The organism is Sphingomonas trueperi (assembly GCF_040545965.1).
Lineage (GTDB): Bacteria > Pseudomonadota > Alphaproteobacteria > Sphingomonadales > Sphingomonadaceae > Sphingomonas > Sphingomonas trueperi_C.
Genome location: NZ_JBEPMV010000005.1, coordinates 1 through 57046 on the forward strand (window position 1 = coordinate 1; position 57046 = coordinate 57046).

The following is a 57046-nucleotide window of genomic DNA, read 5'->3' on the forward strand; positions in this document are numbered from 1 at the left end:
ACCCATTGCCGCCTCCGTCGTGACGGACGCCTATGAATCACACGACCACCGAAAAGGGAATCCCTCGCGATTCCGCCCATCGTGAAGATGCTCTAAAGCCCTCCGGAAAACCCCTCAGCCACCTCGAAACACTTCAGTAACCATTTCGGATGTTCCTCCTGTCCAAACTGCAACGACATCCTTGCAACCGCCCGAACTACAATAAGAAATACATCCGTTTTTAATCGGATAACGTTTCGGCTCCAATATTGACCGAGCCCTTCTTCGGAACGCACGCCCTATACGTAGAACCCACGTTTCGTTTCATCGCCGCATCATACACCAAGTGCCGTCCTATATTGGTACTCGGTTGCCCTTGGCGACACAGGATCAACAAACGGGGTTGTCACGATGAAGATGAAGTTCCTGGCGGGTGCGGCGCTTTCGGCGCTGCTGTTCGCCACGCCGGCGCTCGCCCAGAACACGCCGGGCGATCAGGCCGAGCTGGTGAAGCTGCTCAAGGCGCAGGCCGAAGAGATCGCCGCGCTGCGCGCCCGTCTCGACAAGATCGAAGGCAATCAGGCCGCCGCTCCTGTGGCGCATGCCGCTGCGCCGGTCTCGCTGCCGCAGGCCGCCCAGGCCAAGCGCACCAACGTCGCCAATGACGAGACCGTGGCCGACTCCTTCGCGCCGCAGCTCGCCCCCGTCGGCCTCGCCGACCAGAGCGTCGCCCAGGCCCGCGCTGCCGCCAACGTCTCCAACGTCACCACCGAATGGCGCGGCGGCCTGCCGATCTTCCGCTCGGCCGACGGCAAGTATCTGTTCAAGATGCGCGGCCGTATCATCAATCATGTCAGCTCGACCTTCGGTTCGAACTACGACGCCCGCAACATCACGACGACCGGCGCCCGCGCGCTGCGTATCGGTATCGAGGGCGCGGTCGGCCCGCACTTCTTCTACCAGTTCGAAAACGACTTCGCCGACAACACCTCGGACGTCGGCACCATGTTCGTCGGCTGGCGGAACGACGTGGGCAAGGTTTCGTACGACGTCCGCTTCGGCAACATGTTCAACGACCGCAGCTTCGAAGGTTCGAGCGGTTCGGACGCTCCGCCGTTCCTGGAACGCAACGTCGTCGCCACCTCGATTATCCCGCAGCGCGGCTTCTACGGCATCGCCCTCATGCCGCGCCTGTTCTGGAAGACCGGCCACGCTTCGGTGACGATCAGCGGCGACAGCGTCGACGCCAGCCAGGCGATCAACGACAGCCGCACGCTGATGGCGCGCGCGCACTGGAACCCGTTCAAGAGCGATCGCGCGATCGTCCACGTCGGCCTGTGGGGCTTCGACGAGGCGCTGTCGTCGCGCGGCCCCGGCACGCTGACCCGCAACACCGTGATCGGCGGCCGCTTCAACGGCAACCTGCGCGTGCAGACCGGTACGCTCACCGGCGGCACCGGAACCACCGGCTATGGCGCCGAGCTGGGCGGCTATGTCGGCCCGCTCTGGGTGATGGGCGAGGCCGGCAAGCGCGTCGCGCACCTCAACGGCGGCCGCCCCGACTTCGAGAGCAAGGCCTATAGCCTCTCGACCGGCTTCTTCGTCACCGGCGACCTGCCGCCGTACAACCCGCGCCTCGGCACCTTCGCCCAGCCGCGCGTGCTGCGGCCGGTGTTCGACGGCGGTCCGGGTGCGATCGAAGTGCTCGCCCGCTACGAGAACATCGACTATTCGGGCATCCCGAACGCGACCAAGGGCGAAGCCGCGACGATCGGCACCAACTGGTATCTGGACAGCATCATCCGCCTCCAGCTGAACCTGATCCACTGGAAGACCAACAACCGCGCCGGTTCGTTCACCGGCAAGGACAAGGGCGACACGATCAGCGCCGGCTTCGGCGTCACCTTCTGATCCCCTCGAACCCGGCTGCGCGGCCGTCGCTCCCCAAGGGAGCGGCGGCCGCAAGGCATTTCGGCATGCGCTTGCCCCTCTCCCCGCCTTCGCCTAGGATTGCTGCGTTTCCGGGAGTTCTCGACATGGTCCATCGTCACCGCTGAAGCGGCACATGACAGCCCGCGGCATCTGCCGCGCCCCTGGACCCTGTTTCCGAGATCCTCATGCAACGACTGAAAAACAAGACCTGCGTCGTCACCGGCGCGGCGCGCGGCATCGGCCGCGCCATCGCGGCACGCTTCCTGGCAGAAGGCGCCACCGTCATCCTCACCGACCTGGACTGCGCCGCTGGTGCCGCGGCCGCGCGGGACCTGGGCTGCTGGTTCGAGCCGCTCGACGTGCGCGAGGAAATCGACTGGGCACGGCTGGCGACGCATGTCCCGACGGCGGACGTCGTCATCAACAACGCCGGCATCACCGGCTTCGAAGCGGGCATGGTGCCCCATGACCCCGAACATGCTTCGCTGGAGGATTGGCGCGCGGTCCACCGCGTAAACCTCGACGGCACCTTTCTCGGCTGCCGCTATGCGATCGGCGCGATGAAGGCTGCGGGCACGGGCTCGATCCTCAACATTTCCTCCCGCTCGGGCATGGTCGGCATTCCCGGCGCCGCCGCCTATGCTTCCTCCAAGGCGGCGATCCGCAACCACAGCAAGTCGGTGGCGCTCTACTGCGCGCAGCAGGGCTGGAAGATCCGCTGCAACAGCATCCATCCCGCCGCGATCCTAACCCCGATGTGGGAACCGATGCTCGGCGACGGGCCGGACCGGGAAGCGCGGATGCAGGCGTTCGTCGCGGACACCCCGCTCCGCCGCTTCGGACTGCCGGAGGAAGTCGCCGCCGTCGCCGCGATGCTGGCCTCGGACGAGGCCGCCTATATCACCGGCGCCGAACTGCAGGTCGACGGTGGCTTGCTCGCGGGCTCGGCGGCCGCGCCCGGCTGAAGCTTGCCTTGCGCACCGCGATCGGCGATCCCCACCGCGTGCCGCACGCGCGGCGGGGGAGATGCAGCAGATGACGACGCCTTTTTCGCTGGTCGACGTGTTCCATGACGGCCCGTTCACCGGCAATCCGCTGGCAGTGGTGCACGGCGGCGACGATCTCAGCACCGAGGCGATGCAGGCGATCACCCGCTGGTTCAACCTCAGCGAGACGGTGTTCCTGCTGCCGCCGAGCGTGCCGGGCGCCGACTATCACGCGCGCATCTTCACGCTCGACCGCGAACTGCCCTTCGCCGGCCATCCGACGCTCGGCGCCTGCCATGCCTGGCTGGCAGCGGGGGGCACGCCGGCGGCGGGGGACCGCATCGTCCAGCAATGCGGCGCCGGGCTGATTCCGATTCGTCCCGAAGGCGACCGCCTAGCCTTCGGGGCGCCGCCGCTGCTGCGGAGCGGCCCGGTGGATGCGGAGATCCGCGCCAAGCTCGCCACTGCACTGCGGATCGCCCCGGAGGCGATCGTCGAGGCCGCCTGGGCGGACAACGGCCCCGGCTGGATTGCCGTGCTGCTGGAGTCGGCGGAGACGGTGCTGGCGGTGGAGCCGGTGCGGCATTCGGACGAACGGATCGAGATCGGCCTGATCGGCGCGCACCCGGCGGGCGGACCGGTCGACTGGGAAATCCGCACCATCTTCAGCGGCGTGTTCGGCGCGGTGATCGAGGATCCGGTGACCGGCAGCTTCAATGCCTCGGCGGCGCAGTGGCTCTACGACAGCGGCCGCGTAACCGGCGGCTATGTCGCCGCGCAAGGCACCCGGCTCGATCGGCGGGGGCGCATCTTCGTTGACTATGACGCCATCGGCCAGGCCTGGATCGGCGGCCGCAGCATGACGATCGCCGAAGGAACGCTCCCTGGCCTCAGCGCTCTCGCCTGACCAGCCGTGCGACCAGCGTCGTCGCGGTCACCTGCCCGGTGACGCTGGCGGTGGTGATGAACATGTCCGGGATCGCCGATACCGCGATGTAAAGCGGGATCATCGCCAGCGGCGCGCCGAGGATCTGCATGCCCGGCGCGTCGCACGCATAGAGAATTGCCGCCCCCGGCAGCCCCGGCGTGGCGATGCCCGCGATCACCGCGGACAGCCCCGCGAGCACCCATTGCACCGGCGAGGCGTGTACGCCCGCCGCATGTGCCGCCAGGAACACCTCGATCACCGTCACGCCGGTCGTGGCCAGCCGGAAGGTGGAGATGGCGAGCGGCAGCGTGGTACCCGCCACTTCCTGCGGCAGTTGCAGGCCGTTGAGCGCGACGTCCATCGAGACCGGCGCGGTCGCCATCGACGAGCAGGTGCCCGCGGCGGTGGCCTGTGCGGGCACGATGCCGCGCGCGAAACGGCCCAGCGGCATCGCCCGCAGCCCGAAGACAAGCAGGTAGCACATGCCGATCGCGAGGAGGCAGAACAGGATCTCCGCCGCTACGTCGCGCGCGAGCACGCCGGCAACGCTCGCCCCCGCCGCCTTGCCCGCCCCCATCGCCAGCACGAAGATGCCGATCGGCGCGGCGAGCAGTATCCAGTCAACGATACGGATCATTGCCTTGGCCAGCTCGTCGATCACGCCTGCCAGGCCGTTGCCCTCGGTACGGGCAATCGCCACGCCGAGCAGCACCGCAAACACCACTAGAGGCAGCATCGCGCCGCTGGCCGCCGCCGCAATCGGGTTCTCGGGCAGAATGGCGAGGATTTGTTCGGAGGCGCTCGGCACGTGCGGCACGGCAGGCGGGCGCGCGGTAAGGAGTCCGGCAAGCGGATCGGGCCCCAGCGGGAACAGCCACAGCACGATCTCGAGCGCCCCCCAGGCGAGCAGCGCGGCAAGCACCAGCATCGGCAGGAACACCGCAAAGCTGGTCGCGAGCAACCGGCCGCCCTGACCGTGGCGAACCGCGTTGACGACCCCGGTCACCACCAGCGCGAACACCAGCGGTACCAGCGTCATGGCCAGCGCGCGGATCCAGAAGGCGCCGATCGGGGCGACCAGGTCGATCCACGGCACGAGGAACGCACCCGCCGGCCAGCGCGCGGCGAAGCCGAGCAGCACCCCCGCCAGCAGCGCGCCGATCACCAGCGCCGTCTTCGCCATAGCCTGTCCTTCACTCCTGTTGCGGCGCGGCTGATGGCGACTGCCGCGCGCCGGCGCCAGCATGTTTTTGCGCGGTCAGGCCAGGCGCGGCTTGCTGCGCGCGACGAAGTCGGCGAGCGAGGAAATACCCCCGACCACCACGTGCGCCGCCAGCATCAGCGTGGCGACGAACAGCACCGCGCCTGCCAGCCCGGCCGAATCGCCGAGCAGCGCAACGATCAGCGGCGCGAGCAGTGCCTCGCGCGCGGGAATGAAGGGCAGCCGCGACATCATCATCCGCAGCGTCCCCACCAGGAACAGCGCCGCGATGGAGATCGACGGCAGCAGCAGCTTCCACAGCAGCGCGGTCAGCACCAGGCTGAGCAGGATGCGGAGGGTGTGAATGACGATCGTCTCCGCCAGCTGCCGCGGCGGCAGCGCGAAGACGATGCGGCGGAAGAAGAAGATCGCGAGCGACGACAGCACGATCGTCGCGGTCGAGATCAGCAGCGTGTTGAACAGCGTGCCCTTGGCCAGCCCCTGGACGATCGGCGCGTTGAGCACCAGCATCGTCAGGGTGACGAGGTTGCCCGCCAGCGCCGAGGTGACCGCCACGTCGCGCAGCGTCTCGAACGGCCGCCCTTCGGGACCCAGTGTCCGCCGCGCCCAGACATAGAGCTGCGCGTCGCCCGAATAGCCGAGCACCACTTCGTTGGCCGCCTGCTTGCGGAGCAGCGCCGGAAAGGCGCCCAGCCCCAGCCCCCAGATGCGGCGCAGGATGATCCAGTCCATCACCGGCCCCAGCACATAGGTGGCGACGAAGACCAGCCAGAACAGCGGGTCGCGCGGCGTCCGGGTCAGGACGGTGAAATCGAGGCCGTCGAGCTGCCAGAACACCGCGATCAGGATCGTCGCCGAAAAGGCGAGACCGATGATCGCGAGCAGCCGTTCGCGCGTGGTCTCCGAAAGCGAGGCATAGGCGGTGCGCACCGCCTGCACAGGGGACTTCATGCGGGAACCTCTTGGGTCGGCAGCACGCCACGGCCGCCCGCCTGCGCCGCCGCGGCCTCGACGAACAGATCGAGATAGGCCTGGGCCGAACGCTCGATGGTGAAGCGGTCGAGCGAGGCAAGCAGCGCCGGCCGGTCCGGAGCAGCGGTGGGCGCGGTGCGGATCGCTTCCGCCAGCAGCGCCTCGTTCTGCGGCACGATCGTGCCGAAGCGGCCCTGGCCGAGCAGGCTGCGCAGCCCGGCGCCGCAATCGGTGGAAACTACCGCAAGCCCTGCGGCCAGCGCCTCGATCACCACCGCCGGCACGCCTTCGTAGCGCGACGACATTAGCAGCACGTCAAAAGCCGGGAGCTGCGCCGGCGCATCGGCGACATGCCCGGCGAAGTGCACGCGCTCTGCGATGCCCAGCGACGCTGCCAGCGCCTCCAGCGCGACGCGCTCCGGGCCGTCGCCGAACAGCGTCAACGACTCCCCCGGCTGCACCGCACGGGCGAAGGCACGCAGCATCAGCGCGAAATGCTTCTGCGCCACCAGTCGTCCGATGGCGACGAAGCGCCGCGGCCCTGCCGCACGCTCGGCACGCGGCGGCAGCACCTGCGATGCGGCGATCGCCGGATCGTGGACGACATGGCTGCGCTCAGCCATCACCGGCGGCAGCTCGGGCAGCATCGCTTCGTCCATCACCACCCAGCTGCGCGCACACCGCGCCTGGATCCGCAACCAGGCGCGCCAGAAAAAGCGACCCATCGGGTTGAGATCGCGCCGCGCGAGATCGTTGCTTACCTTCACCACGATCGGCGGGCAGCGCCGCCCGAGCAGCAACCGCATCATGACGGCAACGATGGTGTAGGTGGAGCCGGCGACGAACAGCACGTCCGGGCGCACCCGCCGGATTTCGGCCGGCAGCGTCAGGATCATCCACAGGGTTTCCCAGCCACCTTGGTGGATGCGCGGCTGGCGCGGCAGCGCATAAGCGATATCGGCGAACTCACCACGCATCGCGCCATCCTCACGACCGAGGAACAGCGGCGCCTCCACCCCCGCCGCGCGCCAATGGCGCACCAGCCGCAGCGCGACTCGCTCCACCCCTCCAGGCGCGAAGCTGTGCAGGAAGGTAAGCACGCGCACGCGCCCCGTTTCAGATGGTGCCGACAATCGCGAATCCCTTGTCGTCGTTGCGATAGCGCGCAGCCAACCCGTCAGCCTTCCTTCGATGCGAGGGCCAGGAATACCCCGAATGCCCCGAAAATAAGGCATTAGCAGACGTGCGATCGCTCCACCATGCCATCCCGCCGTGCGCTCACGTCACGCCGGCGGGTCCGGCCGACCGCGAACGCCTGTGTCGCGGGTACAACCTGCACAAAGCAAAAACCCCGCCAAGCCACGGGCTTAGCGGGGTCTTTGATGGTGGGCGCGGCAAGGATTGAACTTGCGACCCCTGCGATGTCAATCCGTGCGGACCAACATCTACCACTCGAACGCCCGGGAATCGACGCCACTCAGCGTCTCCTACCTCCGCCTATAGCACTCACCCGCAGATGGGCACAGCCCCACCGTGTCAGGATTGTGCCAAGTTTGACTGCTCAGTAAGCGGCGGCGCAATCGGCTCGACAACGACCTGTCCACTCTTCATAGCGTGGGACAAGAACGACGCAGGCCCGGATTTCGAGACGACGATCTTCTTAAGAGCGGTATCAACCCAGGACCGGAACTGCTCCCTCCGCGCCATCGCGCTCCGACTGGCAGTCCTAGGATTTTGATGGTCGAAGTTCACAGCTGCAATCGTTAGTATACCAAGCTTCTGGTAGTCATCAGACACGGAACCAAGCGCACGCTTCCAGAAATCAACTGGAATTTCTCCGTGGAAGTAAGGGTTGCGCATCTGCGCCCTCGATACAGGCAATATGGATTCTACATTCTTCCCGACACTCGCGATTAGTTCTAGCGCATATTGCTTTTCGATAGGAATAGATCGGTCTACCCTCATACCCTCCATAGCAAATAGAACTAGAGCTACGCAGCCGTCGATTCCCATAATTGACCCAATGAAGGGATTGTTAAATATTAGCAGAAAACTTTCAGCTGGTGACAGCGATTTAGAAAGCTGACCATACCAAGACCACCCGATTCCGCGCAACCTTCCTCCAACGCTGGCATTTGCAATGACGTCCGCTTTCACCACCTTCATGAAGGCTTGCTGATCTTCCGCAGAGAACATATCTCCGAATGGGTCACCGCCATATGCGAATGTTGTAGGCGCCACGACCCCTGACACCGCGTCAATGGCAGAATCGCTAGGCGAATTCATAAGCCTATCCGAAAGATTTTGGAAAATTTTCTCCCTGACGAACTCACGTCTTTCAGGAGCCGCTTTCAATGCGAGAGCGAAGAATGCCATAGCCCGCGTTTGACCCATCTCCACCCGGGACCACACGACTTTACCGACGTCAGCGATAAGCTCAGATATCCTACTCTCTGCGGGATTTAAGTACTCCAAAGAGCGCCCAATGAACATAAGCAGGGCATGCTTATGTTTAGCAGTTTTGGCCTGGTTTAGATAATTCGTTAATACTGAAAGAGCTTCCTCCTGCTTTCTTAGACTTTTATAAGTTTTTATTTGAAGCGCGAGGTGGGTTACTTCATTCCATTCACTGTTTATGATCCTGGGCTTTAACGCCTTGAGGATAGAAGCAACAGTGTCATGGCTATCCTCCAAGTGCCTTGCAAAGAAGTATTCCAGGAATGTTTGATGTGTAAAAGAAAATACGCTGTCGCCAACCTCCGACATTATCCACGCACGACCAGTTATGAACTTTACGAACATTTTAGAAGCCTGAAAAGCTTTCGCATTGCTTTCATATAGCTTGAAAAATACATTCTTGAGGGATTGTTCGAGCCATTCTTTCGACACGCCACCCGCTAGTTGCGGCCGTCCATATATTTCCGATGCAAGATGAATAAATAGCTGTAGCCTATCAAATTCACTCATATCATCGGCGACAATCCCGCGCTTTTGATCCCATCTCTCAAACATTAGGGTGGCGCATTCCCGATATATCTCCGGTCTGTTCGATGGGATATCGTCGTTGTTAAGAAACAGCCAACCCATCAGACCTAACATTAGGGGGTTTCGCCGCAGATCAGCGCCAGCATTTTTTGTTTGCTCTATGAATCTGATTGATGCCTCGGCTGCCTCAGCCTTTGTTTTGGCACCCACAACTCCCATAAACTTCCCGACATATGAGCGAATTTCCGCCTCATCGAATTTCTGCAAGATGAGCTCTTCAAACTCATCAGGCAACCTAGCATCATCGTATCCAATAAGTCGGGACGTCACCAGAACCGGACATAAAGGAAACTCATTGCACAAAGCGTAAACGAGATCGCAGTAGTCCTGCCTCATTGAGGTATCTAAAATTTCGTCTAATCCGTCGAAAGCAAGTATGACTTGTCCGAACCTCATATGGTGGGTAAGCACCTGTTCAATTTCGTCAGCACTTCCGGAATAGAAGTTCATTATGTCTTTGCAGATGTAATGCAGTAGTGTTAATTGCGGCTCGATTGAGCGAGCCTGCTCAAATTTCCTTAGGATCACCCGTACAGGCAGCTTACGCTGAGAAGCGGAAACTTGGGACTTTTCGCCAAATTGCAGAAACAACGCCAAGCCCTTAGCTAAGTCAAAGCAGAACTTCTGGCACAAAGTGCTTTTCCCGCCGCCCGGATCACCAAGGACCACGGCCCGCCTAAAGATATCCGGAAACTCGCCATATGAAAATATTTTTAATTCGTCGGGGTTGTGAGCAGATACACGCCTCTTATGAGCTGAACTAGGGTTCACCGCTAGCTTGCTAATTCGTTCCAATTGCCTCTTAGAAAAATCCGTTTCACGGAGTGCCAGTTTCGCCGGGACATATATTTTGTTGATTTCGACGTTTTTTGGTCCTCGGTTCGTTTCGATCCTTATGTTGCGATAGGATTGAACCAGTCCTTTACAGATTTTGTGAAATTTGTCATTCAGATCATCAGCGCTAATTGAATCTGGTAAGTTTGACTTAGAAATTGATTTCAGGGACTGATCGACGGCATCGAGTCTATTACGAATTTCGGCTTGCATTTGGCGAGCAAGCGTGAAGAGAACTGGATCATTGGCCGTTTCCCGAAGCGAAGCTGTGAAAGCAGCCATCATGCTCCGGTACAGCTCGTTACCATTCTCTGCTGGAAAATAGGTTGCATGTAGAGTGAGAAACGAAGCTTCGATTTCGTCGGACGTTCGACCAATCAAGGCGTTCTCAACCATGGCCTCAATTATTCCGCCTGATTCGAGGCTTCTTAGAAACATATCGGCAGAACTGGTGTATTTTCCTTGGTACGAGCCGAGGACGGTAACGTAATCAGCGAGGGCAGCTTGGACCAACGGGTCAGAACTCGACCTCAATCGGGCTGCGTGATCAACCTTCTCTAACCGCGCCATCTTTTGAAACGGGGCTGAAACCGCCCGCTTCAATCCGCAATTGATGAACTCACCCAATGCACCAACTGCCAGTTCTGCTACAACCATCCCAACCCCCGTTTTGCAGTTAAGCAATGATCTACAAGCTAAATTTGTAGCCGCGCAATAGTCCGACGACCAACGGCGAAACCCAAGCACGCCCGCAGGCGAAAACGGAGGATTCCGATACAGCGTACAGCCAGCTCAATAAAAATAGCCTTTGCACTTTCGATACACTCCTGTATTTTCGATACAGAGAATCGATACAGAGGTTTGAACGATGGGACGTACCTTCGCCTACTGCCGTGTCAGCACCAGCGACCAAAACACCGACAATCAGGTTCGAGAGATCGAAGCCGCTGGCTTTGCCGTCGAGCCCAAGCGGATCGTAGCGGAAACCATTTCGGGCTCTGTTGCTGCCATGGAGCGAAAGGGCTTCGCTCGGCTGGTCGACCGCCTTGAGACAGGTGACGTTCTTATCGTCACCAAGCTCGACCGGCTCGGTCGAAACGCTATGGATGTTCGAGCCACCGTCGAGCGCTTGGCAGCAGAAGGTGTCCGCGTCCACTGCCTAGCCCTGGGAGGGGTCGACCTAACTAGCGCAGCAGGCAAAATGACAATGGGGGTGATCGCTGCCGTTGCAGAGTTCGAACGAGACCTCCTGATTGAACGCACCCAGTCAGGGCTAGCGAGAGCAAAAGCTGCGGGCAAAAGCCTGGGGCGACCAGCGGCCCTTACGATCGATCAAAAAAGGGAGGTGCTGGCGGCTCGCGCAGCCGGACACTCCCTTGCAGCGCTGGCGAAGCAGTACGACGTATCACGGGCCGCGATACAGCGCGTCGAAAAAGCGGCAGCGCTACGTTAACCGTTTGCTTCGGAGGCGTATGGGACTTGTGCTAAAACCTCGCCCGGCTCCAATCCCATCGCTCGCACGTAATCGGCGAACTCGATAAAGTCCAAGCGCCTCTCACCCAATTCTACCCGTGACACATACTGTTTATGCAGGCCCAATGCGTCCGCCAAAGCCTGCTGAGTCAAACCTAGCGCTTTCCTGCGATCAACGAGCCGGTCAATCACCGTCCTGTAACGATGATCTCTAAACCCGGGGCTGGTCACTCGCCTTGCTGGCATGCCCCACGCTGTCCACCATCTTGAACGAGTCACAGAAAGTGTGACAAACCTCGGCGCCACAGGAGGACGAGATGAGGACGAATTGGAGCAAATGGAGCTACACCGGCGCGCTGCTGGCAATCGCCGGTTTGGGAGGGTGCTCACTGATTGGCGGAGCTGACGACAGGGCCCTCGCAAAGGCAAAGGAGCGAGTTGGAGAGAAGCTGAAAGACCCAACCTCCGCCATCTTTAGTGAATTGCATGTCACCGAGGACAAGTACGTTTGCGGCTATGTTAACGCAAAAAATTCCTACGGCGGCTATGTGGGCCGCGAGCGCTTCTTGATTGACCCGGAGGGCAAAGAACTTAAGATGGAGAACCAATCATCAAGCACTAACCCAGGCATTCAAGCACAAGAAGCATGCGAGTTTCAAAAGCTATTCCCTGCCTGCATGGCAGGTAAGCAGATGCTTACATTCACGATCTCAATGCACTCTTCTAACGGCGATTGCAAGAAGAAGGCAGATGACGCAATCGATGCAGCGTTTGGCGTTGCACGTCGTAGAGATGGCACATGATTGTGGATGCACCTAAACAAGCGATGTAGATAGTATCGTATTGTACCGCGTTGCGCGTTACGCCATGCGTTAGAAGGGCAGAAACTTATCGGGCGTTCTTTAGTATAGATGCAGCTACCCCAAAACCTTGCAAAAATCACGTATGCCATCCCGAGACCTATAGGGAGCCCAGAAACCCTAGACTGCTGTGATTTTTGCAAGATTTACGGTGAAAATTCGTCTAATTTACTGCATTTTCCTCGACGCTTTGATCAGTTTCCCAAAGCCTGCGCCGCAGTTGATCGCAAGCTTCTTCGTTGATCGCGCCATTTGATCGATAACCCTTCGGTACAGGTCGATGCTGGTGAAGAGGACAATTAAATTGCTTGCAACATGCAACCTGCTGAATCTTGCCCCCGCTCAAAGCTTCATCATAGATACAGTCAACGCAGTTTAATTTTATCGCTTCAGTTTTACTCAGTTTGATCAAAAATATAGTCCTTATTTTATCTCCCATATCTGGCACTTGCCGGGATTATCAACTTATACCCGATCCAGCTTATCCGTGAAAGCACTAGTTCTGTATATTACATAAGCACATTCTTTACGCGATCTTGTAATCCGAAGTCCTAACGCGTACGCTAACCACAAATCCCTTTCTGCTCATCATTTTACCATGGAATTATCTGGATGCTCACACGTGATACAGGTACAATGTTTTCATACTGATGATTCTCCTTATAAGCGGCAGATAGACTTGTTCCGGACAACAAGGCCAAGCCTTTCTAACATCATCTTCACAGGAATCTGCTTCAATATAGCCCCAAATTGCTGTTTGTTACCTATGCCGACCGCCTCTCGAAGAGCCTTCTTCGACATAGAATTGGCGTCGTGATTAGCAAGATGTTGTTGCAGGACGAACATCAACGCCTTGCCATGCTGGCTCAAGCCCTCTTCCGGCGGCCCCCACCGCTCAAGCACGCAACCAGGAAAGGCCTCTTCGATCAAAGCGGCGGGCTCTGGTACCCTGGACGCCACGATATACACGTCGCACTCACCTGCGACGCCATCCCGGCTATTCCTGGCATTGCCACGCATGACGGCCTGCAGGATGTTGTGCTGAAACTCTGAGCCTTTCAGATTTGGCAGGGCTCCGACATCACAATCTCCCACCGGTTTCCCTGAGGCAGCAAGGGCAAGCGCCTTGTACGTAACGTCAGCGTAGAAGCCGGAACCAATCACAACGATGTTTTTGACGTCTTTGTAATCGTTGGTTCCGTGATGGCGTCCCCACCAGAGGTACTCGAAGGGCACATCGAGAGCCACCGTTGCACGCAAATCCTCCTTAACGTTAAGATCGTCACGCTGCTTGTGCGAAATGACCAACCAGCGCTCGCCCTTCTTCGCTTCCATCACCTTTGCAACCTCGCGATAGATGCGCCTAGACGCTTGGTCATCGCGAAGGACGTCCTTTCCGACGCTCGTTGCCCAAAGGTGAACGCGAACGTTCCCGTAATCATGTGCACTGGTATGCAAGCGGATAAGCCCGCCAGCGCTCTCCCAAATGTCGTAGGTGCCACGCACGCGCCCGGAAGCGTCGGTGATGATGACAGGAGCGAAATCGGCTGGCAGCGGCTTGCTAGCACCCACAAGAGCGCGCCCGCTTTGGCCAGACTCAGCAACCAGCCAAAAAGACCGACCAGCTACACGGCGGATCGCTTTTAGGGTGGCCACATAAGAATCACCAAGGCCACGCGGCTCCTCGAGCACCCGACCGGCAAACTGACCAAATTCTGACGGTAAGGTGACGAGCGAATTTTCCTCGTCGGGCAATTCAGACAGGAACCTCTCCATGAATCGGGAAAATTCGCGGTGGTGGCGCTTCAAAGGCTCCACCAACTCCGCAAGACTGCCCCAGGAAAGCGTAACGGGTTCAGCAAGAACGAGGCTCTCGTCCCAAATCCGCAGAGACCTCGGTTTCCCTTCGAAATGGAAATCAGATGCCGCAGAAAAAGAACGATCCCGCGTTCGGCTAAGGATCATCTGCTGGGTGGTGATCAGAATCCGTGCCTCATTTTGGCGTCCATCACCCAGACCGAGAGCGTTGATTTCGTCGTCTCTGGTGAGGCAGGCGAAATCCGCATCATCCAGACCGAGGCGTTTCACCAAGCCCTTAATCTCATCCTTGGTTTTTACCCCAACCAGGACACTCCCTTCCGGAAAAAATCCATTGGATTTCCAGGCCTTTAGAAAGCAGGAAATGGCTTGAGTCTTTCCTGAACCGGGATCAAGACTGCTAAGATAATATTTAGACTCAAGCTCTCCGGTAAGCGACGCTTCAAAGGAGTCAAAGAGACCCTTAAAAGCCATCTTATTACTAACAGAAAGAGGCAGATTAAACGATATGAAATCAGCCTCTAGAAGATTCATAGATTTTACCGAAACAGGAATGAAAGAGTTATTGGATAAGTACATGAGATCTTACTTCATAGGTTGAAGTAAACTATCCACAATATATCTATAGGGGCGTCGTTTACTTGGGCGGTGAGCGCCGTCTGGCGCATGCGCCTGCCCCCGTCAACCGCTCTTAATAATCAAGTTAAGACAAATTAGTGCTTTGTTTATATATTTTGCGGAATTTTAGTTTAATTGCTGTTCAATAAGTTAATTCTGATGTCGTTTTCAATTTAGTAAAATTCGATATCAGGCAAAAACACCTCCGGCTTTCTCCTGCCGGAGGCGGTTTGAAAGGATGATTGAACAATGTTGCGCGTGAACAGCCCCGAAACTCACATTTCGCGGACTTCCTGTTCCCACGAGCGCCCGGCTAGCTTCCGAGCGAGAGCAGAGGGTTGGATGTGGGTGTAGCGAGCCAGCATCCTCAGGTCCCTGTGACCGGAAATCGCGGCTAGCTCGACGGTGGTCAACCCCATCTCAGCAAACCTTGAAATGGCTTCGTGGCGAAGGTCGTGGAATCTAAGATCGGGCAAGGAAGCTCGATCCCGAACCCGGTTCCAACCGAGTTTTAGCGCCATGGCCGTCATGGGGAACACCCGCCCATCGCGGCGAGGCACACACTTCAAAACAGCTATTGCTGCATCCGTGAGGGGGATGGTTCGAGGATAGCCCGTTTTGGTATGAGGGATGTATGCTGTGCGGGTACGAAAATCGATTGCGGACCATTCGAGTGCCAGCAACTCGCCCCGACGAAGCGCTGTTTCTATGGCGAACAGGATCGCAGGTTGGAGAAGCGCGTTCCGGCTATCCACAAGGGCCTTCCGCAGCCTCTGCAATTCCCCGGCACGTAAACGGCGATCCCTTGCATTGCGAACCGGTATACGACGAACCTGTGCCACAACATTCGTTGTGAGCGGCACATCCCACTCCCGGCGAGCAATATCGATGACGTTGTGAAGCAGGGACAACTCGCGAGCGATGGTTCCCGGCTTCACCGCCTTAGCCCTAGCATCCCTGTAGGCGGCGATAGGAGCCGATGTCAGGTCAACCAGCGCAATTTCGCACACAGGCGCCTTGAGCAACTTGAGAAGCCTCAGGCGCTCGGTTTCGGCGCTCAGCTTGCTGGGGGTGATTTCCGCGAGGTATCGGCGAACCAAGCAGCCGAGTGTTTGCCTTCGAAGCACCCCCTGGTTCGCCGGACAGGCACCTTGATCGATTTGGCTTTCACGCTCTCTAGCCCACCGCTCGGCATCGGCCTTGCTCCGAAAGCTACGCGCTTCGGGCTCGTAACCTTTCCGCCGAATCTGGACGGACCAACGATTCCCTCTTTTTCTAATCGAAGCCAATTTCTTCTCCGTGACAAAAGTGTGTCAGGAGCGCCAAAGACCGGATTCCAGAGAAATCGCTTAGAAAGCAAAAACCCCCGGAAATCCGCAGATTTCCGAGGGTCTTTGATGGTGGGCGCGGCAAGGATTGAACTTGCGACCCCTGCGATGTCAACACAGTGCTCTACCACTGAGCTACGCGCCCGAAACTCGGGAAGCGCGCCTCTAGCGGGGGTCCGCCCCCCGCGCAAGCGCTAATTTCAATTCAGCCCCACATTCTCCGATTCGAACATCCGGTCGACCTCCAGCACCAGGTCGCGCAGGTGGAACGGCTTGGAGAGCACGCGCGCCTGCGGCACCTGCTTGCCCGCCCGCAGCGTGACCGCGGCGAAGCCGGTGATGAACATCACCCGCATCTCCGGCGCGATCTCGGCGGCGCGCTGGGCGAGTTCGATCCCGTCCATCTCAGGCATCACGATGTCGGTGAGCAGCAGGTCGAATCGCTCGGTCTCGAGCAGCGGCACCGCCGCCGTGCCGCGATCGACGGCGCTGACCGCATAGCCCGAGCGCTCCAGCGCGCGGGTGAGGTATTCGCGCATCACGCGGTCGTCCTCGGCCAGCAGAATCCGGATCATCTTCACCCCATAGGTACCAACCGCGTGCTCCTTATGCGGCAAGACCTTAAGATTTTCCAGCCGCCACCACCCTATCATTTGCCCGTACGCGCGTGTCGGCCTAGGCTGCGAGGGTGACTAGCGCCGCCAGCTTCGATCGCCACGGGCCAGCCCTGCCGGAAAGCCCTGTGGTGCTCTCCGCCCCCCATGGCGGGCGCGACTATCCGGAGTCGCTGCTCGCCGCGCTGCGCGTCGCCCCCAGCGTGCTGCGCGCGCTGGAGGACCGGCATGTCGATTCGCTGGCCCTGAACGCGCGGCGCGACGAGACCCTGTTCGTCGCCACCCGCGCCCGCGCCTGGATCGATCTCAATCGCGCCGAGCACGAGCGCGACCCCCAGATCGACGAGGGCGCGCATCTGCTCGGCCGACCACTTTCGTCCAAGGTGCGCAGCGGGCTGGGGCTGGTGCCGCGGCGGGTGGGCACGCTCGGCCAGCTCTGGCGCGGGCGCTTCGCTGCCGAGGACGTGACGGCGCGCATCCATGCCGACCACCGCCCCTATCATCTCGCGCTCGGCGAGGCGCTGGCGGCGGCGCGGGCGCGGTTCGGCATCGCGCTGCTGCTCGACATCCACTCGATGCCGCCGCTGGGGTCGCCCGAAAGCGCGCCGCGGCTGGTGATCGGCGACCGCTTCGGCCGCGCCGCCGCCGCACGCTTTGGGGCCCGCGTGGAGGCGGTAGCCCGCCAGCACGGCATCGCGGTCGCGGCCAACACCCCCTATGCCGGCGGCCATATCCTCGAACGGCACGGCGATCCCCGCCGCGGCGTCCATGCGCTGCAGCTCGAAATCGATCGGTCGCTCTATCTGGATGCGGCGCTGGACGCACTCGGCCAGGGCGCCGCAGCGGTGACGGCGCTGCTGCGCGCGATCATCGACGCGCTGGCCGACGAGACCCTGCCCGGCGCGCTCGCCGCCGAGTGAACCGCCCATAAAAAAACCACCCCGTGGTTACCCACGAGGTGGCCAAGGTTCAGGGAGGAGACACGCCCGAGGGCGCGTCGCACGGCATCGCGAAAGGGGGGACACGAGCCGTACCTACAAGATATAGAGCGCAGGCGACCGAGTTCAAGGCAACTCATCGCAGAAGTTCTTCGATTGAACGGCGGGGTGTTTTTTGGGGGCCGCGAGGGCCGGAGATGCCACATGGATTGGGCATCTAAGCCCCTCCTCCTTGGAGGAGGGGTTGGGGGTGGAGGGATTCCAGACCAGATGCTGGTCTCGGTGAGACACAGCCCCCACCCCAACCCCTCCCCTGAAGGGGAGGGGCTTAAACAGTATCAGCCGACCAGCTGGACCTCGGGCTGCCAGCCCGCGCGCATCTGGCGGGCGAACAGCTCGCGCATCTGCGCCAGCGAGAAGAGGTGGGCGTAGATCAGCGGCAGCATGCCGTTCTGGACGATCTTGCGCAGCTGGTCGCCGCGCATCTCGTTCAGCTTGTTCTCGTCGACCATCATGAAGCCGCGATAGATGAAGGGCTGCGCGGCGCCGTCCGGCTGGATCGAGACTTCGCCATCGATCAGCAGGTTCATGTCCTTCAGCTCGCGCATGAACTGGCTGGTGCGGGCACCGGCCGTCTCGAACTGCTCGTTGAACTGCAGGATGTTCTTGGTGACTTCGCTCGGCTCGCCATTCTCGAACAGGGCCTCGCCTTCCTCGAACTTGCCGATCACGTCCGAGGTCGGATCGAAGCACAGCGACAGCTCGTCGCTCTCCGGGCGCAGGCGCGCGAGCAGGAACGGGTAGCGGCGGATATAGGCCGGCACGTAGAAGTTCGGGTCGACCAGCTTGCCTTCGGCATCGAAGAAGGTGTTCACGCCTTCGTTGAGGCCCATCAGCGCCAGCGGCACGGGGTCCTCGCCCACCGAGAAGACGATCGGCATGAAGCGCTGCACCAGCGGGAATTCCTCGACGGTCACCGGCACGGCGTGCTGGTTGGCGAGGAAGGCCGCGCGGTCGGTCGAACGCGTGCGGAAATCGGCATGGACCTGGCTCGAAAGCGGCTCGAGCTGATTGTAGAACAAGGGAAGCGACTGCTGCGGCGCGCTGGCCATGAGGATCTCCTGAGAACTTTTTTCGTCGAAAGGCGTTTCAACCGAGCCGGGGTCTATTTGTTGGCGATGGTCGGCGCAAGCGCGACCAGCTTTCCCGGATTGAGAATCAGCTTCGGATCGAGCGCCGCTTTGATCGCGCGCAGTGCCGCCATCCGTGCCGGCGGCGACAGGCGGGCGAGTTCATCGCGCTTCATCTGCCCGATGCCATGCTCGGCGGAGATCGACCCGCCGGCGGCGACCACCATGTCGTGCACCAGCCGTGTGATGTGCGGCGCCTCTTCGGCATACCAGCGGTCCCGGTCGACGCCCTTGGGCGCGCGGACGTGGAAATGGACATTGCCGTCGCCGAGATGGCCATAGGCGATCGCATGGGTGCCAGGGAAGCGCGCCTCGGCCTCCGCCCCGCCTTCCACCATGAAGCGCGGCATATCCTCGACGGGTACCGAGATATCGTGCTGCACCGCCGGGCCGGCCGAACGCTCGGCCTCGGAGATCGAATGGCGGATGCGCCAGAAGCCCTCGGCCTGCGCTTCGCTCGCGGCGATTACCGCATCCTCGGCCAGCCCCGCCTCGAAGGCCTGGGCCAGCATGCGCTCCAGCACCGTCGCCGGCGCCTCGGCGGCGGGATCGCTGGTCACCGCCTCGATCAGCACGTGCCATCGATGCGTACCGGCCAGCGGCAGCCGCGTTCCCGGCACATGTTCCAGCACCAGCGCGACGGTATCGTCGGGCATGATCTCGAAGCTCTCGACCATGTCGGTCGCCGCCTGCAGCCGGCGCAGCAGGGTGAGCGCCTTGGCCGGGCTCTCCAGGCCGACCCAGGCCACCGCCCGCGCCGCCGCCGCCGGCACTAGCCGCAGCGTCGCGGCGGTGACGATGCCCAGCGTACCCTCGGCGCCGACCAGCAGCTGGTTGAGGTCGTAACCGCGATTGTCCTTCTTCAGCGCCGACAGCCCGTCATGCACCGAACCGTCGGGCAGCACCGCCTCGACGCCCGCGACCAGCGCGCGCATCGTGCCGAAGCGCAGCACCTGCACCCCGCCGGCATTGGTGGAAACCAGGCCGCCGATCGTCGCACTCCCGCGCGCACCCAGATCGAGCGGAAAGCGGCGCCCGGCAGCTTCGGCCGCATCACGGAAGGTGCCGAGGATCACGCCCGCCTCGGCCACGGCCAGATTGGCATCGGCGTCCATCCTGCGAATCCGGTGCATCCGGCGCGTCGAGAGCAGCAGCGCCGATCCGTCCGCCGGCGGAATCGCGCCGCCGACCATGCCGGTATTGCCGCCCTGCGGCACCAGCGCGACGCCGAGATCATTGGCGAGCGCCACCAGCGCGCTGACTTCCTCGGTCGCGCCGGGCGACAGGATCGCGGGCGCCGCGCCGTGATAGCGTCGGCGCCAGTCGGTGAGCCAGGGCGCGATGTCCTGCGGATCGGTGGTGACCGCCTTGGGGCCGAAGCGTTCGGCGGCGAAGGCAGTGATGCGCTGCTGCTCGGGAGTCATCATGATGGTTGCGCACTAGCATGGCGTGCGGCAGTTCATCCACCGTTCAAGCCGATGCATCTACCGTCCGATCCCACCATGGTGAAACTGCCGATCGTCGCTGCCGGCCTTGCGCTGCTGCTCGCCGCCCCCGCGGCGCGGCCGGCCATGGCCGTCGATGCCGCCTTGGCGCCCTCCTTTCAGCAGCATGTCTCGATCCATGTGCCGCGCATGACGGTGACGACCACGACGATCGTCGTCCGCGAATCCCCGGCGGTGGTGGAGCGGCACGCAAAGAGCTGCGTCGAGGTCGGCCGCATCCAGGGCTTCACGGTCAACGCGGCCGACAGCGTCGACCTGATCCTCGAGGACGGATCGCTGCTCCGCGCCAAGCTCGGCGCCGAATGCCCGGCGTTGGGCTTCTATTCGGGCGCCTATCTGAAGCCGACCAAGGACGCCAAATTCTGCGCGGGACGCGACGCGCTGCGTTCCAGATCGGGTAGAACCTGCCCCGTTCAGGCCTTCAAGAACCTCGTTCGCGCACGCTGAGCTTGACTTTTGCGGCTGAATCCGCAAGCGCCATGCCTTCTGTAAAGGTGCATCGCAACGCGCCCTATTTCCGGACATTTGCATGAGCTTTGCCGACCTCGGCCTTTCTGACGACCTTCTCCGCGCGGTGACCGACGCCGGCTATACCGAGCCGACTCCGATCCAGCGCCAGGCGATCCCGTCGGTGCTGATGGGCAAGGACCTGATCGGCATCGCCCAGACGGGCACCGGCAAGACCGCCGCCTTCGTGCTCCCGATGATCGACGTGCTCGGCGAAGGGCGCACCCGCGCGCTGATGCCGCGCTCGCTGATCCTCGAGCCGACGCGCGAGCTGGCTGCGCAGGTCGCCGAGAATTTCGAGAAATACGGCGTCAACCACAAGCTCTCGATGGCGCTGCTGATCGGCGGCGTGCAGATGGGCGACCAGGTCAAGGCGCTGGAAAAGGGCGTCGACGTCCTCATCGCCACCCCGGGCCGGCTGATGGACCTCTATGGCCGCGGCAAGATCCTGCTCACCGGCTGCAGCCTGCTGGTGATCGACGAGGCGGACCGGATGCTCGACATGGGGTTCATCCCCGACATCGAGGAAATCTGCACCAAGCTGCCCAAGGTGCGCCAGACGCTGCTTTTCTCGGCGACGATGCCGCCGCCGATCAAGAAGCTGGCCGACCGCTTCCTCACCGATCCCAAGACGATCGAAGTGGCGCGCCCCGCCAGCACCAACACCAACATCACCCAGCGCATCGTCCAGGTGCCGGCCACCGCGCATGTGAAGCGCGACGTGCTGCGCCGCCTGCTGCAGCAGGATGAAGTGTCGACCGCGATCATCTTCTGCAACCGCAAGACGACCGTGCGTGACCTGAACAAGAGCCTGAAGAAGCACGGCTTCCGCTCCGCCGAGATCCACGGCGACATGGACCAGTCGGCCCGCATCGCCGAACTCGACCGGTTCAAGAATGGCGACGTCAACATCCTCGTCGCCTCAGACGTCGCGGCGCGCGGCATCGACGTGAAGGGCGTGAGCCACGTCTTCAACTTCGATGCACCCTGGCACCCGGACGATTATGTCCACCGCATCGGCCGCACCGGCCGCGGCGGCGCCACCGGCATTGCCTATACGCTGGTAACGCCCGAGGATGCCGAGAACATCGTCGAGATCGAGAAGCTGACCGGCCACAAGATCGAGCGCGTGCCCAGCCCGGTCGCGGTCGACGGCGCCGAGGACGCACCGGCGCCCAAGCGCACCCGCGGCGGCAAGCGCGACACCAAGAAGGCCGAGCCGCGCCGCGAGGAAGCCGCCGCCGAAGCCCCGGCCAAGCCCAAGTCCCGCCGCGCCGCCGCTGCGCGTGAGGAAGCCCCTGTGGCCGCCGCACCGCGCGAGGAAAAGCGCGCCCGTCCGCAGCATGACGAGCGTCCGGCCCGTGAGGAGCGCCCCGTCCGTGACGAACGCCCGGCCCGCGACGACCGTCGCCGCCGCCGCGACCAGGATGACGGTCCCGACGACGGCTGGAACGGCCCGATCCCCGACTTCCTCAACTACACGATCGACGCCTGAGTCCGGCTCACGCCGGGTTCAAGCCGACAGCTTCCGGCAGCCGGCCGACCTTGCGGAGCAAACTTGCTGCGTCACGGTGCGCTGCGGTATCTTGGCCTTCGCGGATATTGCGACAATCCTGTCGGTAGCCGCAAAGAGGGTTGGGCATCATGCTGGGGCCGCGAGCTGGTGTTCTTGCGTCTGTAATCGGGCTGCTCTTCGCTCTTCCCGCGTCGGCGCAGCCCACACCTCAGACGCTACACGACTCGATCTGTTCGTTACGCGCGCCGGGCCCTCAGGGAGATGATTTCGCGCTTGTCACTTTGCCCGGGCCACATGGTGTCAACGAAACTGGCGTTGTGCTGCTCGTCAACTGTACCGAGCGCGTCATCGTCAGCCTAAAGGACCGACATCGTTCCTACCGGCATGTTCGCGAACAATTGTACGATCCTGACCGCACGGTGCGCTTTCGACACGATCCGCACCTCTACGCTGCGCTGAACTTCAATAAGGAAGTGCACCAGACCAGCTTCGAACATACCATTTATGCCAGCAGCCAGGGCTGGACATGCCTTTGCACCTATAACGATCTCGAGCTCTTCACGGCTGGGGGCCGTGGCGCTCGGGACAGCTACAGCATCACGTTCAGCATCAATATCTGCAAAAACCAGATTCTGGCACTGGTGCCAGTGGCGCATTGAGGCTGCCGAAAAGATCGGCAGCCTTGCGCTAGAACTTCGCCCCCGCGCGCAGGCCGATCGTCCGCGGGGCGATCGGCACGATATAGGTCCGCTGCCCGCACGAGCCGCATTCCTGGAAGCGCGACAGCTGGCCGCGCTCGTCGGCGACGTTGCTGACGAACAGCTCGATGTTGAACCGCTCGAAGTTCACGCCCGCGGCAAGCCCCACGGTGGTGAACGCCGCGAGCCGCCCGAGCTGCTCCGCCGGGCTGACGATCGCGCCCGTCCCCGTCTGGAGGATCGCCGTGCGGATGTCGGACGCAGCCGAGCTCTGGTGTGACACTGTCGCCTGGCCATAGCCCTTCGCGCTTCCCACTGGCACCGTGTAACGTGCGGTGCCGCTCAGCTTGACCTGCGGAGTGATCGGCAAGCGCGTTCCCGTGGGCGCGGAAACCAGATTGTCGGGGCCCGCGCAGGTGAAGCTGGGGTCGTCGAACAGGCACAGGTTCCGGGTCGTCTTGGCGTCGGTATAGCTGCCCGCCGCGGTGAGCGAGAGGCCGCCGCGAGTGAACGCCGCATCCGCCTCCACGCCACGGATCCGCGCATTGGGGCCGTTGTGGATCTCGGTAAAACTGTTCGCGCCGAGGAAGGAGAATTGGAACTTGTTCCAGTCCTGCTGATAGACCGCGGCGTTCAGCCGCAGCGCCCCGTCGAGCCACGTCGTCTTGGCGCCGAGCTCGTAATTGGTGAGGTAATCGGCCTGGTACGGCGCCACGTCCACGCGGCGGTTGATGCCGCCGGGGCGGAAGCCGCGCGAGACGGTGCCGTAAAGCAGGATGCCCTGCATCGGCTTCCAGCTCAGGTTGAAGCGATAGGTCGCCCCCTGCCCCTGCGCGCGCACCGGCACCAGCCCGGCACCGCGCGCATAGACGGCGAGGTTGGTGCACGGCCCGCCCGCTACCGCCGCCGGCAGCAGCGTCGTGCTCGCCCCGGAATCGACGGCGTCGCGCAGGCGGGTCCCGTCGGTGGTGAAGCACTGCGCCACGCCGGTGCGCGAGCTGCCCGCACCGTTATAGGGCGCCGTGCTGAAGCCGTCGGCCGGATTGCGGCCGAAGCCGAAAAAGCCGATCAGCGTGTTGTCGTAGATGAAGGCGCGGCCGCCTGCGGTGGCCGTCAGCGTGTCGGTCAGGTCGTAGCTGACTTCGCCGAACGCGGCATAGTCGCGGTCGACGCGGTGCTGCTGGGTGAGCCACAGCGTCCCCGGATGGCCGTTGACCGACAGGTCGTCGGCCAGGCCGGTCACCTGATAATCCTGGTGGATGTCGTTCGACTGGCGCTGGTAGAACAACCCTGCCACCAGCCGCAGTCGATCGCTCGACGGCGAGGCGACCCGCAACTCCTGGCTCAGCTTCTTGAAGTGATCGGTGGCGACAATCCGCTGGCGCGGGTCGATCGGGTTGCCGGCATTGTCCGAGAAATAGAAATAGCCCGCCAGGCCGCCGACCGAGGAATAGAGCGAGTCATAGGCCTCGGCATAATCGGTATAGTCGCTCGACTGGGTGTCGCGCCGGTCGAGATAGGCGCTGGCATAGGTGAGGTCCCAATTGCCCAGCTTGCCCTCGATCGTCAGCGCCGCCTGGATGAAGCGGTCGCGGCGATATTCGGGGAAGAAATGCTGGACCTGCAGGTCGCCGACCTTGGGATCATAGCCATAGGCGCCGTGGCTGCGGGTCTCCTGGTAGATTGCGGCGGGGGTGACGGTCCAGTTCTCGTCCAGGTCCACCTTCAGCGCGGCGCGGCCGCCCCAGATGTCGGTATCGTTATAGTCCTTCTTCACGAAGGCCTTGTTGTCGACGACCACCCCGCCCTTGGTGGCGGTGCAGGCGGTGCCGGTCGGCTCCGGCAGGAAGCTGCGGCAGCCGGGGACATTGTCGATATAGCCCGCGTCATGCTGGTAGAAGCCGACCAGGCGCAGCGCCGCCATCTCGTTGATCGGCAGGTTCAGCATGCCTTCCAGCTTGCCGCCGACGCCGCCCTTGTTGACCGTGTTCACCTCGCCGTCGACGCGGCCATAGGTGCCCTTGTGGTCGGGCTGGTTGGTGATGATGCGGATCGTGCCCGCTTCCGACGAGGCGCCGTAGAGCGTGCCCTGCGGCCCCGACAGGCTCTCGATCCGGGCGATGTCGTAGACATGGACGTCGAGATTGCCGCCGATCGTGGTGACCGGCTGCTCGTCGAGATAGACGCCGACCGAAGGCAGCGAGCCCGAATGATTGCCGTCGCCCCCCGACGCGACGCCGCGCATATAGACGACGTTGGTGCCCGGCGTGCCGCCCAGTGCCTGGAACGAGACCGAGGGCAGTTGCTGGACGTAATCGGTGAAGTTGCTGACGTTGAGCTCGTCGAGCTTCTGCGTGCTCAGCGCCTGGATGCTGAGGGGGACGTTCTGCAGGCTCTCGCTGCGCTTCTGCGCGGTGACGACGATGTCGGTGGAGTCGGTGGCCGGCGGCGGCGCCTCGGCCTGTTGCTGGGCCAGCGCCGGCGTGGCGGCGAGCATGGTGGAAGCGAGCAGCAGCGAACGGACGACGCACCGATTGAGCGGCATGGAGAACCCCCGATTGTTGCGTTGCAGCGTCTTGCGCAACGATGTTCGGGTCAAGCGGTGCGAACGTGAGGTTACCGTTAGGCGCAAGGATTGTTCAAGCTGTGTGACAATTCAGCAACGAACGGGAAGCATCGTTACGCGGCGGAGAACGCCGGCACGTCGGGGTACGCGGTCAGCACATCGCCCAGCGCGACCTTGAGCGGATCGAGCCAGGGCTCGAACGGCTTCCAGCCTTCGACGCCGTCGCGGAAAATCGGGCGGCGCACCTGCTCGGAGCTGGCGGTGCGTACCGCGCGCTCGGTTTCATAAAAGGCGAGGCAGGCCGGTTCGAAGTCCAGCCCGCAGGCGGCGAGCAGCGCGCGGACCTGCACCTCCGTGTCCTCGACCATCGCCTCGTAGAAGACGCGGTGGACGCGGCCGGGCGCGACCGCATCGACATGCGCCATCAGCCGCACATAATCGGCATAATAGCGGCCCATATCGTCCAGCGCATAGCTGAAGCCCTGGCCGCGGGCGAAATGCTGCTTGAAGTTGGAGAAGCAGCAGCCGAGCGGGTGGCGCCGCGCGTCGATGATCCGCGCGTTGGGCAGCGCGAGCAGGATCAGCGGCACATGCGCCCAGTTATTGGGCAGCTTGTCGATGAAGAAGGGGCGATCGGTCCGGCGCTGGATCCGCGTGCGGCGGAGATAGGCCTCGCCGATCGCGTGGAGCCGGTCGCCGGAGAGGTCCGCCAGACCGGCGGGATAGCCGGCGATCTCGCGCGCGAGCACCGGCAGGTCGGCGAGTTCGGCGGTGCCTTCGACCAGGCTGTGGCTCGACAGGATCTGCTCGACCAGCGTCGATCCGGCGCGCGGCATGCCGAGGATGAAGATCGGGTCGGGCGCCGCACAGCCGTTTTCCGCGCGGGCCGCCAGCAGATCGGGCGTGCAGTGCGCGATGTGCGTGTCGACCAGTCGCGTCGTGTCCTCGGCCGCGTAGCGGAGCGACTGGCGGCGCAGGGCATTGCCGGCGGCGTAATGGGCGAAGGCGGGGGCGGCCTGTCCCCGCTCCTCCAGTGCCTTGCCCAGCGCGAAGTCGAGGTGGAAGCGGTCCTCCTCGGCAAGCTCCCCGCCCGCCAGCGCGGCTTCCATCGCGGCGAGATCGGCATCGTCGAAGCGGACGGTCTTGAGGTTGGCGAGGCTCCACCACGCCTCGCCCAGTGCCGGCAGCAGCGCGATGGCGCGGCGATAGGCGGCGACTGCATCGGCCTGGCGCCCGACCGTCTTGAGCATATGCCCGTAGCTCATCCACACCCGCGGCTGGTTCGGCGCTTGCTCGAGCACGCGTTCGTAGAGGCCGATCGCCGCATCGAAATCGCCGAGGCGCGCGCTCGCCGCCGCCTGGAGATTGGTGTGGGTGGGGTTGTCCGGCTCGTCGGCAAGGACGTGGTCGAGCTCGGCCAGCGCCTCGATCGGTCGGTTGAGCCGATACAGCACCAGCGCGAGGTTGGCGCGCGCCGGGGTGAAGCCGGGCGCCAGTTCCACCGCGCGGCGCAGCAGCGACTCGGCATCGCGATAGCGGCCGATCCGCCCGGCGAGCTCGGCGAACATCCGGATCGCGGCGACGTCGAACGGGTCGTCCTTCAGATGCGCGCGCAGCAGCGGTTCGGCGAGATGCAGTTGGTTGTCGTGCAGCGCCAGCGCCGCCTCGATAAGCCGCGGCGGATAGCGCCCTGCCGTCGCGATCCAGCTGTCCGCTCGCGTTGCCGCCCCCTGTTCGGTGCGCCCGTGCTGCATTCCGTCCCCGCTCACCGCGCAAGCATCGGCGAGCGGGGCGTGCGGATCAAGCGGGTTCGGCGGTCTTTTCGAGCGCGGCCACATCTGCGTCGTCGAGCGCCCAGGCGCGCTTGTAGGCCTCGCGGCTCTGCACGCGTTCGATATAAGCGAGGAACGAGTCGCGCTTGGGCAGCATGCCGAACATCGTCGTCCAGCCGATCTGCGAGCCGAGATAGACGTCCGCTGCGGTGAAGCGGTCACCGGTCGCATAGGGGCGCGACGAGAGCAGCCCGTCGAGCACGTCGACCACCAGGTCATAATTGCCATAGCCAAACATGCGGCTCTTGTCCTCGGCGGACACGAAATTGGCCGCATGATTGGTCGTCGCCTGCTCCACCGGACCCGCCGCGTAGAACAGCCAGCGATAATAGTCGGCGCGCTCTTCCGGCAACGGCGCCAGGCCGGCCCCGGGGAAGGCTTCCGCCAGATAGGCGCAGATCGCCGCGCATTCGGTGACGACCTTGCCGCCATGGACGATGGCCGGCACCTTTCCCATCGGGTTGATCGCCAGATAGGTCTCGCCCTTCATCGTCGAGGCATAGTCGAGCACCTCGACTCGGTAGGTCGCGCCCACCTCCTCCAGCATCCAGCGCGCGATGCGGCCGCGCGATTGCGGGTTGGTGTAGAGAATCAGTTCGTCCGTCATGGCCCCGTACCCCTGTTGCTCCCGACTCGATCGGCCGGGAACAAGAAGGGAACACGAAACCGCCAGCGGGTCAATCGCTCACAGGCTGGCGAGGGTCGCGAGCAGGCGATCCCAAGCGCGGTCGGCCTGGGCTGCATTGTAGACGCGGCTGTCGGGCGGGCACCAGCCGTGCATCGTGCCGGCATAGACCTCGATCTCCGCCGGCACCTTGGCGGCGGTGAAGGCGGTGCGGAGCGCGTCCTTGTCGCCGGGGGCACGCGCATCGTCATTCTGGGCGATGGCGAACAGGTAGCGGCCCTGCAGCTGCGGCGCGAGCTTGTGCGGGCTGTCGGCCGCCTCGGTGACCAGCGGCGCGCCGTGGAAGCTGCCCCCCGCCTTTACCCGCTCCGGCAACGCGGCGGCGGTGCGCACGACGAAAGGACCTCCCATGCAATAGCCGGTGCTGCCCATGCCGCGCTTGATATCCACTTCGGGCTGAGCGTCGAGGAAGGCAGCGAACGTCTTCGCGTCGGCGGTGATCGCGGCGGGGGTGAGCGGTTCGCGCCACGGCATGATCATCGCGCGCACCTCCGGCTGATCGAACGACTGGCCTGCTTTCAGGAACGGCGCCTTGGTCGAGCGGTAGAACTGGTTGACGGTCAGCACCGCATAGCCCGATTGCGCCAGCCGATCGGCCATCTGCCGGAAGGCGGGGCGCAGGCCCATGATGTCCGGCCAGACCAGCACGGCTGGGTGCTTGCCGCTGGTGGGGGCGACGAAATAGGCGTCGGCGGTGCCGTCGGCCGTCGGAATCGTGACGTCGCGGCCTTTCACGGCCGCGGCATTGGCAGGGCTGGGCAGGATCGCGAGCATGCCGGTTGCGGCGGCGGCGGCGGTGAAGCCGCGGCGGGTGAGGCCGCCCAGGACGCGGTCGTTGTCGGCTGCGGTATGTTCGTCACACATGGCGATCCTCCTCCTTGGGGTCCCCGCCCCGCAACGGGTCTACCGCACCCGATCGCGCCCGCAAAGCTGCCCCAAGAAGCAGAACGGGCCCCGGCGCTGGATGCGCCGGGGCCCGCTCATCAACGCCCGGGAAGGCGAAATCAGTGCTTGAACAGGCTCTCTGCCGTGTGCTCGATCGGCGCGGCTTCCTGCGCTTCGGGCACATGGCTTGCGGCATAGCGCTCGGCGCGGAGCTGCTCGATCAGCGCCTCGCGGTCGCCTTCCAGGCGGGTGTCGGTCGGCGCTTCGATGCCGGCAGCCTTGGCGGCCTTGGCGACCAGCGCGTCGAGTTCGCGCTGCGAGCACAGGCCCAGCGTCACCGGGTCCTTCGGCACGATGTTGGCGATGTTCCAGTGGGTACGGTCGCGGATCGCGGCGATGGTGGTGCGGGTGGTGCCGATCAGCTTGCCGATCGCGCCGTCCGACACTTCCGGATGGTGGCGCAGGATCCAGGCGATGCCGTCCGGCTTGTCCTGCCGCTTCGAAACCGGCGTGTAGCGCGGGCCCTTGGTGCGGCGGACCTGCTCGGGGCCCTTCTGCATCTTGAGCACGTAATTGGGGTTCGCCTGCCCCTTCTCGATCTCGTCCATCGTCAGTTCGTGCGCGCGCACCGGATCGCGGCCGGTGAGCTTGGTCGCGGCGGTATCGTCGGCAATCGCCTGCACTTCGAGGATGTGGAGACCGCAGAATTCGGCGATCTGCTCGAACGACAGCGACGTGTTATCGACCAGCCAGGAAGCGGTCGCGTGCGGCATCAGCGGCTGGGCCACGGTGGATCTCCGGAACTTGAAACAATAAGGGCCGCCCATCACGGGCGGCCACACATGGTCTTGATGTAGGGGAGCTTGCCCGCAGGAGCAAGCGTTTCCGCGATTCAGGCGGCCGCCTTCTCGCAGCCGATCGGCACCAGCGCGGTGAGGAACTGCCGCGCGCTCGCCTCCCAGGTGAAGCTGCGGCCATAGACGGCGCAGGCGGCACGGTCGAGCGCCAGCGCCTTGTCGATCGCCGTGCCGAGGTCCTCGTCCATCGCACCGGTCTCCGGCGTCAGCACGTCGACCGGCCCGGTCACCGGATAGGCGGCAACCGGCGTGCCGCAGGCCAGCGCCTCGATCATCACCAGCCCGAAGGTGTCGGTACGGCTCGGGAAAACGAAAACGTCGGCGCTGGCATAAGCGCTCGCCAGGTCGTTGCCGAACTGCGCGCCGAGGAACACGGCGTCCGGGTACTTCGCCTCCAGCATCGCCCGTGCCGGGCCGTCGCCCACCACCACCTTGGTGCCGGACCGATCGACACTGAGGAACGCTTCGAGATTCTTCTCCACCGCCACGCGCCCGACATAGAGCATCACCGGCCCCTGCAGGTCCGCCATGCGCGGATGCGGCGCGATGCCGGGATGGAAGTTGGCGAGGTCGACGCCTCGCCCCCAGTGGCGCACCTGGGGCAGGCCGTGATCGACCAGCGACTGGCGGATCGAGGCGGTCGAGGCGAGGATCGTAGCACTCGGCGTGTGGAACCAGCGGATATAGCGCCAGATCCATTCCGCCGGCACGCCCGATCGCGCCGAGACATAGTCGGGGAACTGGGTGTGATAGGCGGTGGTGAACGGCCGCTTCTGGCGCAGGCACCAGCGCCGCGCGGCGACGCACAGCGGGCCTTCGGTTGCCAGGTGGATCGCGTTGGGGGCGAATTCCTCGAGCATCGCGCCCACCGCCGCCACGCTGGTGATCGCCAGCCGGATTTCCGGATAGGTCGGGCACGGGAGCGAGTAGAATTTGTCGGGCGAGACCACCAGCACCTGGTGGCCCTGCTGCTCGAGCACCCGCCGCACCGATTGGAGCGTGCGGACGACTCCGTTCACCTGGGGCTCCCAGGCGTCGGTCACGATGGCGATACGCACGGCTTCGATCTCCGCCGCTGCCGTCACGCCGCCGCCAGTCTGACCTCGGACTCCGGCTGCGACTCGCGCTCTGCCATCTCGTCGGCCCAGTGGAGAATTTCCATGGAACCGTCGTACTGCTCCACCAGCGCCGTGCAACCCTCTACCCAATCGCCATCGTTATAATATTCGATGCCGTCGATGCCACGGATCTCGGCCTTGTGGATATGCCCTGCGATCACGCCGTCGACCCCGCGCGCGCCGGCTTCGCGCGCGACGATCTCCTCGAACTTGGAGATGAACGACACCGCGTTCTTCACCTTCTGCTTGGCGTATTTGGACAGCGACCAATAGGGCAGGCCCATCCGGCGCCGCACCGCGTTCAGCCAGCGGTTGAGCGTCATCATCATTTCGTACGCAGCGTCGCCCAAATGCGCGAGCCAGCGGTGCGACATCGTAATCGCGTCGAACTCGTCGCCGTGGAGGACCAGCAGGCGACGGCCGTCGGCGGTGGTGTGGATCGCCTGGCGCTTTATCTGCACACCGCCGAAATCGAGCCCGGTGAACTGGCGGAACATCTCGTCATGGTTGCCGGGAATATAGACGATCTCGGTACCGCGCTTCGCCCGCTTGAGCACGCGCCAGACAATGTCGTTGTGGGTCGCCGGCCAGTAGAGGCGCTTCTTCATCGCCCAACCATCGATGATATCGCCCACCAGATACATGATGTCGCTGTCGACATGGTCGAGAAAGTCGATCAGCATTTCGGCATTGCAGCCGCGCGTGCCGAGATGGACGTCGGAGATCCAGATCGCGCGATACTTGCGTCGTTCGCCGATAGGCCGTTCCGGAATCGTAGGGGTCGTCGCGTGGAAGTCCGCGAGACCCGCGACATCAAACGAAAGCCTGGTGATCGTGGCCATGCCCAAGTTCCCGTGCAGCTGCCCTGTACCGGGACTCGCCTATGCCGCGGCATTGTTACAAATCGAATCCTTGGGATTTCACCGTACTGTCATAGTCGGGCCCGCGCGATACGCCGAAGTAACAAACCTGCGGCGCCCCCTCCGTTGTGCCGCCGCCTCTACAATGCTCACGGGGAGAACGAACGCATGCCAATGCAAAAGCTTCGCGGAATCACCTGTGACATCTTGACGATGACCGAGGCAATCCTGCGGGCCGCCGAGCCGCCGATCGACCAGCAGCGCCTCGCCGAACTCCGCAAGAACGTTGCGCTAGCCTATAATCTGTTCTTCGCCGAGCAAGAGCAGGCGCTGCTGCGACCGCTACGCCAGAGCGGCGATGCGGTGCTGATGGCGATCGCCCGCAACTGTGTAGAGCGCGATCTGGAGGGGCGACAGAAGGGGCTGGAGCATTATCAACGCTGGACGCTCTCGCGCATTCTCGAAGACCCAGCCGGTTACCGCGCCGATGTCCGGCAGGTGCTGGCCTGGATCGAGGCGCGCACGCTCTACGCCGAGCAGACCGCCTATCCCGCACTCGCCAGACTCATTTCGTCGCTAAAACGACCAACTGCCTGAAACACCGCTAGAATGGCGTCATGCCATTCCAATCGCTGTTTGCCGCCACCCAGGATCTCACCGACGCCGCCAAGGCGCTTTCCCAGCTAGACCCCCGACCGACCGCCGCCGCGCTCAACGCCGCGCGCGAACGCCTGCTCGACGCGATGCGCGTGCACACCCTCACCAAGGACCGCCTGCTGCTCGCCACGCTGCGCGAAAGCGAGGATTGCGCGCACCAGGCAATGGCGCGCCGAACCACCGAGCAAGACCTGGAATGGCGGCAGCGCACGCTCGATCATTGTGCCGCCTGGACGCTGCGCAAGATCCTCGCCGATCCGCACGGCCACCGCGCCGCCGCGCAGCGCCTGTTGCGGCTGTGCGAGCGCCGCGCCGCGCACCAGGAGCAGCTGCTGCTGCCGATGGCCGAGGAAGCGCTGGAGCAGCGCCCCCTCGCCGCCTGATCAGGCGGGCTCGTCGCCGATCGTCAGCACGATCTTGCCGACATGCTCGCCCGCTTCCATCCGCCGGTGCGCCGCGGGCGCCTCGGCGAGCGGGAAGCTGCGGTCGATGATCGGCTTGAGCTTTCCCTCGGCGACAAGCGGCCAGACATGGCGGCGGAGCTCGTCCGCGAGCAGCGACTTGAACTCCACCGAGCGCGGCCGCAGCGTCGATCCGGTGAGCGTCAGCCGGCGGCGCATCACGTCCCAGACGGGAATCGTCGCGGTCGCCCCGCCCTGCACCGCGATCGAGACGTGGCGGCCGTCCTCGGCGAGGCACTGGAGGTTGCGCGCGACATAGTCGCCGCCGACCATGTCGATCACGATCTGCACGCCCTTGCCGCCGGTGAAGGCCTTCACTTCCTCGACGAAATCCTGCGTCTTGTAGTTGATCGCGAGGTCGGCGCCGAGCTTGCGTGCCGCCGCGCACTTCTCGTCCGATCCGGCGGTAACCAGGATCGTCAGCCCGAACAGCTTGGCGAGCGCGATCGCCATCGTGCCGATGCCGCTGGTGCCACCATGGACCAGCACGCTTTCGCCCGGCTGCGCCCAGCCGCGATCGAACAGGTTAGACCAGACGGTGAACAGCGTCTCGGGCAGCGCCGCCGCCTCGATGAGGCTCAGTCCCTCGGGCACTTCCAGGCACTGGCCGGCCGGGGCAACCGCATATTCGGCATAGGCCCCGCCCGCGATCAGCGCGCAGACCTTTTTGCCGAGCAGCGAGTCGTCGACACCCTGGCCTAGCGCGACCGCCGTGCCGGCGATCTCCATGCCGAGGATGGAGGGCGCACCCGGCGGGGGCGGATATTTCCCCTGTCGCTGCAGCACTTCCGGCCGGTTCACGCCCGCCGCCGCGACTCGCACCAGCACCTCGCCGGCGCCCGGCTTGGGGATCGGTCGTGCCACGGGGACAAGGACTTCGGGGCCGCCCGGCGCATCGGGGTCGATGGCCAGCATCATTTCGGCTGCGATCATTCGGTTCGTCGCTTTTTGGCCTAAGGGGAACTTCGGGGCCTTATTGACATCGACCTCCCCAGGGTCAACGTTTCGTCGCATGGACGCCGACGAAAATCTTCCGCGTCGATCCGACGATCTCGCGGTGCAGCTGGCAAAGCAGGACCTCGACCCCTTTTCGGTGGCCGAACTAGAGGCCCGAATCCAGCTGCTCGAAACCGAGATCGTCCGATGTCGAGAAAAGATTCAACGCGCCGTTCACCATCGTGCAAGCGCTGACGCTCTATTTAAGAGATGAGCGTCAAGGCACCGGAATTCGGGCGATACGCCACGAACCTCCGGTGCGGGGCCGCAGCGCTTGATGCGGGGCCTGCCACTCCCGACATAGGGGAAGACGGGCTCAGCACCCTTTCGGCCCGACTGGAGTTGTATCCGAATGCCTAGTTTCGCCTCCGCTCTCGAAGCCACCCTCCACAAGGCGCTCGAGGCTGCGTCCTCGCGCCGGCACGAATATGCGACGCTCGAGCATCTCCTGCTCGCGCTGATCGACGACGAACATGCCTCGAAGGTCATGGGCGCGTGCGGGGTGGACCTGGGCGAGCTGAAGACCACCGTGGCGCACTATCTCGATACCGAGCTGGAAGCGCTGAAGGTGGACAACGCCACCGACCCCTCCCCCACCAGCGGATTCCAGCGCGTCGTCCAGCGCGCCATCCTGCACGTCCAGTCCTCGGGCCGCGACGAAGTGACCGGGGCCAATGTGCTGGTCGCGCTGTTCAGTGAGCGCGAGAGCTACGCCGTCTATTTCCTGCAGCAGCAGGACATGAGCCGGCTCGATGCCGTGAGCTTCATCAGCCACGGCGTCGGCAAGGGCGGCAATACGCCTACCGAGACCAGCACCCCCAAGGGTGCTGCCGAGGAAGACAAGTCGAACAAGCAGGAGGCGAAGACGGGCAAGGGTGAGAGCGCGCTCAAGCAGTTCACCGTCGACCTCAACGAGAAGGCGAAGATCGGCAAGGTCGATCCGCTGATCGGCCGCGCGTCCGAGGTTGACCGCACCGTCCAGATCCTGTGCCGGCGCAGCAAGAACAACCCGCTCTATGTGGGCGATCCCGGCGTCGGCAAGACCGCCATCGCCGAGGGCCTGGCGCGCAAGATCGTCGAGGGCGAAGTCCCCGACGTGCTCAAGGAAGCGGTGATCTACTCGCTCGACATGGGCGCGCTGCTCGCCGGCACCCGCTATCGCGGCGACTTTGAGGAGCGGCTGAAGCAGGTCGTCTCGGAGCTCGAGAAGCTGCCGCATGCGGTGCTGTTCATCGACGAGATCCACACCGTGATCGGCGCGGGCGCGACCAGCGGCGGCGCGATGGACGCATCGAACCTGCTCAAGCCGGCACTGTCGGGCGGCTCGATCCGCTGCATCGGCTCGACCACCTACAAGGAATTCCGCAACCACTTCGAGAAGGACCGCGCGCTGCTCCGCCGCTTCCAGAAGATCGACGTCAACGAGCCGTCGGTCGAGGATACGGTGAAGATCCTGGCGGGCCTGCGCTCGGCGTTCGAGCAGCACCATTCGGTGAAGTACACCCCCGACGCGATCAAGTCGGCGGTGGAGCTGTCCGCACGCTACATCAACGACCGCAAGCTGCCGGACAAGGCGATCGACGTGATCGACGAAGTCGGCGCGATGCAGATGCTGGTGGCGCCGTCCAAGCGCAAGAAGGTCATCACCCCCAAGGAGATCGAGCAGGTCATCGCGACCATGGCGCGGATCCCGGCCAAGACCGTCTCGTCGGACGACACCCGCGTGCTCGCCAATATCGAGCAGGATCTGAAGCGCGTCGTGTTCGGCCAGGACAAGGCGATCGAGGTTCTCTCCTCGGCGATCAAGCTCAGCCGTGCGGGCCTGCGCGATCCGGACAAGCCGATCGGCAACTATCTGTTCTCGGGCCCAACCGGCGTCGGCAAGACCGAGGTGGCGAAGCAGCTGGCCAACCTGCTCGGCATCCCGCTCCAGCGCTTCGACATGTCCGAATATATGGAGCGCCACTCGGTCAGCCGGCTGATCGGTGCCCCTCCGGGCTATGTCGGCTATGACCAGGGCGGCCTGCTGACCGACGCGGTCGACCAGAACCCGCATTCGGTGCTGCTGCTCGACGAAATCGAGAAGGCGCATCCGGACCTGTTCAACATCCTGCTGCAGGTGATGGACAACGGCAAGCTGACCGATCACCACGGCAAGACCGTCGACTTCCGCAACACCATCCTCATCATGACCACCAATGCCGGCGCGTCGGACATGGCGAAGGAAAGCGTGGGCTTCGGCGACCTCAGCCGCGAGGACGTGCAGGAAGAAGCGGTGAAGAACCTGTTCACCCCCGAATTCCGCAACCGCCTCGATGCGATCGTGCCGTTCGGCTATTTGCCGCCGGAAGTCGTCGCCCGCGTGGTCGACAAGTTCGTGCTCCAGCTCGAGCTGCAGCTCACCGATCGCGGTGTCCACATCCATCTGGACGAGGAAGCCAAGGCGTGGCTCACCAAGCGCGGCTATGACAAGCTGTACGGCGCACGCCCGATGGGCCGCCTGATGCAGGAGAAGATCAAGCAGCCGCTCGCCGAGGAGCTGCTGTTCGGCAAGCTCGTCCATGGCGGCGAAGTGAGCGTGAAGCTGAAGGACAATGCGCTGGCCTTCGAGATCGTGCCGGCCGCACCGAAGAAGCCCAAGAAGGGCAAGAAGGAAGCGCCGGCGGACGTCTGAGCCCTCCCCGCTTCGGGAAACAGCATCGGCCCGGGGGAGCGATCCCCCGGGCCGATTGCGTTGTTGGTGCGCGGAACGACAGGGGCTACGCTTCCGGCACGCGCGCGTCAGGCGCGCGCAGGGGGGAAACGCATGACCGCCATCGCATGGATCGCCGCGCTGCTCGCCGCCGCGGACCCGTCCGCCGCCGATCCGCTGACGGCGGAAATCAGCGCGCTCGATACCAAGGTCTTCGACGCCTATAACCGCTGCGACCTGCCGGCCTTCTCCGGCTACTTCGATCCCAAGGTCGCCTTCTACCACGACAATGGCGGCGCCACCTTCGACCGCGATGCGATGGTCGACGGCGTTCGGAAATATATCTGCGGCAAGGTCCGGCGCGAGCGGATCACCGCCTCGTTCCGCGTCTATCCGATCAAGGCCTATGGCGCGATCGAGGAAGGCGAGCACCGCTTCTGCGAGCTGGCGACGGGCCGCTGCGAGGGCATCGCCAAGTTCGTGATGGTCTGGGCCAAGCAGGACGGTGCGTGGCGGATCACGACCGTGCTCAGCTATGGCCACCGCGCAGCGACGCCCGCGGAGCAGCGCGAGGCGGACGGCAAGACGGAATAGCGGTTGCGGCAATCGGCCGCGTCCGTACAGTTCTGCCCGTGAGCCATGCCATCGACGAAGCGCTGGTCCTGATCGACCTGCAGCGCGCCATGTCCGATCCCGCGCTTCCCCCGCGGAACAATCCGCAGGCGGAAGCGAACGCCGCGAAGCTGCTTGCAGCATGGCGCCGCCGCGGCGGCCCGATCGTCCATGTACGCCACCTCTCACTCGACCCGGCGTCCGGCTTCCGACCGGGACAGCACGGCGCCGAATTTCAGCCCGCCTTCCTTCCGATGGACGGGGAGCACGTCGTGGACAAGCACGTCACGGATGCCTTTGCGGGTTCCGGGCTGGAGCGCTATCTCCACCTTCGCTCGATCACCGGCCTCGTCTTTGTCGGGGTCGCGACCAACTATTCGGTCGAGGCGACGGCGCGTTCGGCCGCCTGCCTCGGGTTCCGCACGACGGTCGTTTCCGATGCCTGCTTCACCTTCGCCCGGCACGATCTTGCCGGCGCACTGCAGTCCGCGGAAGACATCCACCTCGCCTCGCTCAGCAACTTGAACGGCGAATACGCGGCGATCCGCGCGACCGATTCAGTGCTTTCCGGGGTCGCGGAGGCGGTGTCGGCCTGACCGGCGCAGCATCCTCCCCGCCGGAGGGGGATCAGCGCTGCTGCTGGCCCACGCGCCGGGCCACCACGACCGGCCGATCGCAAGCCACATCGCGCACCACCGGGCGATAGGCATTGGCCAATGACTCCTGGGACAGCGGCCGCAACGTGACGGCCCCCGCCGGCTGCGCGTCCACCGATTGGGTGCTGGCGTTCTCGCATCGCGTCGCCGGCGTCACGGCGTCGACGGCGGCAGCTGCGGGTGCATCCTCCGCGGTGATCGACAGCAGCAACAGAATCATCAACATGCCCGGCCTCCCTAGGCGCCCGCCCCCCCCCAGGGCGAATGATGCGCGAGTATAACAGCCGGAAAGCGCGCTGCCTATCGCCCGCGTTCGGCGAGCTTGCGCTCCCAGGCGAGGGCATCGCGGACGATCTCGCCGAGGTCGGCATGCTTAGGCCGCCAGGGCAGCGCCGCGAGGATCGCGCTGTTGTCGGCGACCAGCGCATCGGGGTCGCCAGCGCGGCGACCTTCCAGCTTGCGGTCGATGTGCAAATTGGTCACCCGGTCCACCGCGTCGAGCACCTCGAGCACCGAGAAGCCGCGGCCATAGCCGCAGTTCATCGTGTGGCTTTCCTCTGGCCGGGCGATCAGCAGGTCGAGCGCGTCGACATGCGCGGCGGCGAGATCGCTGACATGGATATAATCGCGCACCCCGGTGCCGTCCGCCGTCGCGAAATCGGTGCCGAACACGCTGACATGCTCGCGCTTGCCCGTCGCCGCTTCCACCGCGACCTTGATCAGGTGCGTGGCGCCCGCGGTCGACTGGCCGCTGCGGCCCTTGGGATCGGCGCCGGCGACGTTGAAATAGCGCAGCGCGCAATAGTTGAGCGGATGCGCCGCGGCGACGTCCTTCAGCATGATCTCGGTCATCAGCTTGGACATGCCATAGGGGTTGATCGGCTGCTTGGGCGCATCCTCGCGGATCGGCACCTGTTCGGGGATGCCATAGGTCGCCGCGGTCGAGGAGAAGATGAAGTGGCGGACGCCCTCGGCCACCACGCTCTCGAGCAGCGCGCGGCTGGCGACGGTGTTGTTGCGATAATATTTGAGCGGGTCGCTCACCGATTCCGGCACTACCACCGATCCGGCGAAGTGCATCACCGCGATGACGCCGTGCTGACGGATCGCGCCGCGCACCGCATCGGCATCGTCGATATTGGCCACCACCAAAGTCGCGCGCGGGTCCACCGCCCAGTCGAACCCGGTCACCAGATTGTCGACCACCACCACGCGCCAGCCCGCGTCGAGCAAGGCCAGCACCGCATGGCTGCCGATATAGCCTGCCCCGCCCGTCACCAGCACTGCACCGTCGCGCATCACGTCATCCTCTTTGTTCCGCCCCGGCTCCACCCTATCTTGGGGCCACAAGCAAGGAGTTCCTGAGACATGACCATTGAAACGGCGACGCTCGCCGGCGGTTGCTTCTGGTGCACGGAAGCCGTGTTCAACGACGTGATCGGCGTGCAGGGCGTCGAAAGCGGCTATATCGGCGGCACCAAGGCAAACCCGACCTACAAGGAAGTCTGCTCGGGCGACACCGGCCATGCCGAAGCGATCCGGGTGAGCTTCGACACCGATGTGGTGAGCTATGGCGAGATCCTCGACATCTTCCTCGCCACGCACGATCCGACCCAGCTCAACCGCCAGGGCAACGACATCGGCACCCAGTATCGCTCGGCGATCTTCCCGCATTCGGCGGAGCAGGAGCGCGAGGCGCTGGATGCGATCGACCGCGCCCGCCCCGATTGGCCGCAACCGATCGTCACGTCGATTGAGCCGTTGGGCGAATGGTGGCCGGCCGAGGAATATCACCAGGAATATTGGCAGGGCGAAGGCCAGCGGAACCCCTATTGCCTGGCGGTGATCCCGCCCAAGCTCCGCAAGCTGCGCAAGAGCTTCGCCAACCGCACGAAAGAGGGCGCAGCCGCATAAGGCCGCGCCCTCCCACGGGGGTGTTCGAGACCGCGGCCGGCTTGCGAAGGCTGGCCGCGGAACGAAGGCGCGCGGCACTGCGGGGGCAGCTTGGCGCCATTCGGGTTCCGCTCTCGTCCGCTGGTCCGGTCGTCGTGCGCGCGGCCCCGAAATCGGGCAACGGCGGCGCAGACAATCGCCCAGCAGTTGCCGCGTCGCTCGTCTTTGTTGCGCAAGCTATACGACGTGCCGAAACCTAGACGCTTCCTCGCACGTGTAAAGGCAAGATCGTATACAGGTTACTCATAATGAGACTTTCTGCCGGCATCATCCAGTTTGGGTCGATTTTGCAGAAGACAAACGATTGGCTGATTTGCCTTGCCGGGCGGGTCAGTCCAGTCTCGGTTAACTTCCTCTTTGCCACCCTGCGCGACACTAACAGTTGAGATGATCGTATACCCTACAAAGCGCGGGTAAATCTTGGGTTTGTCTAGTCCGACAAAAGGACGATGTCGTGCCGTTCAGGACCGAGGGTGCGCTGCACGTCCCAATCGGTCTTGAATGGCCAGACCAAGCCCGTGCGGCGGCACCGGGGCAACGGCGATACGCGGCTGATCGGACGCGTCGGCGCGATGGAGCGCATCGAACAGCCGCGCCGCCGCTTCGCGCAGGTCGCCCGTGGCCGACAGTGTATCGTCGCCGGCGACCGGACCGAAGCCGATCAGCCATTCCCCCGCCTCGGCGCGCTCGGCGTCCAGCCGCACCGGTTTGGAGGGCGCATAATGACTGGCGAGTTGTCCCGGCGCGGTGATCGCGCCCGGCGTCGCGCCGCTGCCATAGCCGGGTAGCTGCTCGGCGGTGACCGGCCCCGGCCGCAGGATGCGCCGCGTGCCCGGCTCGACGATGGTGGACTCGATGCCGTCGGTGGTCGCGCCGTCGTCGATCACCAGCGGGATGCGCCCAGCGAGGCTCGCCGCGACATGCGCGGCGCGGGTCGGGCTGATGCCGCCGCTGGCATTGGCCGAGGGTGCAGCAAGCGGCCGCCCGCTCGCGCGGATCAGCCCCTGCATCGCGCGGTGATCAGGCATCCGCAGCGCCACCGTCGCTAGTCCGGCGGTGACCAAGCTGGCGACCGGCGAACCTTCCGCCAGCGGCAGCACCATGGTCAGCGGTCCCGGCCAGAAGCGCGCCGCCAGCGCTCGCGCCTCCGCATCGAACTGCGCGATCGTCTCGGCCTGGGCCATGTCCGCGACATGGACGATCAGCGGGTTGAACGAGGGGCGCCCCTTGGCCGCGTAAATCCCCGCCACCGCATCCGAATCACTCGCGTCGGCGGCGAGTCCGTAGACGGTTTCGGTGGGCACCGCGACGCATTGGCCGGCACGAATCAGCGCCGCCGCTTCGCCAAGCGCGGCCTCGCCGTAGGGTAAGATGCGCGGATTTGCTGGGGTCACGACGACGGCGCTATAGTGCCGGCAACAAGATCACAAGAGAGAGGCCTGATGTTCACCCCCGCCACCGCCGAGCAGCGTTTCGTGCTCGACCATATCGTCCGCCTGTCCGAGATCAGCGACGAGGCCACGCCCGACCTGCTCGATGCCGTGCTCGACGGCGCGGGCCAGTTCGCCGCGGGCGAATGGGCGCCGCTCGAACGGCTGGGCGACACCGAAGGCGCGCGCTGGACCGACAAGGGCGTGACGATGCCCGAGGGTTTCGCCGCCGCCTACCGTGCCTATGTCGAAGGCGGCTGGGGCACGATCGGCTCCCCCGCCGAGCACGGCGGCCAGGGGCTTCCGGTGAGCCTGTCGGTGGCGGTGCTGGAGACGCTGGGCACCGCCAACATGGGCTTCTGCCTGTGCCCGGTACTGACGGTCGGCGCGGTCGAGGCGCTGCACCATCACGGGTCGCCCGAACAGCAGGCGCAGTATCTGCCGAAACTCGCCACCGGCGAATGGACCGGCACGATGAACCTCACCGAGCCGCAGGCCGGCTCGGACGTCGGCGCGGTGAAGACCAAGGCCGAGCCGGCCGGCGACGGCAAGTGGAAGATCAAGGGCACCAAGATCTACATCTCGTTCGGCGACCACGACATGGCGGACAATATCGTCCATCTGGTGCTGGCCCGCACGCCGGGGGCCCCTGCGGGCACCAAGGGCCTGTCGCTGTTCCTGGTGCCGAAGTACCGGCTGAGCGCGGACGGCACGCCGGGCGATTTCAATGACATCAAGGTCGTCTCGATCGAGCACAAGATGGGCCTGCATGCCTCGCCAACCTGCGTGCTGAGCTTCGGCGACAACGACGACTGCATCGGCGAGCTGATCGGCCCCGAACTGGGCGGCATCCGCGCGATGTTCACGATGATGAACAATGCCCGCCTCAACGTGGGCCTGCAGGGCGTGCAGGTCGCCGAGCGCGCCACCCAGCGCGCGGTCGCCTATGCCCGCGAGCGGGTGCAGGGTTACCGGGGCGGCGCGCCTACCGCGATCATCGAGCACCCGGACGTGCGCCGCATGCTGCTCCGCATGAAGGCCCAGACCCAGGCCGCACGCGCGCTGGTCTATTATGCGTTCGGCCAGCTCGATCGCGGCCGCGCCGGCGATGCCGAGGCGGACAAGCGCGTCGAGCTGCTCACCCCGCTGGCCAAGGCGCATGCGACCGATCTCGGCAACGAGGTCGCGAGCCTGGGCGTGCAGGTCCATGGCGGCATGGGCTATATCGAGGAGACCGGCGCCGCCCAGCATTTCCGCGACGCGCGCATCACCCCGATCTACGAAGGCACCAACGGCATCCAGGCCGCCGACCTGGTCGGCCGCAAGCTGAGCATGGACAATGGCGCGACCTTGCTCGGCCTGCTGGCGGACATGCGCGCCGAAGCCGAGGATGCCGGGCTGCGGTCGCTGATCGACGCCTGCGAGGACGTCGGCCGCAACCTGCTGGGCAGCGATGCCGACGACCGGCTGGCGGCGAGCTACCCGTTCCTGACGATGCTGTCGGTCGCGGTGTGCGGCTGGCTGATGGAGAAGAGCGGCCGGCTGGCGGCAGCGGGCGACGGCGAGCCCGGCTTCCTGAAGATGAAGCAGGCGGCGGCACGCTTCTATGTCGAGCAGATCGTTCCCGAGGCGCTCGGCCTGCGCGCGGCGGCGATGGCGAAGGCGGCGGTGCTGTACGCGGTGGAGGCAGAGGCGTTCGCGGCGTGAGCCCGGATGCGGACCGCGCCTCGCTGCGAGGCGCGGTCCGCCGTGTTCAGAACTTGCGCTGCTGGTGCCCGATCGTGTCGCAGGTGCCGCGGAAGCCATAGTCGGACAGGCCCTGCACGGTCACGCGGCCGGAACGCCGGTCGATCGTCACCTTGGGCTTGTTGAGGCCGTTCAGCCGATAGGTCGCGCGGATCGTGTCCGGGCTGACGAACAGGTCGTAGAGATCCCACCACCCGTCCTGCCCGCCCGAATGGATCGGCGGCACGAGCGAGCGCGGCAACCGGATACGGCCGCCGCCGGCCCAGGTTTGGATCATCAGCGACGCATCGAAGACCTCCGTCTTGGAGGTCGTGTAGCTCCCATATTCATATCGCTTGCGGTCCCGGTTCCACGTCCAGGTCGTACCGCTGGCAATGCCGTCCTTGGACCCGTCGCCGAAGCACACCAGCCCCAGCTCGACATTGCGACCGTCGACCACCGGACCGTCGTCAGCGCCGGGCCGGCCATAGCCGGAATCGACGGGATAGCCGGGCACCGGGCGCGTCGCCGGACTCTGGGCGTAATTCGGATTGGGCCGGAGGTTTCCCGGCTTGCGGCAATCCGGCGGCGGCGTCGCCTGGATCGAGGCATAGCGACCGTCCATCGTGGCGATGGTCACGCACTGGCGGCGCTCGTCGCTCCACCAATAGGTGTAGGAACGGTCGTCGCTCTTCTCCACCCGGACGAACCCATAGCCACGACGCTGCAGCTCGCTTTCGGCCTGGCCGCCCCGCGCGCCCACCAGATCTTCCAGCCCGGTGGTCTGCGCCTGCGCCGCAGTCGACACGCACGACGTGCAAAGCCAGACAGCGAAAAGCGCTTTCGCCCGTACACTATCCATGACAGCCTCCCTGTTCACCGAATTCCATCGGTTCTGAAGATGTTATGCGCGCCGCGGCCACTGTCCACAAGTGCCGCCGCCATTGCACACCCGTTACCCTTCGCCCATGCTGCGCCCATGGACTTCATGAAGTGGCTCAACTCGCTCGATGAACTTCTCTACGAGGTGATGAGCTGGCTGCTGTTCTTCCCGCTCACATTAATTCGATCGATATTCCGCCCGATCGGCATCATGGCCGAGATCGATCAGGAAGCCGCACTGCCCGACGATCAGCGCTACAAGGCGGTGCTCAGCCCGCCGCTGTTCCTCGCGCTGGCGCTGCTGCTGGCGCATGCAGTGGCGACCGCGCTGGGCCAGGTCGACACGATCATCCTCAACCATCGCGGGCTCGCCAATCTGGTCAACGACAATGCAAGCGCGCTGATCCTGCGGGTGATCGTGTTCGCAGCCTTCCCGCTGTTCCTCGCCGCGCGGCTGGTGCGGTGCAGCGGCAGGAAACTCGATCGGGATACGCTGCAGCAGCCCTTTTACGAGCAATGCTATCCTGCCGCCGTCTTCGCGCTCGGCCTCGGTATTGGCACCAGCCTCTCGCTCGATCGGCATGGCATCGCCAATATCATCGGACACGGCATCGTGGCGGCAAGCATCGGCTATTACTGGCTCGTCGAGACCCGCTGGTTCGCGCGGGTGCTCGGCATCGGGCACGTCCGCGCGGCAGGCAACGTCCTGATCGGGCTGTTCGAAGGGACCGTCTTCCTGGTGGTCGTGGCGATCCTCTTCTCCGGCTGAGGGCTGTGCGCCTTACAGGCTGCCCAGATCCCCCACCGCATCCTTGTCCAGCCACGTCCCCGCCTCGGGCATCGGGTATTTGAGCCCCGTGGCGCAGTTGAACAGCACCGTCCGCTCTTCCGGATCGACCAGCCCGTCGCGCATCGCCTGCCGGTACGCCGCCAGCGTCGCGCCGCCTTCGGGGCAGAGCAGCAGCCCGTCCTTGCGCGCGCAGTCGTCCACCGCCTGGAGGATCGCGGGATCGCCCACCGCCAATGCACGCCCGCCGGACTCGCGCACCGCGCGCAGGATCAGGAAGTCGCCCACCGCGCGCGGCACGCGGATGCCAGCCGCCACCGTCGCGGCATGCTCCCAGCGCTCGGCATGCTCCTCGCCCGCCTCATAGGCGCGGACGATCGGCGCGCAGCCCGCGGCCTGCACCGCATACATCCGCGGCCGCTTCGCGCCGATCCAGCCGAGCCGCTCCAGCTCGTCGAACGCCTTCCACATCCCGATCAGCCCGGTGCCGCCGCCGGTGGGGTAGAAGATCGCGTCGGGCAGCTCCCAGCCGCACTGCGCGGCGAGTTCCAGCCCCATCGTCTTCTTGCCCTCGATCCGATAGGGCTCCTTGAGCGTCGAGAAGTCGAACCAGCGCCCCTCGGCAGCACCCCGCCCGACGATCGCGCCGCATTCGTCGATCTGGCCGTTCACTCGGTAGACGCGGGCGCCCTGCGCGGCGATCTCGCGGACGTTCACCTCGGGCGTCTCCTCCGGGCAGAGGATCACCGTCTCGATGCCGCAGCGCGCGGCATAGGCGGCGAGCGCCGCGCCGGCATTGCCGTTGGTCGGCATCGCGATGCGGGTGACGCCCAGCTCGCGCGCCATGCTCACCGCCATCACCAGCCCGCGCGCCTTGAACGAACCGGTCGGCAGCCGGCCCTCGTCCTTGACGATCGCGCCCGGCCCGCCGGACTTGGGGATGGCGATCAGCGGCGTCTCGATCTCACCCAGCGAGACGATGTTCTCCGCGCGCCGCACCGGCAGCAGCTCGCGCCAGCGCCACAGATCGGTAGGCCGCGCCTCGAGCGTCTCGCGGGTCAACGCCGCCCTCGCCCCCGCCAGATCGTAGCGCACCAGCAGCGGCCGCCCGACGCGCGAGAGCCCGTGCAGCTGGTCCGCCGCATAGGTCTCGCCCGTCATCGAGCATTCGAGATGGGTGACGAAGCTCGGCCGCGCGGCCTGGATATTGTCCTGCATGGCCGGCAGCTTAGAAAGCGCCGCCGCCCCTGTCGATGCCGCGCGGCACTGCGCCTGCCGGGTTTGCGCTAGAGCAAAGCGCCGATGCGTTCGCCGGGCAGCCGGCGGCGCCAATAGACCCGGCTCGGCAGCGTCTTGGTCATCGCCGGCGTCGGCGCATAGCCGAGCGCATGGGGCGCAGCCCGATTGGGGAAGCCGAGCACATAGCCCGATCCGCGACCATTGACGATGTTGGCGGCCGGCATCGGCGCACTGCTGTTGTTGGCACGCTCGGTCCAGCAATTGTCGAGCAGGAAGCCGCTGGCATCGGGCCAGACGCTGGTCTGCGTCACCGAATGGAACAGCGAGTCGATGAGCCGCAGGTCCCACATCCCGCACCCGCCGGTGCCGCTCACGCGGATCCACAGCGTCTGTTCGTTGATGGTCCAGCCGGGAATGGTGCTGTCGATGATCGCGGCATCCACCAGGCCCGAGGTCAGCTGGGCGAGATGATAGGATTCGCCCGACTTGTTGTAGATGCAGTTGACCACATAGAGCCCGACGATCGCCTTGAGGCATTGGACCGCGCCGCCGATCCGCGTCGTTGGGAAGGGCTGATGAACCGTCACCTGCCCAGTCGCGGCATTGATTGCGGTCACGCAGCGCAGCACAGGCCCAGGTGTGCCGTCGCCGGGCGTATAGCCGATCCAGTCGTAGATCTTGAGCCAGGGCGGAATCACGCCGCCGTCGAACTGGACGAGAGTGGAACCGCCGGTGACGGTGATGGCGACCCCGGCAATGTCGACCAGTTGGCCATTGCCCGGACCGCCCGCCTCGCCCACCGTGCCGCCTTGCGGCAGCAGCGGCTGCCACGTGTGCCCTTCGAATACACAGTCGACGAAGGTGTAGTTCTCCCGCGTCTTGTTCACCGTCGGCCGGGCGTTCTGGACGAACTGGCCGGCATCGCCATGCGCTACCGTATAGGCGAACACCTTGTCCCCTGGCGCCAGCGGGATCTGTCCCGCGATGCGCACTCGTTTGGCAGCCGAATCCCAGCCCCAGCCGGGCGGGAAGCTGTCGATATTGTTCGGTTTGAGGCGGTGCCCCAGATACGGGAAGTCGCGCGTGCCGTCGCAATTGACAAGGAACGGGTTCTGGGTGGCGACGGCAGCGGCGTCGGCCGCCTGCAGCACGCGGAGGAAGGTGTTGCCGTCCTCCACCGTCGTCTCGCTCGCCGTCGCCCATACGGGTCCGTCGACGAAGGTGAGTTCCGTATAGCCGCCATAGCCGGCAAAGGACTCTACAGAGGCGACGACCAGATAATCGCCCGAGTGCAGCGATGCCTCCAGGTTGCCGAACTGCCGCGCACGATTGCCCTGATGCGCCCAGTCACCCGAATCGCCGACCGTGACGACGTCGTACGATATGGTGAGCGTACAGTTCAGCCGCTGCTGGATGGTGCCGCACTCGCCGAGCACGGCGTCGCAGTTGGACATCATCCAGCGTGGATAGTTGAGTGCACTGTCCGGCGAGTCGCGAAAACGGAGCGAACCGCCCGGAGTAAAACCCTGGGGAAATCTGCCGCTGAGGGTATCGTCGCCCTTCGGATAGCCCAGCACGCGGGGACGGTTTCGCCCCCAATCGTCGGTGAGCGCGCAATCGTCGAACCAAGCACCGAGCCCGCGCTTCTGCAACATCTCCTTTAGATCGAGCGTCAGCGACTGGATTTTTGGCGCCCGACCCGTGCCCCCCGTGATCGTCCAGTCATAATTGTAGGAAATGGGATCGACCGTCAGCACGGTCGCACTGCGGCCTTGCCCGCGCACAACCCACTGATAGGCAAACCCTCGCCCGATGCCGGGGGTAGGCTGCCCCACATCGTTGCCGTTCACCTTCGCCCAGAGGTGCTGATCGCGCGTTCCGGGACCGATATCGAATATCCAAATCGCGTTCTTCGTGTTGAGCGGGCCGGAAAGCGGTGCGGAATCGACCGCCGCCTTCAAGCTGCGCTTTGCGGTCGCGGGCGTCAGGCCGTCATTGCCGTCGCTGCCCTCCAGCCGGATGTAGCGGACGACCGTCGGTACGAAGCCGGCGCCGCTCGCCTCGGTATTCAAAAGCAGCGGTATCGCGATCGTCTCCGCCATGCCGCCATAGGCCGGGGTCAGCACCGCCGATACCGTAGCCCAGCCATTCTGGCCTGCGCGCGCAGCGATGCGCACCAGATGGCCATAGCTGCCGTCAACCGGGTTGCGTCCGAACGGTGCCATCACCGTGTTGCCTTCGCACGAAACGGGGATCGTGGCGGGGGTCCCGATCGCCTGGATGGTGAGGATCGTGGTCTGGCCGATGGTCGCGCCGGGATAGATGTTCAGCCAGTAGCCGCGGGTGCGGCGGCAGGCCGGAACCGGATAGACCTGCGCATCATAGACCATGTCCGACCGCACCGGCGCGGCGCCCGCTACCCCCTGCCCGTTCACGATCACCCAGCCGGTCCCGGGGGTGAGCAAGGGAATATCGGCTTCGGCAAGAACAGCCGCGCCGCCACTGCCGGAATCCGGCGGGTACGGACCGACTGCGATGGCTTCCGGCTGTGCATTTCTGATGTTGCGCATCGAACCTCTCCTGATCGTTTGATCCAAGATGCGATGGCGCCGATATCCGGCACAGATATGTGCATGCCTTCGCATAAATAGGCATCAGGAGCGGATCCTGGCCGCAGGAACGACAGCAAGCGTCGGCGCTCACCACCGGCCATATTCGATGGCGACGCCGATCCCGTGAGTAATAAAGTAGCGGCGAGGCACACACTCTTCAGGCAACAATAGCCATCTGAGTTGTTTAATCGAAACTCGCGTCACTGCTTCATTTATGGAACATATAAGGAACTAGCATCAAAAGTCAATATACTTTAGTCAACCCAGAAGGTTTAGCGAAAATATGCGACCAAGCCATTGCCGGACATGGCATTTGCAAAGGATCCTATACTTTTCGCCAGCTTCTTTTCGGGAGATCACTACAATAGAATTGGTGTCGAGCTATCGCAGTATCCACGAGTCGGCTCGATCATTCATGGGGATCGAGACTTGCGGCCGCGGAATTGGCCACGCCCCTAATCGCCTACGCCGTTGCCTGAGGATCGCCCGGTGCGACGCCAGCGCCGCGCGGGCCGCGGCGGGGCTTTTTGCGCTTGCACACCGCCAGCCACGGCGACGGTCTATAGTGTAGCTATAGTAAACGGGGACCATGCCCGCGCTCGCAGCCAGCCGGGAATGAAGGAGTAACAGCGTTGACCATCGAATGCGCAGCGGCGATCGTGCGCCATCTCGGACCTTGCCGGATCGCGGTGGAGGCACGAACGGCGCCCAAGCTAGCCGGCGAACTGGCGCTGCTCGGCTGCGATACCAAGTCTGGATCGCCCGTCGTCGTGGTGACGGAGTCGAACGCGCTGTCCGCCGCCATGCTGGCCCGATATCCGGCGGCACATGCGCTGGCGATTCTGCCCCGGCAGGTGCGCGCCACAGTCCTTGACGAGGCGCTGTTCGAGGCAGGTTGGCGTCGGTTGCCCGGCGCGATCAGCGTGCCGGTGCTCGAGCAACTGAGCCGGGACGAAGCGGCGGAGCCCAGCTTCTACGAACGCGCGCCGAACGGCTATCAGGGCCTGCTGAACGCGAGCGGCCCCGACGCCCTCGCCGCGCTCGGCCGCTGGAACCTGGCCGCTGAGCGCGTGCGCCCCGGTGACCGCGTGCTACTATGCGGCCCGGGCGCGGCCGATGGACGGGCACTGCTGGAAGCGCGTGCACGGGCCGGCAGCGTAGAGGTCGACGTGCAGGGAGCATCGCACGCACCGCGCGGCTTCGACCTCGTCGTCGCGATGGATGTGCCCGGCGACTGGGCAGACAATATCGGCCGATACGCACAGTTGCTTCGGCTCGACGGCCGGTTGATCGCCGGCTGGTCGGAAGGCAACCCGCTACGGCCCGCTGACTGGGCGAGCCTGCACCAGAAACTCGGCAACCACTATCTGGTCGAAAGCCAGTTCGTGCAGGCGCCGGGAATCATCGTGCCGCAAAGTGTTCCCCAGGGCGAGGTGACGGGCCTCACCTGGCGGATCGCGGTCGCCGCAAACGGGCCGCTGGGCGGCGAGGCGTCGCGGGCCAGCTTCGTGCACCCCGCCTTCGGCGCGTCGCAGGCACCGCTAGCCGCCTTTGCCGAGGGCTATGACAATCCCTGGCTGTACCGCACCATGGTGCAGATGGGCGAGCGGCTTGCCGATGAGGACCTGCTGGTCAACCTCGCCGAACACGTCGCCTCGAACGCCCGCCCCGGTTCGGCCGATCAGGGCGCGGCGCTGGCGGTGCTCGGCTACCGCGTGCTCGAGGCGCGCGCGGCCGACGTGGTGCCGGTGCTGCTGAATGCGTTTCACGATTATTGGCAGCTGGGCGGCGACTCGCCGCACGTCGGCCGCTGGCGCGTGTCGCTTGCCTTCCTCGCCGGGCGCCTCGCAGAGCTGGTCGGCGAACGCGCGATCGCCGCGCATTGGTATGCCCGTGCGGCGAACGACGACTGGCAGCGTTTCTCCACCATCCTCGCGACCAAGGCGATCGGCGCAGCCTTCTTCGCGGCCCGCATCGCGCTTGCCGAACAGGACACGGACCTCGCCTGGCGCTGGTTCGAGCGCGGCGTCGAAATCACCCTGCAGGCGGCGGCGCGCGATCATCGCCAAGAGCTCGGCGAAGGCGACGGACTGCTGCCCTTCTATCTGCCGGAACTGGCCGAGGTGATCGACATGGGCTCGCAATGCGCCAATGCGCTCGCCAACCGCCACCTCTGGGCACGCGATCCAGGCCTGTTCTGGCGCCAGGTCGACGTCAAGCGGTTCGGTATCGCCTCCTGGACGCTCGACGTGACGAAGGAGAATGAGCGACTGCGCAAGCAGCTCGGGCAGGCCTGAATGAGGCCGGCTCAGGCGCCGTCCTGGCCGGCTTCCGCACGCTGATCGCGGCGCTTGTCGATCGTCTCCATGGCCTCTGCCTTGGCGGGATCGAACAAGTGCCCGAACGCCATGCCCAGCATGAGCGCGGCACCCCCCATTCGCCCCTTGGCCTGGCGACGGCCGAGCCGCACCAGCAACGGGATTGCCGCGATCACCACGAGAATGACGCCGAGGGTGACGAGGAGATGCATCCTCTTAACCTAGCCGAAAATTGACCGGATGCGCCGTCTCGGCACGACCGTCAAAGGCATGCCCCACGTGCAGGCCGTCCCGGCGGACCCAGTGGCAGAAGAGATGCGCCGACCAGCCATTGGGATTGGGGGTGATGCGGCCATGGCGGCGCTCGACGCCCTGGTAGAGAACGCCATCGCCGGGCTCCATCTCCACCGCCGCGAAGGGGAGCGTACCGAAATCCTCTTCCACCAGCGCGCTGGGCGGCACCGCGGCCTTGGCCATCTCCAGCGGCCAGGGAACGCCGTCGCTATAGTCGAGCGTCAGCGACAGGCTCACCTCGCAGGCATAGCGGTCGCAATGCACGCGGCAGACATCGCCCTCGCGATAGATGCGGAAATAGCTGTAGCTCGGCAGCAGATCGAGCCCGAGCAAGCTCGAGACGGTCGGCGTCAGTCCCCACAGGAAGCCCAGCAGCGGCGGATAATGGAAGCCGTACAGCTCCACCGCTTCTCGCTTGAGCAGGTTCGGCTGGCGCATCAGCTGGCCGGCGGGCACCTTCGAGACGACGTCGCCCTCGATCTGCCGGAGCAGCGCGTTGCACACCGCCGACGGCACCAGCCCGCGCACGAGCGCAAAGCCATCCCGACCATAGTCCCCTTCGAGCTGCATCAGTCGTGCTTGGGGCGCAGGCTGGTGAAGCTGCGATCCCAGCGAACCGCGGTCAAATAGGCGAGCGGGTTGAACCACGATCCCTCGCCGTCGAAGCTGTGCGTTACCAGCTCGGCGCGGCCGGCGATCGTCTCCAGCGGCACGGGGCCACCCAGCCCCAGCTCGTCCGAACCGAAGCGGCTGTCGGCGGACTGGTCGCGGTTATCCCCCATCAGGAAGACATGCCCCGCGGGTACGGTGATCGGCCCGTATGTGTCGCCGGGGCTGAGGAAGCCGTTCGGCAGCACGGTACCGCCCAGGTCGAGCACGTCGTAGCTGGCGCCGTTCGGCAACGTCTCGCGATAGAGCGGCGGTTCGCAATAGAGCTTGCCGTCCGCCTCTCGCGTACGGAATGCGGCGATCGGGCCCTCGTCGCACGGCACCGCCGCGTCGACCGGAATCCGGGCACGCCCCTCGGCGACGCGCGGTACGGGCTTGCCGTTTATGATCACCACGCCGTGGCGGACCGCCACCGTGTCGCCGGGCAGCCCGATCACCCGCTTGATCAGATCCTCGCCGTCGCCGCGCCGGACCACGATGACGATGTCGCCGCGCGCCGGGGTGCCGCCGAACAGCCGCGTGGCCGCGATGTCCTTGCCGTGAATCATCAGCGAGGCCTGCGAGAAGCCATAGGGGAATTTGGTGGCGACCAGCCGGTCGCCGGTGCGCAGCGCGGGCATCATCGATCCCGAGGGGATGTAATAGGGCCGCGCCACCGCGCTCTGGAACAGGAAGAAGATGCCGAGCGTCGCGGCCCAGCCGGCCAGCGTGCGCTTCCAGCCCGGCTTCGGCTCGGCCATGGCGTCAGGCGATCTCGTGGCTGCCATCGAGCAGTTCGCGCGCATCGAGGCCGAGCAGCGCGATATGATCCTTCACCCGCGGCCAGAAGCCGGTGAGGAAGCGTTCGCGCTCCGCCGTGCGCAGCCGCTCGACCGCGCCGGGCACGACGAACATGCCGACGCCGCGGCGAACCTCGACATAGCCGTCGTCCTGAAAGCTCTGATAGGCCTTGGCCACCGTCAGCGGGTTCGCGCCATGCTCGGCGGCGAGCGCGCGGACCGAGGGAAGCTGGTCCCCGGCGCGGTACTGGCCGCGCAGGATCGCCGCGGCGATGATCGCGCGCAGCTTGAGGTAGACCGGGCTGTCTTCGTGCTCCAGGGCTGTCATGCTGCCATAATACAGCACGGAGCTTCCGAGTCCATACTCAGGGATTCCACCGATGGACGATCTGGGACAGTTCGCCGCGCGGACGCTCCTCCAGCGGGCGGCCGGGCGTACCCAGAAAGACGAAGCCGGCGATGCGCTGCCCTTCGCTGCCGAACAGGTCGCGCACCGCGTCCGAATAGGCCGGCCAGCCGGTCAGCCAGCCGCCGGCAAAGCCCATGGCGTGGGCGGCATGGAGCAGGTTCATGCAGGCGGCCCCGGCGGACAGCTCCTGCTCCCACAGCGGCACCTTGTGCGGCTGGACGGGGGCGGAGAGCACCACCACCAGCGCCGGCGCCTGGGTGGCGAACTGCGCCGCGGCTTCCTCGTCGCGCGCGGTCGCGTCGGGCTTCTCGGCGCGCAGGATCTCGACCAGCTTCAGCGCCAGCGCAGGCCGTGCTTCGTCCGGCACGATCACGAAGCGCCAGGGGGCGAGCTTGCCGTGATCGGGCGTGCGCGCTGCGATCGCCACCATCTGGTCGAGCTGTTCGTCGCTCGGGCCCGGCGCCACCAGATCGCGCGGCTTGCCCGATCGGCGGGTCTGGAGAAGGCTGAGCGGCGTGGTGCGATCGTTGAAGGTCATGCGCGCCATCTAGGGTGCTGTCCCCCCCTCGCCAAGCCGCGCGACTTTACAGCGGCGATGCAGGCTCTAGTCTGCGCGCCCATGCACCGGGCCCATGCGCCCGGATCCCACCTTTAGGACGTACACCTGCATGGTCGACACACCCACTGCCGATTCCCCGGCAGAACCGGATATCTCCCACGTAAACCCCGCCGACGAAAAGACCTGGTTTGGCCATCCCCGCCAGCTGGCGCGGCTGTTCTCCACCGAGATGTGGGAGCGCTTCGGCTTCTACGGCATGCGGGCGCTGCTGACGCTCTACCTTACCCAGCACTTCCTGTTCGGCGATCGCGAGGCCACCGGCCTGTACGGCGGCTATACCGCGCTGGTCTATCTCACCCCGCTGGTCGGTGGCTATCTGGCGGACCAGTTCCTCGGCTCCAAGCGCGCGGTGAAGTTCGGCGCGATCCTGATGTCGATCGGCTATTTCGTGCTGTGCTTCGGCGGCCAGACCGCCACGCCCTACGCCAAGATCGACGGCCAGCGCTACGAGGTGGCGATCGAGAAGACCGCCGCGGGCGAACAGCGCTATGTGCTCGATGCCGGGCACAAGCAGCTGATCAAGGGCAATGACGACGGCTCGATCACGCTCAGCGAAAACGGCCAGACCGTACGGACGATCGCCAAGGGCGGGTTCGAGTCCGAGGCCGATCGCAGCCCCTTCTACGTGATGGTGATGCTGATCGCGCTGTCGATGGTCTCGGTCGGCAACGGCTTCTTCAAGCCGAACATTTCCACCATGGTGGGCGAGCTCTACCCCAACGGCGACAGCCGGCGCGACGCGGGCTTCACCATCTTCTACATGGGCATCAATCTCGGCTCCACTCTGTCCCAGGCGCTGTGCCCGTGGCTGGCGGTGGCGGTCGGCTGGTGGGCAGGCTTCGGCCTCGCCGCGATCGGCATGCTCTTCTCCTGGGCGCTGATCCAGCTCGACGGCGGCAAGCTCAACGGCATCGGCGAGCCCCCCGCCAAGGCCGCCAGCCGCAGCCAGCAGCTGATGATCTATGTCGGCGCGATCTGCGTCGTGCCGCTCTTCTACCTGCTCTACACCAACCTGATGGCGGCCGAGCCGGCGCCGGCCGGGTCGGGCATCCTCGGTTACATCGCCTCGCTTTCGCTGATGGGCAAATTGCTGTTCGGCACCTTCCTGATCGGCGTGCCGGCGATTCTGATCTGGTCGTTCGTGGCCGGCGATCGCCGCGAGTTTCAGATGATGATGGCCGCGATGGTGCTGATCGTGTTCAACGTCGTGTTCTGGACGCTGTTCGAGCAGGCGGGCTCCTCGCTCACCCTGTTTGCCGACCGCAACACCAACCTGTCGATCTTCGGCTGGTTCACCATGACCGCGGGCCAGACGCAGAGCTTCAACGCGCTGTTCATCGTGCTGCTCGCGCCGTTGATGTCGATATTGTGGGCGGGCCTCGCCAAGCGCGGGCTGGAGCCGAGCATCCCGGTGAAGTTCGGCATCGCGCTGATCGCGGTCGGCGGCGGCTTCCTGTTCCTGGTGTGGGGCGCCAATTGGGCCGACAGCAGCTTCAAGGTCTCGGTCTGGTGGATCGCCGGGCTCTACTTCATCCACAGCTTCGCCGAGCTGTGCATCTCGCCGGTGGGCCTCAGCATGATCACCAAGCTGTCGATCGCACGGATCGTCGGCATGATGATGGGCGTGTGGTTCCTGTCGATCTCGGTCGCGCAATATGTCGCGGGCGTGATCGCGCAGTTCGCCAGCGTCGAGACGGTGGGCGGCCAGGTGACCAATCTGAAGGTCAGCCTGGAGACCTATCTCAGCGTGTTCACGCTGATCTCGGAATGGGCGATCGGGCTCGGCGTGCTCCTGCTGCTGCTCAGCTGGCCGCTCAAGCGCTGGATGCACGGCGTCAAGTAAGCGCCGTCACCCGAAGAGGGACGGGGCGCCGCGGAAATGGGGGGACTGCGGCGCCCCTGTCGTTCGCCCGAGGGGGGAGTGGGCGAACGAGTCTCGAAATCAGGCCGCGAGCGGCAGGAACGCCAGCGCTTCCTGCTCATTGGCTGCCGCGAGCGCGCGGACGTTCGCAGTGCTCGTCTGGCCGGTGGCGGCCATACGGCGGTGGGCGAAATAAAGCGCGATCAGCGAAAACATGACAACCTCGAAACAGCTTTGCTGCAATGCAGCGCGGGCGCCGCATCTGGTTAGCTTGGCCTGACTCCGCAACTGCAAAGCCGCTCCGCCGCAGTTGCAGTTGCTGCAAGTGCGAACGTTTTCCCTTCCAGAATGCAAAAAGGCCCGGCGTCGCCGCCGGGCCTTTTCCGTATAAATACGAGTGGCGCTTACCAGATGTGCACGCGCTGCTCCGGTGCGAGGTACAGCTTGTCGCCCGGCTTGATATCGAACGCCTTGTACCAGGCATCGACATTACGGACGACGCCATTGACGCGCGCAGTCGCCGGCGAATGCGGATCGGTGAGCAGCGCCTGACGCTGCGCGTCCTCGCGCACCTTCACCCGCCACGCCTGCGCCCAGCCGAGGAAGAAGCGCTGGTCGCCGGTAAGCCCACCGACCGGCTTCGCCTTTCCGTGCTTGGCCTGATACTTCTGGTACGCGCCATAGGCAGCCTCGAGGCCGCCGAGATCGCCGATATTCTCGCCCAGCGTCAGCCGGCCGTTGATCTTGGTGCCGGGCACCGGCTCATAGGTGTCGTACTGGCCGGCCAGCGCCTTGGTACGCGCGGCGAAGTCTTCCTTGGCCTTGGGCGTCCACCAATTCTCGAACTTGCCGGTCGGTCCGAACATGCTGCCCTGGTCGTCGAAGCCATGGCCCATCTCATGGCCGATTACCGCGCCGATCGCGCCGTAATTGACCGCCGGATCGGCATTGGGATCGAAGAAGGGCGGCTGCAGGATCGCGGCCGGGAAGGTGATCTGGTTCGACAGCGGGTTGTAATAGGCGTTCACCGTCTGCGGCGTCATCGCCCACAGGCTGCGATCGACCGGCTTGGGGAAACGCGACAGTTCCAGCTGATGCTCGAACTCGCCCGACCGCATGACGTTGCCGAGCAAGTCGCCCCGCTCCACCTTCAGCGCCGAATAGTCGATATATTTCTCCGGATGGCCGATGCGCGGCTCGAACGCGGCAAGCTTGGCGAGCGCGGCCTTGCGGGTCGAATCGTCCATCCAGGTCGAAGCCTCGATCCGTTCGCGATAGGAATCGCGCAGATTTTCGATCAGCTCCGCCATCTGCTTCTCGGCCTCGGGCGGGTAGTATTTGGCGACATAGGCCTTGCCCACCGCTTCGCCGAGCGCGCCGTTGACCATCTGCACGCCGCGCTTCCAGCGCTCGCGCTGGACCTGCACGCCGGAGAGCGTCCTGGAGTAGAAGTCGAACCGCGCCTGGTCGAACGCCTTGGGCAGATAGGTCGCGTGATCGCTGACGAAGCGATAGGCGAGATAGTCCTTCCAGGTCTGCAGCGGCGTCGCGGCGAAGATCTTGCCCAGCGCGATCAGCGCGGTGTTCTGGGTCATCAGGATCTCGGGCGAGCTCTCCAGCCCGGCGGTC

51 protein-coding genes and 1 tRNA gene (1 of these 52 cut by a window edge) are annotated in these 57046 nt (G+C 64.7%); 20 read left to right on the forward strand and 32 right to left on the reverse strand.

Annotation, left to right across the window (positions count from 1 at the left end):
- Positions 1–390: 390 nt before the first annotated feature.
- The 3 genes from ABIC35_RS14940 (at position 391) to ABIC35_RS14950 (ending at position 3804) form a co-directional block, all read left to right on the forward strand.
- Entirely contained in the window at positions 391–1890 is a 1500-nt protein-coding gene (locus ABIC35_RS14940) for an OprO/OprP family phosphate-selective porin (protein WP_121073772.1), read from the forward strand.
- 206 nt (positions 1891–2096) lie between these two features.
- Entirely contained in the window at positions 2097–2876 is a 780-nt protein-coding gene (locus tag ABIC35_RS14945) for an SDR family oxidoreductase (protein ID WP_121073769.1), read from the forward strand.
- A gap of 70 nt (positions 2877–2946) precedes the next feature.
- Complete coding sequence (locus ABIC35_RS14950) at positions 2947–3804, forward strand: PhzF family phenazine biosynthesis protein (protein ID WP_121079121.1); 858 nt, start codon at positions 2947–2949, stop codon at positions 3802–3804.
- Here ABIC35_RS14950 and ABIC35_RS14955 read toward each other — a convergent pair.
- From ABIC35_RS14955 to ABIC35_RS14970, 4 genes are all read right to left on the reverse strand, one after another.
- Complete coding sequence (locus tag ABIC35_RS14955) at positions 3788–5008, reverse strand: dicarboxylate/amino acid:cation symporter (protein ID WP_183049303.1); 1221 nt, start codon at positions 5006–5008, stop codon at positions 3788–3790. The genes ABIC35_RS14950 and ABIC35_RS14955 overlap by 17 nt on opposite strands.
- A gap of 75 nt (positions 5009–5083) precedes the next feature.
- Complete coding sequence (locus ABIC35_RS14960) at positions 5084–5998, reverse strand: hypothetical protein (protein WP_121073762.1); 915 nt, start codon at positions 5996–5998, stop codon at positions 5084–5086.
- Positions 5995–7125, reverse strand: a complete 1131-nt coding sequence (locus tag ABIC35_RS14965) for a glycosyltransferase (protein WP_354278502.1) — start codon at positions 7123–7125, stop codon at positions 5995–5997. The genes ABIC35_RS14960 and ABIC35_RS14965 overlap by 4 nt, the downstream gene beginning before the upstream one ends.
- Before the next feature lie 430 nt (positions 7126–7555).
- Positions 7556–10555: an NACHT domain-containing protein gene (locus ABIC35_RS14970; protein WP_121073755.1), complete on the reverse strand. Its 3000-nt coding sequence runs from the start codon at positions 10553–10555 to the stop codon at positions 7556–7558.
- A 211-nt stretch (positions 10556–10766) separates the two neighbouring features.
- Here ABIC35_RS14970 and ABIC35_RS14975 point away from each other — a divergent pair, with 211 nt between their 5' ends.
- Positions 10767–11351, forward strand: coding sequence for a recombinase family protein (locus tag ABIC35_RS14975; RefSeq protein WP_121073752.1), 585 nt, complete (start codon positions 10767–10769; stop codon positions 11349–11351).
- Here the strand turns inward: ABIC35_RS14975 and ABIC35_RS14980 are convergent.
- Complete coding sequence (locus tag ABIC35_RS14980) at positions 11348–11617, reverse strand: helix-turn-helix domain-containing protein (RefSeq protein WP_121073749.1); 270 nt, start codon at positions 11615–11617, stop codon at positions 11348–11350. The genes ABIC35_RS14975 and ABIC35_RS14980 overlap by 4 nt on opposite strands.
- 71 nt (positions 11618–11688) lie before the next feature.
- Between ABIC35_RS14980 and ABIC35_RS14985 the strand changes: the two genes are divergently transcribed.
- Positions 11689–12174, forward strand: coding sequence for a hypothetical protein (locus tag ABIC35_RS14985; protein WP_147425824.1), 486 nt, complete (start codon positions 11689–11691; stop codon positions 12172–12174).
- A gap of 717 nt (positions 12175–12891) precedes the next feature.
- Here the strand turns inward: ABIC35_RS14985 and ABIC35_RS14990 are convergent.
- From ABIC35_RS14990 to cpdR, 4 genes are all read right to left on the reverse strand, one after another.
- Positions 12892–14628, reverse strand: coding sequence for a hypothetical protein (locus ABIC35_RS14990; RefSeq protein WP_183049302.1), 1737 nt, complete (start codon positions 14626–14628; stop codon positions 12892–12894).
- Between the two features lie 314 nt (positions 14629–14942).
- The gene (locus ABIC35_RS14995) at positions 14943–15767 is read right to left on the reverse strand and encodes a site-specific integrase (RefSeq protein ID WP_183049301.1); all 825 of its coding nucleotides are present in this window, start codon (positions 15765–15767) and stop codon (positions 14943–14945) included.
- Positions 15768–16065: 298 nt separating this feature from the next.
- A tRNA-Val gene (locus ABIC35_RS15000) sits at positions 16066–16140 on the reverse strand.
- Between the two features lie 55 nt (positions 16141–16195).
- The gene (gene cpdR, locus ABIC35_RS15005; protein ID WP_066726103.1) at positions 16196–16570 is read right to left on the reverse strand and encodes a cell cycle two-component system response regulator CpdR; all 375 of its coding nucleotides are present in this window, start codon (positions 16568–16570) and stop codon (positions 16196–16198) included.
- A gap of 113 nt (positions 16571–16683) precedes the next feature.
- Here cpdR and ABIC35_RS15010 point away from each other — a divergent pair, with 113 nt between their 5' ends.
- The gene (locus tag ABIC35_RS15010; protein WP_121073740.1) at positions 16684–17529 is read left to right on the forward strand and encodes an N-formylglutamate amidohydrolase; all 846 of its coding nucleotides are present in this window, start codon (positions 16684–16686) and stop codon (positions 17527–17529) included.
- A gap of 356 nt (positions 17530–17885) precedes the next feature.
- On the opposite strand, the gene ABIC35_RS15015 is transcribed toward ABIC35_RS15010, so the two are convergent.
- Positions 17886–18659, reverse strand: coding sequence for a SapC family protein (locus ABIC35_RS15015; RefSeq protein ID WP_121073737.1), 774 nt, complete (start codon positions 18657–18659; stop codon positions 17886–17888).
- A 53-nt stretch (positions 18660–18712) separates the two neighbouring features.
- Entirely contained in the window at positions 18713–20161 is a 1449-nt protein-coding gene (locus ABIC35_RS15020) for an FAD-binding oxidoreductase (protein WP_121079119.1), read from the reverse strand.
- A gap of 78 nt (positions 20162–20239) precedes the next feature.
- Here ABIC35_RS15020 and ABIC35_RS15025 point away from each other — a divergent pair, with 78 nt between their 5' ends.
- From ABIC35_RS15025 to ABIC35_RS15035, 3 genes are all read left to right on the forward strand, one after another.
- Positions 20240–20689 carry a hypothetical protein gene (locus ABIC35_RS15025; RefSeq protein ID WP_121073734.1) on the forward strand — a complete coding sequence of 150 codons (450 nt, stop codon included), beginning with the start codon at positions 20240–20242 and terminating at the stop codon, positions 20687–20689.
- A gap of 82 nt (positions 20690–20771) precedes the next feature.
- Positions 20772–22244 carry a DEAD/DEAH box helicase gene (locus ABIC35_RS15030; protein ID WP_121073731.1) on the forward strand — a complete coding sequence of 491 codons (1473 nt, stop codon included), beginning with the start codon at positions 20772–20774 and terminating at the stop codon, positions 22242–22244.
- 338 nt (positions 22245–22582) lie between these two features.
- Entirely contained in the window at positions 22583–22924 is a 342-nt protein-coding gene (locus tag ABIC35_RS15035; protein WP_121073728.1) for a hypothetical protein, read from the forward strand.
- Positions 22925–22952: 28 nt separating this feature from the next.
- On the opposite strand, the gene ABIC35_RS15040 is transcribed toward ABIC35_RS15035, so the two are convergent.
- From ABIC35_RS15040 to ABIC35_RS15070, 7 genes are all read right to left on the reverse strand, one after another.
- Entirely contained in the window at positions 22953–25508 is a 2556-nt protein-coding gene (locus tag ABIC35_RS15040) for a TonB-dependent receptor (RefSeq protein ID WP_121079117.1), read from the reverse strand.
- Between the two features lie 134 nt (positions 25509–25642).
- Positions 25643–27283 carry a tetratricopeptide repeat-containing sulfotransferase family protein gene (locus ABIC35_RS15045; RefSeq protein ID WP_354278503.1) on the reverse strand — a complete coding sequence of 547 codons (1641 nt, stop codon included), beginning with the start codon at positions 27281–27283 and terminating at the stop codon, positions 25643–25645.
- Positions 27284–27329: 46 nt separating this feature from the next.
- Positions 27330–27968 carry a glutathione S-transferase family protein gene (locus tag ABIC35_RS15050; protein WP_121073725.1) on the reverse strand — a complete coding sequence of 213 codons (639 nt, stop codon included), beginning with the start codon at positions 27966–27968 and terminating at the stop codon, positions 27330–27332.
- A 78-nt stretch (positions 27969–28046) separates the two neighbouring features.
- Complete coding sequence (locus ABIC35_RS15055; RefSeq protein ID WP_121073722.1) at positions 28047–28910, reverse strand: dienelactone hydrolase family protein; 864 nt, start codon at positions 28908–28910, stop codon at positions 28047–28049.
- Positions 28911–29050: 140 nt separating this feature from the next.
- Positions 29051–29704: a DUF1013 domain-containing protein gene (locus tag ABIC35_RS15060; protein WP_121079113.1), complete on the reverse strand. Its 654-nt coding sequence runs from the start codon at positions 29702–29704 to the stop codon at positions 29051–29053.
- 119 nt (positions 29705–29823) lie between these two features.
- A complete protein-coding gene (locus ABIC35_RS15065; RefSeq protein ID WP_121079112.1) occupies positions 29824–30846 on the reverse strand; it encodes a glycosyltransferase family 4 protein in 1023 nt (340 codons plus the stop codon).
- A gap of 23 nt (positions 30847–30869) precedes the next feature.
- Positions 30870–31748, reverse strand: a complete 879-nt coding sequence (locus ABIC35_RS15070) for a UDP-2,3-diacylglucosamine diphosphatase (RefSeq protein ID WP_121073719.1) — start codon at positions 31746–31748, stop codon at positions 30870–30872.
- A 231-nt stretch (positions 31749–31979) separates the two neighbouring features.
- Here ABIC35_RS15070 and ABIC35_RS15075 point away from each other — a divergent pair, with 231 nt between their 5' ends.
- Together ABIC35_RS15075 and ABIC35_RS15080 are read left to right on the forward strand one after the other, a co-directional pair.
- Positions 31980–32363, forward strand: a complete 384-nt coding sequence (locus tag ABIC35_RS15075) for a hypothetical protein (protein WP_147425821.1) — start codon at positions 31980–31982, stop codon at positions 32361–32363.
- A 20-nt stretch (positions 32364–32383) separates the two neighbouring features.
- On the forward strand, positions 32384–32806 hold the full coding sequence (locus ABIC35_RS15080; RefSeq protein ID WP_121073713.1) for a hypothetical protein: 423 nt from the start codon (positions 32384–32386) through the stop codon (positions 32804–32806).
- Here the strand turns inward: ABIC35_RS15080 and ABIC35_RS15085 are convergent, their stop codons facing one another.
- A complete protein-coding gene (locus ABIC35_RS15085; RefSeq protein ID WP_183049300.1) occupies positions 32807–33817 on the reverse strand; it encodes an NAD(P)H-quinone oxidoreductase in 1011 nt (336 codons plus the stop codon). It abuts the gene before it with no gap.
- Positions 33818–33896: 79 nt separating this feature from the next.
- Here ABIC35_RS15085 and ABIC35_RS15090 point away from each other — a divergent pair, with 79 nt between their 5' ends.
- From ABIC35_RS15090 to ABIC35_RS15105, 4 genes are all read left to right on the forward strand, one after another.
- Positions 33897–34094: a DUF1192 domain-containing protein gene (locus ABIC35_RS15090; RefSeq protein WP_121073710.1), complete on the forward strand. Its 198-nt coding sequence runs from the start codon at positions 33897–33899 to the stop codon at positions 34092–34094.
- 138 nt (positions 34095–34232) lie between these two features.
- Entirely contained in the window at positions 34233–36554 is a 2322-nt protein-coding gene (gene clpA / locus ABIC35_RS15095; protein ID WP_121073707.1) for an ATP-dependent Clp protease ATP-binding subunit ClpA, read from the forward strand.
- 132 nt (positions 36555–36686) lie between these two features.
- On the forward strand, positions 36687–37166 hold the full coding sequence (locus ABIC35_RS15100) for a nuclear transport factor 2 family protein (RefSeq protein WP_121073704.1): 480 nt from the start codon (positions 36687–36689) through the stop codon (positions 37164–37166).
- A gap of 38 nt (positions 37167–37204) precedes the next feature.
- Entirely contained in the window at positions 37205–37780 is a 576-nt protein-coding gene (locus tag ABIC35_RS15105) for a cysteine hydrolase family protein (protein WP_220667329.1), read from the forward strand.
- Positions 37781–37811: 31 nt separating this feature from the next.
- Here the strand turns inward: ABIC35_RS15105 and ABIC35_RS15110 are convergent, their stop codons facing one another.
- Together ABIC35_RS15110 and galE are read right to left on the reverse strand one after the other, a co-directional pair.
- Positions 37812–38066 (reverse strand): hypothetical protein, encoded by a 255-nt coding sequence (locus ABIC35_RS15110; protein ID WP_121073701.1) that lies wholly within the window; start codon positions 38064–38066, stop codon positions 37812–37814.
- Positions 38067–38140: 74 nt separating this feature from the next.
- Positions 38141–39139 carry a UDP-glucose 4-epimerase GalE gene (galE, locus tag ABIC35_RS15115; protein WP_121073698.1) on the reverse strand — a complete coding sequence of 333 codons (999 nt, stop codon included), beginning with the start codon at positions 39137–39139 and terminating at the stop codon, positions 38141–38143.
- Positions 39140–39208: 69 nt separating this feature from the next.
- Here galE and msrA point away from each other — a divergent pair, with 69 nt between their 5' ends.
- Positions 39209–39754 (forward strand): peptide-methionine (S)-S-oxide reductase MsrA, encoded by a 546-nt coding sequence (gene msrA / locus ABIC35_RS15120; protein WP_121073695.1) that lies wholly within the window; start codon positions 39209–39211, stop codon positions 39752–39754.
- Positions 39755–40254: 500 nt separating this feature from the next.
- Here the strand turns inward: msrA and ABIC35_RS15125 are convergent, their stop codons facing one another.
- Positions 40255–41187 carry an L-threonylcarbamoyladenylate synthase gene (locus ABIC35_RS15125; RefSeq protein ID WP_121073692.1) on the reverse strand — a complete coding sequence of 311 codons (933 nt, stop codon included), beginning with the start codon at positions 41185–41187 and terminating at the stop codon, positions 40255–40257.
- Positions 41188–41235: 48 nt separating this feature from the next.
- Between ABIC35_RS15125 and ABIC35_RS15130 the strand changes: the two genes are divergently transcribed.
- The gene (locus tag ABIC35_RS15130; protein ID WP_121073689.1) at positions 41236–42930 is read left to right on the forward strand and encodes an acyl-CoA dehydrogenase; all 1695 of its coding nucleotides are present in this window, start codon (positions 41236–41238) and stop codon (positions 42928–42930) included.
- 46 nt (positions 42931–42976) lie between these two features.
- Here the strand turns inward: ABIC35_RS15130 and ABIC35_RS15135 are convergent, their stop codons facing one another.
- Entirely contained in the window at positions 42977–43756 is a 780-nt protein-coding gene (locus ABIC35_RS15135) for a hypothetical protein (RefSeq protein WP_121073687.1), read from the reverse strand.
- Positions 43757–43927: 171 nt separating this feature from the next.
- Here ABIC35_RS15135 and ABIC35_RS15140 point away from each other — a divergent pair, with 171 nt between their 5' ends.
- Complete coding sequence (locus ABIC35_RS15140) at positions 43928–44599, forward strand: hypothetical protein (protein WP_121073683.1); 672 nt, start codon at positions 43928–43930, stop codon at positions 44597–44599.
- A gap of 12 nt (positions 44600–44611) precedes the next feature.
- Here ABIC35_RS15140 and ABIC35_RS15145 read toward each other — a convergent pair whose 3' ends face one another.
- Both ABIC35_RS15145 and ABIC35_RS15150 read right to left on the reverse strand, forming a co-directional pair.
- Positions 44612–45835: a threonine synthase gene (locus ABIC35_RS15145; RefSeq protein ID WP_121073680.1), complete on the reverse strand. Its 1224-nt coding sequence runs from the start codon at positions 45833–45835 to the stop codon at positions 44612–44614.
- 68 nt (positions 45836–45903) lie between these two features.
- A complete protein-coding gene (locus ABIC35_RS15150) occupies positions 45904–48426 on the reverse strand; it encodes a hypothetical protein (RefSeq protein WP_121073677.1) in 2523 nt (840 codons plus the stop codon).
- A 674-nt stretch (positions 48427–49100) separates the two neighbouring features.
- On the opposite strand from ABIC35_RS15150, the gene ABIC35_RS15155 reads away from it, so the two are divergent.
- On the forward strand, positions 49101–50765 hold the full coding sequence (locus tag ABIC35_RS15155) for a hypothetical protein (RefSeq protein ID WP_121073673.1): 1665 nt from the start codon (positions 49101–49103) through the stop codon (positions 50763–50765).
- A gap of 11 nt (positions 50766–50776) precedes the next feature.
- On the opposite strand, the gene ABIC35_RS15160 is transcribed toward ABIC35_RS15155, so the two are convergent.
- From ABIC35_RS15160 to ABIC35_RS15180, 5 genes are read right to left on the reverse strand one after another with little or no spacing between them, the layout of a single operon-like run.
- A complete protein-coding gene (locus ABIC35_RS15160; protein ID WP_121073670.1) occupies positions 50777–50998 on the reverse strand; it encodes a hypothetical protein in 222 nt (73 codons plus the stop codon).
- A 4-nt stretch (positions 50999–51002) separates the two neighbouring features.
- Entirely contained in the window at positions 51003–51650 is a 648-nt protein-coding gene (locus ABIC35_RS15165; RefSeq protein ID WP_121073667.1) for a hypothetical protein, read from the reverse strand.
- The gene (lepB, locus tag ABIC35_RS15170) at positions 51650–52489 is read right to left on the reverse strand and encodes a signal peptidase I (RefSeq protein WP_121073664.1); all 840 of its coding nucleotides are present in this window, start codon (positions 52487–52489) and stop codon (positions 51650–51652) included. The genes ABIC35_RS15165 and lepB overlap by 1 nt, the downstream gene beginning before the upstream one ends.
- Positions 52490–52493: 4 nt before the next feature.
- On the reverse strand, positions 52494–52856 hold the full coding sequence (locus ABIC35_RS15175; protein ID WP_093298200.1) for a GntR family transcriptional regulator: 363 nt from the start codon (positions 52854–52856) through the stop codon (positions 52494–52496).
- 37 nt (positions 52857–52893) lie between these two features.
- Positions 52894–53475, reverse strand: a complete 582-nt coding sequence (locus ABIC35_RS15180) for a nitroreductase family protein (RefSeq protein WP_121079106.1) — start codon at positions 53473–53475, stop codon at positions 52894–52896.
- A gap of 130 nt (positions 53476–53605) precedes the next feature.
- On the opposite strand from ABIC35_RS15180, the gene ABIC35_RS15185 reads away from it, so the two are divergent.
- Positions 53606–55399: a peptide MFS transporter gene (locus ABIC35_RS15185; RefSeq protein ID WP_121073661.1), complete on the forward strand. Its 1794-nt coding sequence runs from the start codon at positions 53606–53608 to the stop codon at positions 55397–55399.
- Positions 55400–55498: 99 nt separating this feature from the next.
- Here ABIC35_RS15185 and ABIC35_RS15190 read toward each other — a convergent pair whose 3' ends face one another.
- Positions 55499–55633 carry a hypothetical protein gene (locus tag ABIC35_RS15190; RefSeq protein WP_302847371.1) on the reverse strand — a complete coding sequence of 45 codons (135 nt, stop codon included), beginning with the start codon at positions 55631–55633 and terminating at the stop codon, positions 55499–55501.
- A 188-nt stretch (positions 55634–55821) separates the two neighbouring features.
- Positions 55822–57046, reverse strand: the 3' portion of a protein-coding gene (locus ABIC35_RS15195; protein ID WP_183049299.1) for a M13 family metallopeptidase. 806 nt of this gene lie beyond the right edge of the window; the window shows 1225 of its 2031 coding nt (coding positions 807–2031); the start codon falls outside the window, past its right edge — the gene reads right to left on this strand; it ends in the stop codon at positions 55822–55824.

Excerpts from the sequence above, each read along its gene's own strand:
- ABIC35_RS15130 (WP_121073689.1), top strand. The coding sequence starts at position 41,236 with ATGTTCACCCCCGCCACCGCCGAGCAGCGTTTCGTGCTCGACCATATC.
- ABIC35_RS14990 (WP_183049302.1), bottom strand. The coding sequence starts at position 14,628 with ATGTACTTATCCAATAACTCTTTCATTCCTGTTTCGGTAAAATCTATG.
- ABIC35_RS15090 (WP_121073710.1), top strand. The coding sequence starts at position 33,897 with ATGGACGCCGACGAAAATCTTCCGCGTCGATCCGACGATCTCGCGGTG.
- ABIC35_RS15150 (WP_121073677.1), bottom strand. The coding sequence starts at position 48,426 with ATGCGCAACATCAGAAATGCACAGCCGGAAGCCATCGCAGTCGGTCCG.
- ABIC35_RS15040 (WP_121079117.1), bottom strand. The coding sequence starts at position 25,508 with ATGCCGCTCAATCGGTGCGTCGTCCGTTCGCTGCTGCTCGCTTCCACC.
- ABIC35_RS14985 (WP_147425824.1), top strand. The coding sequence starts at position 11,689 with ATGAGGACGAATTGGAGCAAATGGAGCTACACCGGCGCGCTGCTGGCA.
- ABIC35_RS15020 (WP_121079119.1), bottom strand. The coding sequence starts at position 20,161 with ATGACTCCCGAGCAGCAGCGCATCACTGCCTTCGCCGCCGAACGCTTC.
- ABIC35_RS15140 (WP_121073683.1), top strand. The coding sequence starts at position 43,928 with ATGGACTTCATGAAGTGGCTCAACTCGCTCGATGAACTTCTCTACGAG.
- ABIC35_RS14940 (WP_121073772.1), top strand. The coding sequence starts at position 391 with ATGAAGATGAAGTTCCTGGCGGGTGCGGCGCTTTCGGCGCTGCTGTTC.
- ABIC35_RS15030 (WP_121073731.1), top strand. The coding sequence starts at position 20,772 with ATGAGCTTTGCCGACCTCGGCCTTTCTGACGACCTTCTCCGCGCGGTG.
- ABIC35_RS15080 (WP_121073713.1), top strand. The coding sequence starts at position 32,384 with ATGCCATTCCAATCGCTGTTTGCCGCCACCCAGGATCTCACCGACGCC.
- ABIC35_RS14980 (WP_121073749.1), bottom strand. The coding sequence starts at position 11,617 with ATGCCAGCAAGGCGAGTGACCAGCCCCGGGTTTAGAGATCATCGTTAC.
- ABIC35_RS15060 (WP_121079113.1), bottom strand. The coding sequence starts at position 29,704 with ATGCCGCACGCGACCGCTTCCTGGCTGGTCGATAACACGTCGCTGTCG.
- lepB (WP_121073664.1), bottom strand. The coding sequence starts at position 52,489 with ATGGCCGAGCCGAAGCCGGGCTGGAAGCGCACGCTGGCCGGCTGGGCC.
- ABIC35_RS14970 (WP_121073755.1), bottom strand. The coding sequence starts at position 10,555 with ATGGTTGTAGCAGAACTGGCAGTTGGTGCATTGGGTGAGTTCATCAAT.
- ABIC35_RS15075 (WP_147425821.1), top strand. The coding sequence starts at position 31,980 with ATGACCGAGGCAATCCTGCGGGCCGCCGAGCCGCCGATCGACCAGCAG.
- ABIC35_RS14960 (WP_121073762.1), bottom strand. The coding sequence starts at position 5,998 with ATGAAGTCCCCTGTGCAGGCGGTGCGCACCGCCTATGCCTCGCTTTCG.
- ABIC35_RS15185 (WP_121073661.1), top strand. The coding sequence starts at position 53,606 with ATGGTCGACACACCCACTGCCGATTCCCCGGCAGAACCGGATATCTCC.
- ABIC35_RS15055 (WP_121073722.1), bottom strand. The coding sequence starts at position 28,910 with ATGTGTGACGAACATACCGCAGCCGACAACGACCGCGTCCTGGGCGGC.
- galE (WP_121073698.1), bottom strand. The coding sequence starts at position 39,139 with ATGCGCGACGGTGCAGTGCTGGTGACGGGCGGGGCAGGCTATATCGGC.
- ABIC35_RS14975 (WP_121073752.1), top strand. The coding sequence starts at position 10,767 with ATGGGACGTACCTTCGCCTACTGCCGTGTCAGCACCAGCGACCAAAAC.
- ABIC35_RS15070 (WP_121073719.1), bottom strand. The coding sequence starts at position 31,748 with ATGGCCACGATCACCAGGCTTTCGTTTGATGTCGCGGGTCTCGCGGAC.
- ABIC35_RS15045 (WP_354278503.1), bottom strand. The coding sequence starts at position 27,283 with ATGCAGCACGGGCGCACCGAACAGGGGGCGGCAACGCGAGCGGACAGC.
- ABIC35_RS15110 (WP_121073701.1), bottom strand. The coding sequence starts at position 38,066 with ATGTTGATGATTCTGTTGCTGCTGTCGATCACCGCGGAGGATGCACCC.
- ABIC35_RS15160 (WP_121073670.1), bottom strand. The coding sequence starts at position 50,998 with ATGCATCTCCTCGTCACCCTCGGCGTCATTCTCGTGGTGATCGCGGCA.
- msrA (WP_121073695.1), top strand. The coding sequence starts at position 39,209 with ATGACCATTGAAACGGCGACGCTCGCCGGCGGTTGCTTCTGGTGCACG.
- ABIC35_RS15085 (WP_183049300.1), bottom strand. The coding sequence starts at position 33,817 with ATGATCGCAGCCGAAATGATGCTGGCCATCGACCCCGATGCGCCGGGC.
- ABIC35_RS15180 (WP_121079106.1), bottom strand. The coding sequence starts at position 53,475 with ATGACCTTCAACGATCGCACCACGCCGCTCAGCCTTCTCCAGACCCGC.
- ABIC35_RS15175 (WP_093298200.1), bottom strand. The coding sequence starts at position 52,856 with ATGACAGCCCTGGAGCACGAAGACAGCCCGGTCTACCTCAAGCTGCGC.
- ABIC35_RS15100 (WP_121073704.1), top strand. The coding sequence starts at position 36,687 with ATGACCGCCATCGCATGGATCGCCGCGCTGCTCGCCGCCGCGGACCCG.
- ABIC35_RS14955 (WP_183049303.1), bottom strand. The coding sequence starts at position 5,008 with ATGGCGAAGACGGCGCTGGTGATCGGCGCGCTGCTGGCGGGGGTGCTG.
- ABIC35_RS15015 (WP_121073737.1), bottom strand. The coding sequence starts at position 18,659 with ATGGCCAGCGCGCCGCAGCAGTCGCTTCCCTTGTTCTACAATCAGCTC.
- ABIC35_RS15190 (WP_302847371.1), bottom strand. The coding sequence starts at position 55,633 with ATGTTTTCGCTGATCGCGCTTTATTTCGCCCACCGCCGTATGGCCGCC.
- clpA (WP_121073707.1), top strand. The coding sequence starts at position 34,233 with ATGCCTAGTTTCGCCTCCGCTCTCGAAGCCACCCTCCACAAGGCGCTC.
- ABIC35_RS14950 (WP_121079121.1), top strand. The coding sequence starts at position 2,947 with ATGACGACGCCTTTTTCGCTGGTCGACGTGTTCCATGACGGCCCGTTC.
- ABIC35_RS14945 (WP_121073769.1), top strand. The coding sequence starts at position 2,097 with ATGCAACGACTGAAAAACAAGACCTGCGTCGTCACCGGCGCGGCGCGC.
- ABIC35_RS15025 (WP_121073734.1), top strand. The coding sequence starts at position 20,240 with ATGGTGAAACTGCCGATCGTCGCTGCCGGCCTTGCGCTGCTGCTCGCC.
- ABIC35_RS15165 (WP_121073667.1), bottom strand. The coding sequence starts at position 51,650 with ATGCAGCTCGAAGGGGACTATGGTCGGGATGGCTTTGCGCTCGTGCGC.
- ABIC35_RS15050 (WP_121073725.1), bottom strand. The coding sequence starts at position 27,968 with ATGACGGACGAACTGATTCTCTACACCAACCCGCAATCGCGCGGCCGC.
- ABIC35_RS15145 (WP_121073680.1), bottom strand. The coding sequence starts at position 45,835 with ATGCAGGACAATATCCAGGCCGCGCGGCCGAGCTTCGTCACCCATCTC.
- cpdR (WP_066726103.1), bottom strand. The coding sequence starts at position 16,570 with ATGATCCGGATTCTGCTGGCCGAGGACGACCGCGTGATGCGCGAATAC.